We start from the raw sequence: 56,198 nt of genomic DNA on the forward strand, positions 1-56,198 counted from the left end.
GCGGACGTCGATGATCTGCGCCTTCCGCATCCCGGCCTTGAATTCTTCGTTGGTCAGCTCCCCGCCCAGGCGCTTGGCCTGGATCCGGTTGTAGGCCCAGAAGCCCAGAAAGCCCAGCAGGATGACGCCCAAGATGACGTCAAGAACGATTAAAAAATTGGTCATGTAAAAAAGCTCCTTCTTGCAAGTCTTATCTCATAATAACGCTAAATTCAGCCTGGGGCTAGCTAGTCCAGCCTTTTTTCCCGCTCAAGCCGTTCTTCGTATTCGTGCTCATGCTTTAAGACCAGTTTCGCGTTTAAATAGATTTTTTTATCTAAGAGGCCTGCCTTATACAAATTGTCTAATTCAATCGCCATTAATTCGATGTCCCACTTCCGCTTGCCCAAGTGGACCAGGATGCCGTATTTTTTCAAAAGCTGCTGGACATCGTAAAGATTTTTCAAAACAGTCATTATACCGTCACTGCCATTCCTAAACGCAAAATCAAAACCACATAGACAATCAAGCCAGCCGCGGCCAATAGCCGGCCGCCCTTGCCGTAGCCTTTATAGGTCGCGTCACCCAGGATTACCGCCAGCAAGGCCCCGGTGATCAAACCTCCCAAGTGGCCCAGGATATCCACGTCAGGCATGAAGACGTCCAGGACCAGGTTGATGACCGCTAAGGCCAAAGCCTGCCGGCCCAGGAAGGACAAAAGGGTATTGTCTTTATCCTTAAAGCCGGCGCAGGTCATGGCCCCAAAGAGGCCAAAGAGGGCAGTTGAGGCCCCGGCACTGATGGCCTGGTCATTGCCAAAGGCCAAGGTTAAAAGACTGCCGCCCACCCCTGACAGCAGGTAGATCAGCAAAAAGCGCCAGTGGCCGAAAACCGGCTCAGCGTACTGGCCGATATAGTAGATCATAATCGCGTTGGAAGCGATGTGCATGATCCCGATATGGAGGAACTGGGCGGTAAACAGGCGCCACCACTGTCCCTCTATAACCACGGCCGGGTTGAACATAGCCCCCATTTTCAGCAAAACAGAAGTGCTCTCAGAGCCGCCCATAAAGGTTTCCACCAGGAAAACGGCAAAGAGGGCCACAACCAGCGCGGTTGTCATATAATTACGCCGCAGATTATTCATCACCGGCCTCCTTTACAATAATCAAATCATCCATGGCCTGGTCATGGTCTTCCATTGGCCAGACCGGAGTCTTAAAGTACATGGCTGAGTTGACCAGGGCCAGGGTCTGGACAGAATTTTGTGCCAAAAAGCGGTCGTAGTAGCCCCCGCCAAAACCAATCCGGCTCTTGCCAGCCGGACTGAAGGCCAGGCCGGGAACAAAAAGCAGGTCCAAGGCGTTATCAGCTTCTTTTTCTTCCGCCAGCTCCCAGACCCCGAACTTGGTCTGCATTAAGGGAGCGCCTTCGTCCCATTTTAAAAAGTCCAGCTGCCAGCCGGGATGGCACTTAGCCAGATAGAGCTCCTTACCCTCTCCCCGCAGCTCTTTAATCAAGCCATTTATGTCCACTTCCAGCAGCATGGGTATGGTCAGGCCAATTTTTTTCGCCTCCTGGACCAGGGGATGCTGCAGGGCCAGGGAAGTCAATTCCTGGTCTTGCCTTTTTTTAGCCGGAGTCTTGGCGAAATCTGCCAGCCGCTGCCTTTGCCAGGAGCGGAAAGTATTCTTGTCCATCAAAGCAGTCACGCCCTCACTTCCTGCAAAATAAAAAAGCAGGCCTTTCAACCTGCTGTCTTTTATTACTTAGTCTCGCGGTGAAGAGTTACCTGTCTTTCAACTGGGCAATACTTCTTCAAGGTCAAACGTTCCGGATGCTTACGCTTGTTCTTCTTAGATAAGTAACTTCTGTCGCCACATTCGGTGCATTCTAAAATGATGTTGTCTGCCATTATTTTCACCACCTACAATTAATATCTGACTGTACAATCATAACATTTCCAAGGGCAAAGAGCAAGTTATCTTGCCAAATTAACTATTAATTTGTGCTTGAAAACTTTCCCTTGTACATATTGTAGTAAGTCGTCACCATCGACTTGGCCATGTTCTTGTTGTAGTTGCCTTCCTTATTCGGATCGATGCCGACAAAAACAACCGCGAAGGCAATCTGCGGGTGGTTGGACGAAGCCCAGCCGACCATGGTTTCGTTAATCAGTTCCTTATCAGTCGACTTCTTGGTCTTGGTGTTGTAGTAGAATGTCTGGGCCGTACCGGTTTTAGCGGAGATCGACGGCTTGACATTCTTCAAGGCATGCGCTGTCCCCCAAGCGTTGGACCCGTGAACGACCTGGTAGAGCCCCTGCTTGATGACAGCCAGCTCATCCGCTGTCCAAGGGATCTTGAACTGGACAGTCGGCTTCTTGTTATAGTAAGTATAGAAGTGCTTGCCGTCGCTGCTGGTTCTGCCGATAGACTGGACAACGTATGGCTGCATCCGGTAGCCCCCGTTGGCAATCGTTGAAATGTACTGAGCCAGTTGAATTGGGGTATAAGCATCATAGTTCCCGTAGGATTCGTCGAGGACTGACCCGGACAGGATGATCCCGTTGGAGTCAGTTGATGCCCCTTGGATACCGGAGCTTTCACCTGGCAGGTCGATCCCGGTCTTTTGCCCCAAACCAAACATGGCAAAGTTGTTTCTCAAGGTCTCAAAGGCCGTATCCGGCATGTGAATGTACTGCTTGGCCACATAGCTGGCCTTCACCCAGCGCAGGGTCAACTGCATCATGTAGATGTTGGAAGATACTTCCAGGGCGCTGGCCGCCGTCAAGGAGCTGAAAGTCCCGATCGGGTAAACAGACTTCTTGACCGGAGTACCAGGCAGGTAGATGGCCGTATCCGGCAGAGTGTTGTTGGTTGGGGTAATGACCTTATTGATCAAGCCCCCGGCCACCTGGGCCCCCTTGACAACAGACCCCATAACGAAGGACTGGTTGATGTTGCCCAGGGCGTTGTCCGTGATCTTGCCCGTTGATGGGTCATGGCTGATCCCGGACATAGCCAGGATCGCCCCGGTATTCGGGTTCATGGCGATCGCGTAAGCCCCGTTGGACAGGCTGGCCGCCCCGGCCCTCAAGGCAGAGTTAAACTGCTGCTTGAGGGCCTCGGTTACGGCTACTTGGTACTTGGCGTCAATCGTCAATTTCAGGCTGGCCCCGGGCTGGCCCTTGTAAACCTGCTTGGTCTTGGTGATTTCGTTTCTGGAGTTGCTGGTGACCTTGTAGCTGGCTTTGGTCCCCTTCAAGAGGGCCTCGTATTCCTTTTCCAGGTAGGAAATCCCGACCCGGTCGTTTCTGGAATAGCCATTGACCAGGTAGTATTGCAGGTTGTCCCTCGGCAAACCAGTCTTGGTCGTGGAAACTGACCCGATGATACTCTTGATTGAAGACCCGTTCGGGTAGTAGCGGTTCCAGTCAGTCCCGATCCCGACCCCCGGCATGGAAGACAGGTGCTCGCCGACCTGGGCGATTTCCTTGTCACTGAGGCCGCTACTCTTTAAGTTGATCGTCGACAAGGTTGTGGCCCCTGACATCATGTTATACAAGAGGGCGGCCGTCTTTTCCTGGCTGGTTAAAGACGGCTTAAGGGTGTTTTCGACGTAGGCCACTTCATTGTCGTTGATTTCTGAAGTCGACAGGCTGGACTTCTTCTGGGACTTGGGCAAGGCAGCCAGGACTTTCTTGGCCCGGCTGCTGTCAGCCAGGTAATAATCGGCAATTTGTCTTTTTGTCGGCTTTTCGTCGGTAATTTTTATATAATTACTAAGGGTATTAGCAACCTTGTACATCTCTTTGGAAGTCGTTGACAGGCTGCGCATGTAAGTAATCGCGTTCTCAGCCTTGTTGCCGACCAGGACCCGGCCCTGGGAGTCGTACATGACTCCCCGGGGGACAGACTTGGTCATGGTGTTTTCGTCGGTGGCGTTAACCTCCGCGGAAAAGCGCGAACCGTAGAAGAGCTGCAAGTATGCTAATTGGCCGATTAAGGCCGCGAACAAAATTAAGATGACCCCGACCAGAATCTTCATTCTGAGAGGGGTGTTTGCGGTTTGACTACTGTTGCCAGTTCCGCTATTCTTTCTAAAATAACTCATGATAAAACCATCCTCACTAACAAGTAATTTTAGCAAAAAGACCTGCGCAATTCTATCATTCAGAAGAGGAGTTAGCCAATTCTTAATGTACATGTCCAAAATAAAACGTTTTTTTCAAAAATTCGGCCTTAAGCAGCTTTATGCCTGCCTGGCCTTCGCCCTGCCGGCCTTGATTTTCGCCGGTTACTTCCTCAGCAAGAAGGGCAATATTCTGACCGTCGACCTGGGCCAGCAGTACGTTGACTTTCTGGCCTACTACCAGCAAAATCTCTTTAAGGACCCAAGCAAGTTGATTTACAGTTTTGCCAGCGGCCTGGGCGGCTCCATGCTGGGGACGGACAGCTACTACCTGCTCAGTCCCTTTAACCTGCTCTTGCTCTTTTTCCCGCAGAAGTTCCTGCCCCAGGGGATCCTTTTGGTCATCTCCTGCAAGATCGGAGCTATCGGCCTGTCCACCTACCTGGTCTGGGGAAAGAAGTACCAGCTGGCTAAGGAATACGTTCTGGCCGCCAGCTTGGCCTTTGCCCTCTGCGGCTTTGTAGTTGCCAACAATTTGAACTTGATGTGGCTGGACAGCCTGGTCCTTTTACCCTGGCTGCAGGAAGCTATTGACCGCCTTTTATCCGGGGAGAAAAATCACCTGGTCCTAATTACCTTCCTGCTCTGGCTGACCAACTTCTATACCGGCTACATGACCCTGCTCTTTGGCCTGCTCTATTTGCTAGTGGGCCTGGCCACGAACAGGGAGCCAAAGAAGCGTTTTTGGGCCTACTTCAAGGGCAGCTTCTTTGGCAGCTGCCTGGCCGGGGTCAACCTCTGGCCGACTTTTCTGGAACTTTTAGCTGGGAAAACTGATGCCGACATCAGCTGGAAGCTGAACTTCCAGTTTCCGCCCTACCAGCTAATCGCTAAATTTATCGACGGGGCCTACAGCTTCCATGAAATGTCGGACGGCCTGCCCAACATCTTCATCAGCTCCTGCTTTGCCCTCTTGGCCCTGCTCTTTATCTTTAATTCCCAGTTCAGCAAGCGGGAAAAACTGGCCCGGGGTCTGCTTTTGGCCTTCCTGGTCTTGTCTTTGTCCTTTACCCCCCTGGTTTTGATCTGGCACTTGGGCCAGTTCCCGGTCTGGTACCCGGCCAGGTTCAGCTTCCTGGTCTCCTTCTATGCCTTGAACCTGGCCCTGGAAAACATGGACAGGGAACCCGGCTTCAATCTCCAGCAGAAGATCCTGGCCGCCCTTTTGGGAGCCAGCGTCTCCACTTACCTGGCTATCAACCCGGACAAGCTGGAATTTATCCGGCAAGACGGACAAGTCGCGACCGGCCTCTTCCTTTTGGCCAGCCTGCTCTTCATTCTCTTTATTTACGGCCAGCACTATTTAGCCGGCCACTACGCCCTGCTTTTGGTCGTTTCGGAAGTCACGGTCAACTTAATTTTTTCCTTAAACGCGATTTCCTACCAGGAAAACAAGAACTATGCCAAGTTTGAAGCCAACGTCAACCAGGCGACCAGCTACCTGGCCAAGACCGACTCCAGCCTCTATCGGACGGAGAAGAGCTTCAGCCGGTCAGACGATGACCCCTTCACTGGCAACTATTACGGAATCACGACCTTTAACTCCATCAGCAATTCCAACACTTCCAACCTGCTCAGCCGCTTAGGCTACGTCCACAACAGCAACTCTTACACCAACCAGGGCGGGACGCTTTTGACTGACGCTTTCCTGGGAGTCAAGTACTACCTGGAGCCGAATTATTCTTATGACGGCGTTTCAGCCGCCCAGCGGATGCCTTATGACAACTTGAACCACCGGGCTGATTTGAGCAGCTATTATCCAATAAAGCAGTTCAAGCAGATCAGCATTTTAAAAAACAAGCAGGCCCTGCCTTTGATTTTTGCCAGCCAGAGCGGGCAGAAAAAGGTCAAGTTCCTGGATAATGACCCGGTTCACAACCAGCAAAAGCTCTGGGAAAGCCTGGGCTTGTCCGGCCAGCTTTTCAAGAAGGTCAAAAGCGAGATCAAGCTGACCAACTTGAAAGTGAACCAGTCCAATCCCCTGGTCTTTAAAAAGGCCAACTCTGCCAAGCCGGCTTCCGTCACCTTCAGCTTGACGCCAAAGAGCAATGACTCCTACTACCTGCAGCTCCCGGATGGCTTTGACTTCAAGACCGCCAGCTTAAGCGTCAACGACATCTTCTACAACTACGAGAGCCGGGACGGGCAGATCCGCCTGGTCAACATCGCCAGCCAAAATAAAAAGTCCAAGATCAAGGTCACTTTTAACTTGACCAATTCGACCCTGGACTTAACTAAGCTTATCTTCTGGCACTTTAACAATTCCGCCTTCAAGGCCGGGATCAAGCAGCTGAAAGCGCCGGAACTTAAGTTAAAGCAGACTGGCTTGCAAATTTCCAGCCAGACTTTTAAGAGCCAAAAGAAGCTCTGGATCACGACTATTCCATATTCCAAGAACTGGCTGGTCTATGACAACGGCAAACGGGTCAAGACCAGCAAATACGCTGCCAGCCTCCTGGCCTTCAACTTAAAGGGGGGCAAGCACCAGCTGACCCTGGTCTATTTGCCGGTCAGCCTGATTGCCGGCAGCTTGATCAGCTTGGTAACTTTGGCTGTCTACCTGCTTTTGAAAAAGAAACAGAGAATTTAAAAAGTAAAATAGAGCGCAAAAAAAGGTGCTGTCTGGGTGGACAGCGCCTTTTTAGTCGGTCGTCTTAACGTCGTTGATTACGACATCGTAGCTGACGTTGGCTGAGTCAACGTTGATCTTGACCGTTTCACCCTTCTTGTGGCCAAGCAGGGCCTTGCCGATCGGAGATTCGTTGGAAATCTTGCCGTGGAATGGGTCAGACTGGCTGCTCCCCACGATTTCGTAAGTTTCCGGTTCGTCTTCGCCGACTTCAGTAACCGTAACGGTCTTGCCGATACTTACTTCGTCGGGGTCAACGGCAGCAGTGTCGACAATGACAGCATACTTCAATTGTTCGCTGACGGCATCGATTCTTTCTTCCAGCCGCATTTGCTCATCTTTAGCGGCGTCGTATTCTGAGTTTTCGGACAAGTCCCCATATGAACGGGCAATCTTCAAACGTTCAACGATTTGCGGCCGCTTGACAAACTTCAGGTTCTGCAGTTCTTCTTCCAGCTGCTTCTTGCCTTCGGCAGTCATTTCATAGATTTTTTCAGGCATTTTGATTCTCCTTTATTTAACGCATTATGCAATGTTAAATATTAGAATTTAATTCCGGGAAAGTCAACCATTAACGAATGTTTGCCTCTAATTTTTCTTCCAAAGCGGCTTGCACATTGTCAATTGCCTTAGTGACAACCGCGTCAGTCAAGGTTTCTGCCTCATTCAAGAAGGTCAGGCGGTAAGCCAGGCTCTTCTTGCCGGCAGCCAGGTGGGCCCCTTGGTAGACGTCGATGACTTCAACGCTAACCAGGTACTTGCCGGCGTTTTCCTTAATGCAGCTTTCAACTTGGGCATTAGTGACATCTTCGTCAACCAAAATTGACAGGTCCCGCTGCACGGCTGGGTACTTCGGAGCCGGCTTGGACTTGACCCCCTTAGCCATCAGCGGCAGCAGGGCATCCAGGTTCAGTTCGTAAACGTAGATTTCCTTGCCGGCGAAGTTCTTGTCAGTCATGGTCAAAACTGGGGAAATTTGGCCGATCAGACCAATATATTCATCACTTACGTAGATGCCAGCCGTTCTGGTCGGGTGCATCCCCTTGATTGCTTCGGCCCGGTATTCCACGTCCTTGACCCCGATCATTTCAAATACGTCTTCCAGTTGCCCCTTGACGTAGTAGAAGTCAACGACTTCGTCCTTGTGCTGCCAGTTGCTTTCACCAGCTAAGCCGACGTAAGCGGCTGCCAGGTGTTCATGTTCGTGGTAGTCGCCGCCTTCCATGTCGTAGACGCGGCCGTTTTCAAAGAGCTGGAGTTCAGTTTGCTTGCGGGCGAAGTTGTAAGCAACCGTGTCGAGCAGGCCGCAAATCAAGTTTTGCCGCATGGTGGTTCTGGCTGAGTTCAGCGGCCAGTTGACCTTGACTGGGGCCAGGGCCTTTTTGACAAAAGTCGTAGCCAGTTCTTCAGAAGTCAGGGAGTAGTTGATCGTTTCACTGAGCCCCTGCCCTTCCAGCAATTGGCGCAGGTGACGGACCTTGACTTCATCAGCCGCATAGCCGCCAATAAGTTCACCGGTCGCCGGGTGGGTGGACTTGATGTTGTCGTAGCCGTAGATCCGGCCGACTTCTTCAAAGATGTCGGAGTCAATGAAGATGTCCCAGCGGCGGTTTGGCACAGTTACCGTGTATTCGTCGCCATTTACTGCAACCGGGAAGTTCAGCTTGCCCAGGATCTTGACGATTTCGTCCATGGACAGGTCAGTGCCCAGGATCTTGTTGGTCCGGGAAGCAGTGGTCGTAATAACAACTGCTTCCTTGTCCCGGTCGCTGGCCTTGATTTCACCAGCTAAGACAGTGGCGCCGGCATTTGCCCGCAAGATCAAGGCGCAGATATCCAGGGCCTTTTGGGTGTTGTCCCAGTTGATCCCCTTTTCAAACAAAGCAGAAGCGTCAGTCCGGTTGTCGTGGCGCAGAGCTGCCTTTCTGGTCAAGGCCGGGTCAAAGACAGCAGCTTCCAGGATCACATCAGTAGTTTCTTCAGTTACTTCGCTGTTCAAGCCGCCCATCACGCCAGCTAAGCCGACTGCCTGCTCACCATCAGTGATCACGATGTCTTGCGGGTCCAGGTCGATTTCTTTTTCATTCAAGAGCTGCAGCTTTTCGCCTTCCTTGGCCAAGCGGACCTCGATCTTCTTGGTCTTGTCAAAAAGCTTGGCGTCGTAAGCGTGCATTGGCTGGCCAGTCAAGAGCATGACATAGTTGGTCGCGTCAACCACATTGTTGATTGGGCGGATGCCGGCATTCCACAGGCGGACCTGCAGCCAAAGGGGACTTTCAGCGATCTTGACCCCGGTCAGCTTTCTCAAGTAGTACTTCGGCGCGATCTTTTCATCAGCAACGGCAGTAAAGTCACCAGTCCAGTCTGCCCCGTCTTCTTTAAGGACAACGTCTCCGATCTTTGGCTTCTGGTCAATCAAGGCACCAACTTCATAAGCTGCCCCTTCCATTGAGGAAGTGTCGGCCCGGTTTGGGGTAATGTCGAAGTCCAAAACGTAATCGTCCATGCCCAAGGCTGCAAAGACAGAGTCACCAGGCTTAAGGTCCGGATCATGGAAGACCCAGATACCGTCGGCGTACTTCGGCGGAACAACTGAGTCGCTGAAGCCGAGTTCTTGCAGGCCACAGATCATCCCATTGGATTCAATCCCGCGCAGCTTGCTCTTCTTGATCTTGATCCCGCCTGGCAAATGGGCCCCGGGCAGGGCCACGATCACGTCCTGGCCAGCAGCCACGTTAGGTGCCCCGCAGACGATCTGGCGGGCTTCATCTTCACCAACGTCGACCGTAGTCTTGTTGAGGTGGGTCCCTTCGATCTTTTCGCAGGTCAAAATATGGCCCACGACCAGCTTGCTCAAGCCGTCTTCCGGGTGAACCGTTGAGGCAATTTCAACCCCGGACCGAGTCAGTTTTTCAGCCAAGGCGTAAGGGTCTACGCCGTCCATGTTCAAGAAATCTTTCAACCAATTGTAAGAAACTAACATTAATCTTCCTCCTGACGGAATTGTTGCAAGAAGCGCACGTCGTCACTGTAAAAGTCGCGGATGTCGTCAATACCATACTTCAAGATGGCGAAGCGGTCCAGGCCCAGGCCAAAGGCAAAGCCGGAGTAGACGCTTGGGTCAATGCCAGCGGCAGACAAAACATTCGGGTGAACGATCCCGGCACCCAGAACTTCGATCCAGCCAGTGTTCTTGCAGATCGCGCAGCCCTTGCCGCCGCATTCAAAGCAGGAAACGTCCATTTCAACTGATGGTTCAGTAAATGGGAAGTAGCTTGGCCGCAGGCGGGTTTCCCGGTCCTGGCCGAATTCGTGCTTGGCCACCAGTTCCAAGGTCCCCTTAAGGTCACTCAAGGAGATGTTCTTGCCGACAACCAGCCCTTCCATCTGCATGAACTGGTGGGAGTGGGTGGCGTCGTCATCGTCTCTTCTGTAAACCTTGCCTGGGGAGATCATCTTGAGGTCCCCTTTATCGAAGTCATGCTTTTCCATGGTCCGGGCTTGAACTGGTGAAGTCTGGCTCCGCAGCAAGTGGTCAGCGTCAACGTAGAAAGTAGCCTGCATGTCCCGGGCCGGGTGGTCCTTAGGCAGGTTCAGCATTTCGAAGTTGTAGTGTTCGCTTTCAATTTCCGGACCTTGGACAACTTGGTAGCTCATGCCGATGAAGAAACGTTCCAGGTCGTCTTGAATGATTCTGATCGGGTGCTTGGAGCCAACATGCTTTCTGCGCCCTGGCAGGGTCACGTCAATCTTTTCATCTTCCAGGCGGGCCTCAATTGCCTTTTCGATCAAGTTATCCTTGGCAGAAGCCAGCTTTTCATTAAAGAGGTCGCGGAGTTCGTTGACCTTCTGGCCGACTTCCCGCCGCTTTTCCGGAGCAACGTCCTTCATCTGGTGCAGAATTTGCGTCAGTTCCCCCTTCTTGCCGACCAGCTTGACCCGGACGTCATTCAGACTCTTTTCGCTTTCTGCTTCCTTGATTTCAGCAAGCCCCTGCTCCCGCAGGTCCTTCAATCGATCAAATAAATCCATTTTCTTATTCCTTTCAACAAAAAAACTCCGCCCCCCCAAAAGGGACGAAGCTTCGCGGTACCACCCTAGTTTAGGCCCAAAAAGGCCTACGCTCTATACCGATAACGGTGGCAGCCGGAATTGATTAGATCCTACTCGCAAGATGAAATTCGCAAGCCGCTCTTTGGTTTCCTTTCAGTTGCCAAGAAACCTCCCTGTCAAAGACCGGACTTGCTACTAGTCTTGTTCTTAGTAATTAATTAAAATCATAGGCTAAAACTTGCTTAAATGCAAGTCGTTTTTTACGCCCACTTGTCAGCCCAGATATGAACCTGGTTGAAGACCGGCTTTAATTCGGCCCCTTTTGGCGTCAAAGTGTAAAGGACGATCTTCTTTTCCGCATCCTTGGACCGCTTGACGATCCCGTCAACTTCCAGCTCCCGCAGGCGTTCGACCAGAACCCGGTCAGAGCAGGCACCGACCGCGTGGGCCAGGTCCCGGAAGCGCATGGCCTTGGTGTCGCACAAGGAGCTGATGATCAAGCCGTTCCACTTCTTGCCGATGATCTCAAAGGCCTTGACGAAGCGGGCACACATTTCGTAGTTTTCAGCGTTTTTACAGCATGGCACGTCCTGTTCAGCTAATTCTGTCATAGAGAAATCCTCCTCAAATTAGTTTCCATGTTAATTATTTAAGCACACTTTACTTACGAAAAACAAGCAAAAAGCCTTTTCCTAGCTAAAGTGGTAGATCATGATCCCGGCAGCAACAGCGGCGTTCAAGGATTCAGCCCGGCCCTTGATCGGGATGTAGAGCTTCTCGTCAGCCAGAGCCGCGATTTCCGGGCTTACCCCGTGCGCCTCATTGCCGATGATCAAAGCAACCTGGGCTACTGGGGCAAAGTCGCCCAATTGTTTAGCGGCTGGATCCAAAAGGCTGGCGTAAACTGGAATATCCGCGGCCTTCAAGCTGGCAATGGCGTCTGGCAGGTCAGCCTTGATCAAGTTCAAGTGGAACTGGCTCCCCTGCATGGACCGCTGGACCTTTGGGTTGTAGAGGTCAACCGTCTTGTTTGACAGGATCACCCCGTCAAAGCCAGCCGCGTCAGCCGTCCGGATGATGGTGCCGACATTGCCCGGGTCAGCCAGGTCATCTAAGAGGACCCACTTCCCGTAGCTGAAGAAAAAATGCTCAGACTGGTTGATCTTGACGGTCATAAAGATATCCTGGGAATTCTTGGTGCTGCTGAGGTGACTGGCCACGCTTTGGCTGATCTTGATCAGCTTGCCCTCATCATAAGCCAGGCCCAGTTGCGCCAAGCGGCTTAGGGCTGCTTCAGTAGCCAGGATTTCTCGGTACTTGACGCTTGCTTTTAAGGCTTCTTCAACCAGGTGGAAGCCTTCGATCAAGTAATAGCCGCTTTCTTCACGGTATTTCTTCTGCTGCAGCTTACCGATGGCCTTAATTTGCGGATTGTTGACAGATGTTCTTTCTTGCATGATAAAATACTCCTTAGAAATACTATTTTAATGATTTTTTGCAAAAAATAAAGAAGGTAGTCAAAATGCAAACATGGGAACTATTAGCGCATGGAGTCGTCCAGGGCGTGGGCTTTCGCTGGAGCGTGCAGATGCTGGCCCAGAAGATGAAACTGCCAGGCAGCGTGAGAAACAACCCTGACGGGACGGTCACCATTGTCATTCAAGGGACGCCAACTGATCTGGTCAAGTTTAAAGCTGAGTTGCCAAACGCGGCGCCATATGCCCAAATTTCACGTTTGGACACAAAAGTTCTGCCTGAAATGGAACAAATGCATTCTTTTCATGTATTATATTAGACAGATCATAAGAATTTGGAGAGAAACTATTTAATGAAAAAAATCAAAAAACGTTTATTACCTGTCAGCCTGCTGGCGCTCTTGCCGCTTTTCCTTACGGCCTGCGCCAGCCAGACCAGCAAAAACGGCAGCTTAAAGGCCCCGACTAGTGGTCCTTACTACTGGATCTATGAATGGATCGGCCTGCCTTTGCAGCATATCACCGTCAACATCGCCCACGCCATCGGCGGAGCCAGCGGGGCCGGCTGGGCCATCGTCATCATCACTTTGGTCGTCAGAGTGATCTTGATGCCGCTCATGCTGAGCCAGCAGCACAAGGCTACCCTGCAGCAAGAAAAGATGCACCTTCTGCAGCCGCAAATGCAGCTTTTGCAAAAGGCCATGAAGACGCCAGGGATGACTCCTGACCAGCAGATGGCCTTGACAGGTCTGCAAAGAGAGATCTATTCCAAGAACAATGTCTCCATGACTGGCGGGATGGGCTGCCTGCCCCTCTTGATCCAAATGCCAATCATGATCGGGATCTACCAGGCCGTGGCTTACTCAAACGCCCTGGCCAAGTCCACCTTCTTCGGCATTTCCCTGTCCAGTAAGTCCATGGTCCTGGCCATTATCGCCACTGTTTTTGCCTTGATTCAAAGCTACGTGGCCATGATCGGTATCCCTGAAGAGCAAAAGAAGACCATGCAGGCCACCATGCTGATCAACCCAATCATGACCTTCTTCTTCTCCATGTCCTTCTCCGGCGCCCTGGCCCTTTACTGGGCAGTCGGTAACCTGGTCATGGTCATCCAGCAGCTGATCACCACCTTCATCGTGCAGCCGCGGGCCAAGAAGCGGGTTTCCAAGGAACTGGAAGACAGCCCGATCGTGGAAGTCGTTACCCAAGCCAAGCTTGACCAGATCTTAAAGCCAGCCCCTGAACAAAAGCCAACCAGCCAGCCGAAGTCCGGCGACCTGCGCAAGCGCAACCAGGGCAAACAGAAGCGGAAGTAATCTTCCAGAAAAAACAAAGAAGATAATAAACAAAAGAAAAAAGTAAAAGCCGCTGAAAAGCGGCTTTTACTTTGCTCTAAATTCTGTTAAATTATCGGATCTTGCTTTGGATTCTCAGTTCCAGCTTGCTTTTTCTCTTCCCGGCTTTCCAATTCTTTGACTTCTTCATCAGTCAAGACCGGGAAGGTGATTCTGAACTGGCTCCCCTGCCCTAAGACTGATTCAACGTCAATGGTCCCGTGGTAGGATTCCACCAGCTTCTGGGCAATTGACAGGCCCAGGCCGTTGCCGCCCTTTTCCCGGGTTCTGGCCTTGTCGACCCGGTAGAAGCGGTTGAAGATCTTCTTCTTGTCCTCATCGGAAATCCCTTCCCCGTAGTCTTGGACCACGATCTGCATTTCCTGGCCAGACTGGCCGGCAGCCACGGCAATTTCCTTGCGGTCGGTTGAGTACTTGATCGCGTTGTCGATCAAGATGATCAAAATCTGTTCCAGGTGGCCCTGGAAGATCTGAATCTTAGTATCCGGATCCAGGTCCTCAACTTCCAGAGAGATCTTGAAGTCCGGGTGAACCATGCCCATGTCCCCAACTACCCGGGTCAAGACTTCCATCGGTTCAGTGATGGCATTCGGGTAGTGGACACTGATCTGTTCAGCCCGGGTCAGGTCCAGCATTTCCTGGATCAAGTGCTTCATCCGCTCAGCCTCTGAAATCGAGGCGTCAATGGATTCTTCCAGGACCTGCGGGTCATCCTTGCCCCAGCGCTTAAGCATGCTCAGATGGCCTTCAATGACCGCTACAGGCGTCCTCAATTCGTGGGAGACATCAGAGACGAACTGCTTCTGCTGCTCGATATACTTCTGCATCCGGTCCAGCATCATGTTGAAAGACAGGGCCAACTCTTCCAGTTCGTCGTTTCTGTGCAGCTCGGGAATTCTGGCCGTACTGTTCGGGTCGGCGTTGACTTCCCTGGCCACCTTGGACATCTTGTTGATTGGTCTGACGACGCTGCGGACAACCAGGTAGGAAATTACAATCGCCAGGCCGATCCCTAGGATTGAGAGCCAGAGCATGGCCTTCAATGTCCGGGAAATCAAGCGGTTGTAGCCGGTCATCCGGTTCTTGACGACAATGTAGCCAGTCAATTTATGGCTCTTCCGGTTTCTGACCTTCCGGTAGACATAAAGAGAACTTTGCCCATCCTTGCCCTCCTTGACCACACTCTTGCTCTCACTGGTGAACTTGACCAGTTTAGGGGCGCTATCGCCGTTGTGGAAGACGATCTCATTGCGGAGATTATAGATCGCCACGGTCATGTCAGGATTGGTCACGGTGCTTAAGACCGAGTCGCCAAAAACGCTGCTGTTGCTGTTGTCATTTTCTGACAGAGCCGGCCTGCCCGTTAAAATCCGTCTGGTGTTCGGTGACAGTTGCTGGACCACGTTGGTGATCTCCAGTTCATCATCGATGCCGATTAGACGCTTGCGGAGAACGTTGACAACTTCGTTAGACGTATCCTTTTGCTGGCTCAGGGCTTCCTGCTTGACCGTATTGTAGACGACAGCTGAGAAAACAAGAAAGGAGACCATGATCGTCATCGCGACGATGCTGACCCATCTCACGATCAGTGAAACGTGTCTGGTCCCCTTCTTGCCGCTGGCGGCGTTTTGCTTAAGCATTATCTTCCTCGTCTCTGACCATGTAGCCGGTTCCGCGCACCGTCTTGATGTAAGATGGCTGGCCAGGGATGTCGATCTTGTTGCGGAGGTAACGGACGTAAACTTCGACAACGTTAGTTTCGATGTTTGATTCCGGTCCCCAGATCTTGTTCAAGAGCTGGTCTCGGCCAACAACATTGTTCTTGTTTTCGATCAAGGTCATGAGCAGGTTGTATTCCCGCTTGGTCAAGTCAACGGTCTTGCCGTCGCCCCGGTGGACGATCCGGTTGGCGGTTTCGATGGTCAAGTCCTTGAACTTGACAACCTTTTGCCGCGGCAGCTTGTCCTTTGAGGCGTCCTTTTCGATCTTGACCCGGCGCAAGACAGCGCGCAAGCGGGCCAGGAGTTCTTCAATAGCAAATGGTTTGACGATGTAGTCGTCAGCCCCGTGGTCCAGGCCTGATACCCGGTCAATCACGGAGTCACGGGCCGTCATCATGATAATTGGCGTGGTCTTGCTCTGCCGTACCCGGCGGGCAATTTCCAAACCGTTCAAGTCTGGCAGCATCAAATCCAGCAAGATCGCGTCGAAGTCTTCGCTCAAAGCGCGGTCCAAAGCCTTGCGGCCGTTGTTTTCCACTACGGTCTCATATCCTTCGTGCTGGAGTTCGAGTTCGACGAAACGAGCCAGGTTCTTTTCGTCTTCAACAATTAAAATTTTCGGCATGTTTTTATCCCCTCATATCCTATAGATTTAATTTGGGTCCGCTGAATCCAAGTATAATCTTAAAGTATATTTTAATAATTCTAGGATAGCCCAAAATCAGCTTTTTAACAAGTACCAAAGAAAAACAAGTCCCCCGCCAGATTAATTTTCTCTGGAAAAAGACTTGTTTTTAAGGAAGATCATTTCTCTTCGTCTTCGGCTTTATCTTTGTCTTCTTCAGCCTGCATCTTGTCCAAAAGACCCTGCAGCTGGGCAAAGGCCGGGTTGACCTGGTCCTTCTTCTGGCCGGCGAAGTCTTGTTCAGACATGACTTCCCAGCCCTGCCCTTCTGGGTACAGGTCTTCTTCAGCTTCTTCCTTGGTCAAAACCGTGCTTGGAATATTCAAGAGCATGTTGTCTTCCACGGCCGTCTGCACGTCAATGCGGTCATCGTCCAGCGGAATGATCATCAAGCCCAGTTCCTTTTCTTCCTGGGTCGGTTCATGGTCGGAATAATTTTCCACGAAGCTGAATTTCTGCTTCAAAGGCACTGCTTCCAGGCTGCGGGAGGACGGAACCAAGAGGTCGGCTTCCACTTGGAAATTGCCAGTCACGAAGGGTTCGTCATAAAAGAGCTGCCCTTCCACGTGGGCGCTTTTTACCTCATAGACCAGGTCCTTGGCCCGCTGGTAAAAGCCATCAGCAAAAGTCAAATCAGCTGAGATCTGGGTCAATGGCTCCCGGCTGTTCTTGATTTGGGAAATTGAAAGTTCTAGCATTAATTTACCTCGAGTGGCCGCCGGCCAAAGTTCTGGTCAGCGCCAACAATCTGTTCAAATAAGCGGTCAACCCTGACCTGCAGGCCCAGGGTCCCTTCTTGGGCATTCTTGCGGTCAACTTTGGAAACGATATCGATCTCAAAGTCTTTCCGCTGCTGCTTCAAATATTTCCGTCCCCGCTTGCTGTAAGCCAGAAGCATGGTGGAAACATGGTCATAGCTGTTTAAGACATCGGCTTCAGTCACGTTCAAAAGAGTATAAAGACTCAGTCTTCTTAACCTTGAATAGGTGTAGCGCTTGGACTTGACCCGGCGGAGGAAGTCAGCAAAATTTTTAGCCAGGTGGATTTCTGCCTTGAACTTGTATTCCAGGCCCTCGCTCATCTGGTAGATCTGCTGCAATTCCTTGATTGAGGCTGATTCCAGCCGGTATTTCAGAAACGGGAAGAGCAGTTCCCAGTTGGGCAGAACCTTTTCCTGGTCAAAAGCGGCAATTTCCCCTTTTGGCAGCCATTGCTCCAGTTCTGAGCGCTCGGCCCCGTTTAAAAGGAGGTTGCGGATAGCGCTGGCACTTTGGACAGCTGCTTCTCTTTGCAGGATGTCATCATGGCCGGCCCCAACCCGGTTGACCGGGCTGAGCTTTAAAGGCGAGCCCAGATTGGCATTAGCCACGGCATAAGCCAGGCCCAAAATCGCGTTGGGCTCACTGACTTCATGGCCGACTTCCCGGGCCACCATCTGGTTGTACTGGGTGGAATAAGTCTGGCTGTAGTCGGCGAATTCCTGCCTTTGCCGGGGGATCTTGGAGATCCGGTCGCCGAAATATTCAAAATTTAAGTTGGCGTCTTCGACCCCAAAGACCAGGTTCTTGGCCCCCAGACGGGTTAAGAGGTCGACCCCGCCGGTGGCGAACATGTCGGCAGCTTGGACAGCATAGGAAAAAGGCAGCTCAAAGACCAGGTCAGCCCCAGCCTCAATGGCGCTGCGGGCCCTGGACCACTTGTCCAGGATGGCCATTTCCCCTCTTTGCACGTAATTGCCGGACATGGCCGCGATAATGGGGTCATCACCGGCGATCAAGCGGGCCTGGTTCATCAGGAATTCATGGCCGCTGTGGAAAGGGTTATATTCAGCTACAATCCCGACAACGCTCATTGCCTAGTCTTCCTCGATTTCCACGCGCTTGCCGTCAGCCCAGAGCTTTTCCAGGTTGTAGAAGGCCCGGGCATCTTCTGAGAAGATGTTGACAACGACGTCGCCTAGGTCAACCAGGAGCCATTCTGAGTCATGATTGCCTTCAACCCGGTAGTCATAGAAATTAGCTTCGTGACAGGCTTCGATGATGCTGTTGGCAATGGCGTGCAGCTGGCGGCTGGAAGTGGCGCTGGTGGCCACGAAGTAGTCAGCCAGGATGCTGATGCCGCGCATGTCGTAGGCTTCGGTGTCTTCCCCGTGCCGTTCGCTGATTGCGTTTAAAACTAAGTCAAGTAATTCTTCGCTCTTCAAATTTTTCTCCTAATGTTTAGTTACTCTTAATTTATCTGTTATTACTCAGCTGCCCAGACATTGTAAGCAGCCAGAGTTCTTGGGTAGATCTTGCTTCTCTTTTGGACTAAAAAGGCCAGAGTGTGAGCCAGTTCATAGCCAACCCCGGAAGCTAAATCCGCGTAGCTAGTCTTTCTGGCCTCTTCAACGCCGGCAAAAGTCCGGCCCGGCTCAATATAGTCAGCCACGAAGACGATCTGGTCCAGGGTGGTCATTTCCACGTCCCCGGTGGTGTGCCGGTAGACAGCGGTTAAAATTTCCGGGTCGGTGATGCCGAGGTCGCGCTTAATGAACCAGCTGCCCACGATCCCGTGCCAGATAGCCCGGTTCCAGTTCAAAAGATCCGGATCAAAGCCTTCTTCCTTGATGACCTTGATGTATTCTTCAACTGGAATCTGCTTGGCATAGTCGTGGACAAAACCAGCCAAAGCCGCCTTGTCTTCGTCATAGCCGTTCAATTTGGCTAGGGTCCGAGCCGTTTCACTGACGCGGACGCAGTGGGCAAAGCGTTTTTCATCCATCATGCTCTTCTCCTTGGCCACCAATTCACTGCTGGACAAGGGGGAATATGTTTCCTTAAAAACTGGATCAGTCACGGTAAAGCCCCTTTTCTTCAATATATTCGCGGACCTTGTCCGGGACCAGGTAACGGATTGAGGTTCCGGTTGAGACAGCCTGGCGGATAGCAGTTGAGCTGAGTCGGATGTCCGGAGCATCAACCCAGATCATGGAATATTGCGGATCTTGCGGGTAGCCCGGCCGGCGGATACCGACCAAGGTAGCTAACTTGGCCAGTTCCTCAGCATTCTTCCACTTGTGGAAGCTGTTGACCTGGTCGCTGCCCATGATCAAGTAGTAGGTGTTTTCCGGCGCCTTCTTGGTTAAATAGCGCATGGTATCAATCGTGTAAGAAACGCCGCCTCTGAAGAGTTCCAGCAGCTTAACCCTGAAACGGGGATTGTCCCGGGTAGCCAAATCCAGCATGGTGGCCCGGTCGCGGGCAGACACGTTTAAGGGAGCGTCCTTATGCGGGGGAATATTGTCCAGAATGAACCAGACTTCATCCAGGTGCAGCTTGGTCATGGCCTGTTCAGCGGCGACCAAATGGGCCATGTGCACCGGGTTAAAGGTGCCGCCCATGATGCCGATCTGCTTGCCTTTCCGCTGGCTCTCAGCCGTCTGCACTTTTACTTGCGTTTCTTTACTGAAATCTACCAATGAATCCATGTTACAACCTCTAAATCAAAGCTCTTCTGGTTCCCAAGCCGATTCCGCCCGGCGTGTAGGCCTTGATCACGCAGCCTTCCGGCACAGTGATGAAGCCTACCCCGGCAAACAATACATCGCTGCGGTACTTGATGGAGTACTCCTGCCCTTTAAGCGGCGGCAGGTCGCTGTTTGGCCCTGGCGGAGACAGCAATTCGCCCACATGCTTTTGGTAAAATTCGTCAGCCTTCTCCGTCTTAGTCCGGTGGATGTACATACCCCGGGCAGCATAGATAGTAAAGCTGGTTGACGGCCCCTTCAGGTAGTCAATTCTCCCCAGGCCGGCCAAGAAGATGGTATTGCCTGGCAAAAGCTGATAAGTGGCGGGCTTAAGCGGCTTCTTTGGAGAAGCCAGGTCCAGGTCCTTCGGGTCCAGCCGGCTGGCCAGCTGCTTGTCGGTCAAGATCCCTGGGGTGTCGACCAAGAAGTGGCCGTTGTCCAGGGGAATTTCGATCTGGTCCAAAGTGGTCCCAGGGAAGCGGGAAGTGGTGATCAAGTCCTGGACGTCCCCCATTTCATCGATAATGGCGTTGATCAAGGTCGACTTGCCGACATTGGTCGTGCCGACGAAGTAGACGTCCTGGTCCTGGCTGTGCTTGTTCAAGTAGTCGATCAAAGTGTCCAGGTTCTTCTTCTTGGCCGCGGAGATCAGGAAGATGTCCTTTGGGTAGAGGCCCATCCGGTTGGCTTCCTGCCGCATCCAGTCCTTGATCTTGCTTTCCTTGGAGTTCTTCGGGAAGAGGTCCAGCTTGTTGCCGACCAGGATAAAGTCATTTGTGCCGACAAAGCGCTTCAAAGAAGAAATCAGCGAGTTGGAGAAGTCAAACAGGTCCACCACGTTGACGATCAAGGCCTTCTTTTCCGCCATGGTGTTCAGAAGTGCTAAAAAGTCATCATTGTCCAGGGAGACCGGCATGATCTCGTTGTAGTGGCGCAAGCGGAAGCAGCGCTGGCAGTAGACTTCGTCTCTTTCACCATTTTCCACCTTGGCCAGGGCACTGGCCGGCAGGTAGCCTGGCAGCTGCTTGTCCTGGCTCTGCAGAGCCGCGCCGCAGCCGATGCAGCGAATTTCTTCACTCATGTCTGAGTTTTCCTCCTTAAATTTCATCTTCCTTAATTATATCTGAAAGCCGGCATTTAACAAAGAAAAAGCGCACCTAGCCAAGCTAGATGCGTTTCTTCCAAAGAATTAAGCCAAAGCCTTCTTAGCAGTTTCTGCTAAAGCGGCAAAAGTCTTTTCGTCGTTGTAGGCAATGTCAGCCAACATCTTACGGTTCATGTCAACACCAGCCAGCTTCAAGCCGTGCATCATCTTTGAGTATGACAAGCCGTTTTGACGAGCAGCCGCGTTGATCCGGGCGATCCACAGTCTTCTGAATTCGCTCTTGCGCTTCTTACGGTCGCGGAATGCGTACTTGTATGAAACGAACAATTGAGTGCTTGCAGCCTTAAATTGAACGTGCTTTGAGCCACGGTAACCCTTGGCAAGCTTCAAAACCTTCTTACGACGTGCGCGTGTAACGGTACCACCTTTAACTCTTGGCATCTGAAAATCCTCCTAATATCGTTAGTGTATTAAAAAATAGTAAATTAACGCATTTGGGAAAGCATTTGCTTGATGCGCTTCAAGTCGCTGCGTGAAACCATAGCGGCTTTTCTCAAATGACGACGTTGCTTCTTGGTCTTACCGTGGAAACGGTGGCCAGTGAAGGCGTGGTGGCGCTTCAAACCGCCGTTACCAGTTCTCTTAAAACGCTTAGCTGAAGCGCGGTGGGTTTTCATCTTTGGCATGGTAAAATTCCTCCAATTAACTATTGTTTGTTCTTGTCTTTATCGCTCTTGGGACTGAGCATTAAAAACATTTGACGGCCTTCCATCTTTGGCCGGCTGGTTACAACAGCAATATCCGAAGTTTCTTCGGCCATCTTTTCCAGCACTTGTTGTCCTAATTCCTTGTGCGTGATTGCCCGGCCTCTGAAACGAATCGAAACACGAACTTTGGCGCCTTCTTTTTCTAAGAACTTGCGTGCATGCTTCAACTTGGTTTCGAAGTCATTGCCTTCAATCGCCGGACTCAAACGGATTTCCTTAACGCTGACCTGCTTGGAATTCTTGCGTGATTCCTTCAGCTTCTTCTGCTGTTCGAACCGGTACTTACCATAATCAAGAATCTTTGCTACAGGCGGCTTGGCGTTTGGTGAAATCAAAGTCAGATCGAGGCCAGCATCGCTCGCTTGGCGCAGAGCTTCATTTCTTGACACGATCCCAACTTGTTCACCTTCAGCGTTGATCAGCCGAACTTCACGAGCGCGGATGTTTTCGTTAAGGATCATGTTGTTTTGTTTCTGTGGTATAACTGTTCACCTCCATGTTAATTTCGAGGACAAGAAAAAAGCGGGCATATAGCACCCGCCTTTAAAATCAACAGAAAATATCGATTTGCCCAGAGGTTAAATAACTTAGGCGAGAAGCGGGGGCTTCTTCTTGTTCTCAACTTCTACTATTGTACTAGGTCTAAGATTGCCCGTCAAGGGCTAATTTCACTTTCAGCCCGATTGCTTAAAGCTTAATTTTGCCAATCGTAACAGGAACGTATTCGCAAGAACTTTCACAACAATCTGCTTCATATTTTCTTTTCCCTCTCCTTTTCTCATCTCTTTAATTCGCTTTCTTTTGAAATTATCATATATAGCCATACTGATCAAGGAAACTCTCCATTCGCTTTTATCAATCATTCATCTGAAATATGTCCTTGTATACTCAAAAAATCTCACCTCAGTGTTGAGACAGGGCGCATCCCCCAATTAGCAATATCGTAAACTTGTATATTGTAAGCTTGTAAAGTATAAATTTTACTGGTCTTGAAGAAAACGCCTTGGAAAACCTGGCCCGTTTTTCTGACGCGATTCACGCCTACGAAGATCCCAGCTATCTGGATGGACCTAATTTTGCTTCCTTTGAGCAGGCCTTCAAATATCTCGTCCATCTCTCTGAGAAAAATGACCGCTTAATCTTAGTCATCGATGAATTTCCTTACCTGGCGAAAGCCTATCCGCCAATCAGTTCAATGCTGCAATCCTACATCGACCATTATTTTAAACAGAACAAACTCTTTCTTATCCTCTGCGGCAGCTCCATGTCCTTCATGGAAAAGCAGGTCCTTGGCTACAAGAGCCCGCTTTATGGCCGCAAAACTGCTCAGTTTAAGCTGAAACCCTTCAGCCTGCATGATGCCGAAGAATTTTTCCCGCAATTAAATAAGGAAGAAGTTTTTGAACTCAATGCCATCACCGGCGGAATTCCCCTCTACCTCTCCCTGATGTCTCCCAAAAAATCACTTAGGGAGAACATCAAGGACAATTTCTTAACCACCAGCGCCATGCTCTATGCCGAGCCGATGAGTCTGCTCAATCAAGAACTCCGCGAGCCGGCAAGCTACAGCTCAATCATCAGTGCCATCGCGGCCGGGGCCAGCCGGCAGTCAGAGATCTCAACTAAAACTGGTATTGCCAGCGGAGCCCTTAGCCCTTACCTGGACAATTTGATCGACCTGGGCATTGTCGAAAAACGGTTGCCGGTTACGGAACTTGATAAAGCCAGAAGCCGAAAGACCATCTATGCCATCAAAGATGGCATGTTCCGCTTCTGGTATACTTTCGTCGGCAAACGGGTCAGCTTTATCGAACGGGGGATTACCGAGCCAATTTTAGACTACATCATTAAGCAGCTCCCCCACTTCATGGGACCAGAATTTGAAAAACTCTCCCAAGAATACCTCTGGTCCAAACTGTTTGATCCAGACCTGGTGCCAGAGCCTTTTGTCAACTTAGGCAACTGGTGGGGACCGGATCCCAAGGAAAAGAAGCAAGTCGAAATGGACATTGTCGGTTTCGATGACCAAAAGCTGAACGGCTACTTTGGCGAATGCAAGTGGAAAAACGAACCGATCTCCGCGGATATCCTCGAAACTCTCATCTACCGAAGCAGCCTCTTCCCCACTCCTAAGAAAAATTACTACCTGTTCTCCAAGACCGGCTTTACTGATAAATGCCAGCAGCTTGCCCAGCAAGTCGACTGCCACTTAATTACCTTCGACATGATGTAAGTCCAAAAATAGAATCCCATACGCAAAAACATCCCGCCTCAGAGTTGAGACAATGTCATTAAGTTAAGGGATTGACATTGACCAATAAAGTGGTTCTAAATAAAAACTTGTTCAATATCACGCCGCTTTGAAGTGCCCTACAATTGTTAGACATAAACATCTAACGATTATGGGGTATTTTTGTGGCCAAGTATTCACCTGAACTAAAAGTACAAATTGCTTCTGATTATCTTTACGGCAGAGAATCATACAATGGATTAACCAATAACTATAATATCGCTGCGTCAATAATTCGTACGTGGGTGAAAGCCGCTGAACTTAATGGATTGGAAAGCTTAAAAGTTAAGCGAACCAAAAGAAAATACTCTGTTGACTTTAGGATGGATGTGGTAAGCTACTATCTAAAATCCGATGTAGGACTTAATCTGGTAGCTGCTAAATTCAATATTAGTCCGTCACAAGTGTATTCATGGACAGCGAGACGGTCCAGATGCGCTCCTTCCTGTCAAGAAAGGTAGACCCGCTAAAATGCCTAAGAAGACCGAGAAAGCCAAGCATAATAAGCAAAAGGAAATTTTAACTGATAAGCAGGAATATGAGGCCAAACTTCTAGAAAAAGATGCCAGAATCAAAAAATTAGAATTGGAGCTCATCATCGCAAAAAAAGTAGCCGCCCGGTATCCACGCTATCCAATCGACAAAAGACACAGATAGCTTGTGATATCCGGGCAGACCACCCAGAATTTCAGTTAAAACAGTTGTTTAAAGCTCTTAATCTCAATCGTAAGACTTATTACGACAACCTTAAAAGAATCGCTAAGAAGGATAAGTACGCCGAAGTAAAAGATCTTATCAAAGATATCTACTACAACGAAGGCCAAGGCACGTATGGCTACCGTCCGATGTGGGCTGCTCTGCGTGACAAGGGCGTTAAATTAGCGATGGAAACAGTGCATAAACTGATGCGCAGTATCGGGCTGAAGACCGAGCTATATCACAAGAGAACTGCAAAATACAGCTCCTACAAAGGTACTGTAGGAAAAGTAGCTGATAACCTTCTTCAGCAGCACTTCGATGAAGAAAGGCCATATCATGTTCTCCATACCGACATTACAGAATATGCACTAACTAACGGTAAGAAAGTTTATATCTCGCCTGTAGTAGATGAGGCTTCTTTGGAGATCCTTGCATGTACTGCTAGCTACTCCCCCGACATGGAGTTAGTATTGGGTATGCTAGATGAATTGGAAACCAAACTACCGGCTTACTCCCACCCAGTTATCCATTCTGATCAAGGTTCTCAGTATCAAAGTCCAACCTACCAAGCCCGCTTGAAAGAGATGGAACTAGTTCAAAGAATGTCCAGAAAGGGAAACTGTCACGATAACGCACCGGGTGAAACTATATTCAACTTAATGAAACGTAAGAGACTAAATCGAGTTAAACTGCATTCTTTGGAGGAAGTCCAACAAGAACTTGAAGATTACATATATTGGTTTAACAACATCAGACGGTCCAGGTCCAATAAACTAAATTACACGACCCCTGTAAAATACAGAGATCGTGTAATGGCAACTATTTAAGATTTTCTAAAATGTCTAACTTTTCTATGGCACTTCAAAAGTCGAAGTGGTTTTTTATTTAGGTTTGAGGTTTGCATACCTACCATTTTGGTAGGGTAGCAAATCGTCAGACAAGCATCAGCTAATTGACCCAATGGGGTCGCTGATACTCGGCTCAAAAGAGCCGAAAGAGCCGTCTGCAAGACCCCTCGGCGAGCCCAAGTAAAGTATAGTGGGTTATACTTTATATGGAAGTAGTCACCGAATTCCAGTTAGAAATTACTTTGTAACTATGTTTTGAGGAGGAGTAAAATGCTTTCCTACGTTCGACATTACCCATTAGGGATAGCTAAATTAATGTGTCTGTGTTCTCTTAAAATTTGCTGATTTATTACTGACTAATACAGGAGTTTTTTTATGGGACAGACAATCATATCTGCTATTGGTGTTTATATTTCCACCAGTATCGATTATTTAATTATTTTAATTATTTTATTTGCACAGCTATCACAGAATAAACAGAAATGGCATATTTATGCGGGGCAGTGTCTAGGCACTGGCTTACTTGTAGGGGCGAGTTTAGTTGCTGCTTATGTCGTCAATTTCGTGCCTGAACCATGGATGGTTGGATTGCTTGGTTTAATCCCTATCTATTTAGGGATTCGCTTTGCAATTGTTGGAGAAGGTGAGGAAGAAGAAGAGGAAGAAATTATTGAAAGATTAGAACAAAGCAAGGCAAATCAACTGTTTTGGACAGTTACATTGCTGACAATTGCGTCTGGCGGAGATAATTTAGGTATCTATATACCTTATTTTGCTTCGTTAGATTGGTCACAGACCCTCGTGGCGTTGCTTGTGTTTGCAATCGGCATAATTATCTTTTGCGAGCTTAGTCGGGTGCTATCTTCTATTCCGTTAATATCCGAGACAATTGAAAAATACCAGCGAATCATTGTGCCCTTAGTATTCATTCCACTTGGACTATACATCATGTATGAAAGTGGCACGCTTGAGACTTTTCTGAACTTATCAGCAAGTTGATCAATTCGTTCATCAGACCAATACGTTTTGTCAATCTCAATATTCTTGTCAGGTAAACTCATCGCTTCATTCAAGTTAGTTTTCGCACTTACGCTAGCAGCACTGAATGGCAAAAAATTGTTACAGTAATCATGGCAACAAAAAAGACAGTTAGATATCGTTTACACTTTTTCATCATTCTTCCTCCGAATTTATTTCATCTTTTATGATACTACCAAGTCTTCAACCAGTAAATAATAATTTTATCGCTTTTAAGCAATAAAATCTCATTTTCTATTTCTTACGCAAAAACATCCCGCCTCAGAGTTGAGACAGGATGTTTTTTTATGTCAGAAAGGGTTCAATTTTGTAAGGAAGGAATTAGTCTTCGCGGGAGTAGCTTGCTACGTCCTTGCTCAGCTTGTCCATGAACTCAGCCAGGCTTTCGGAGTTTTGTTCTTCAGTCCCGTAAGGACGAACATTAACCGTGCCAGCGTTCATTTCATCATCCCCAAGCACCAGAGTGTAAGGTACCTTTTGGGTTTGTGATTCACGGATCTTGTAGCCCAGCTTTTCATTTCTGAAGTCGATTTCTGCTCTGAAGCCCTTGGCTACCAGTTCGTCGCGAACCTTCTTAGCGTAGTCTGAGTGAGCGTCCAGGTTAACTGGAATGATTTCAGCTTGAACAGGAGCCAGCCAAGTTGGGAAGGCACCCTTGTAGATTTCAGTCAAGTAAGCGATAAAGCGTTCCATAGTACCGACAATCCCGCGGTGGATCATAACTGGACGGTGTTCTTCGCCATCAGCGCCGATGTATGACAGTTCAAAGCGTTCTGGCAGCATGAAGTCCAGTTGGATGGTTGACATGGTTTCGTCGTTGCCCAAAGCAGTCTTGGTTTGGATGTCCAACTTTGGACCGTAGAAGGCAGCTTCACCTTCAGCTTCAACGTAGTCCAGGCCCATGTCGTCCATGGCTGCCTTCAGCATGCTTTGGCTTCTTTCCCACATTTCATCGTTGGCAAAGTACTTGTCAGTGTTCTTTGGATCCCGGTATGAAAGACGGAAGTAGTAGTCATTGATGTCGAAGTCGTGGTAAACGTCCATGATGATTTGCAAAGTTCTGGCAAATTCTTCTTGAACTTGGTCCAGAGCTACAAAAGTGTGACCGTCGTTCAGAGTCATTTCCCGGACACGTTGCAGACCTGACAAGGCACCAGACTTTTCGTAGCGGTGCATCATCCCCAGTTCAGCAATCCGAATTGGTAGTTCCCGATAGGACCGGATGTGGTGCTTATAGATTTGGATGTGGGATGGGCAGTTCATTGGCCGCAATTCCAGCATTTCGCCTTCACCCATGTCCATTGGCGGGAACATGTCTTCCCGGTAGTGAGCCCAGTGGCCGGAAGTCTTGTAGGCGTCCAGGTTCATCAAAACTGGCGTATAAACGTGTTGGTAGCCGGCTGCAACTTCCTTGTCCACGATGTAGCGTTCAATGATCCGGCGGATAGTGGCACCCTTTGGCATCCAGTATGGCAAACCTGCCCCAACCTTAGGGTCAACGAAGAAAAGATCCAGGTCCCGGCCGATAGTCCGGTGGTCTCTTTCCTTGATTTCTGCCCGCCGCTTAAGGTCAGCTTCTAGGTCAGCTTCCTTGAAGAAGGCAGTCCCGAAGATTCTTTGCAGCATTGGGTTTGAGCTCTTGCCCTTCCAGTAAGCACCAGCTACTGACAAGAGCTTGAACTTTTTGATCTTGCCAGTGTTTGGCAAAAGCGCGCTAAAGCCAAAGTCAACGAAGTCGCCCAGCTTGTAAGCGTCAACCACGTCGCCTTCCTTGGCCAAAAGTTCGCTCTTGTATGGGTCGTCCTTGAAGGCTTCAGCCAGTTCGCTCTTAGCTACTTGTACGTGTTCAATGGCTTCGCCGTTCTTGATAGCCTTTTGCAGGGCCTTTTCCAAGTCTGGCAATTCAGTAACCTTGATTTGGTCTTCCTTGTCAGTTTCGATGAAGAAGCCGTCTTCTGAAACTTCAGCCTGGCCCAGCTTGATTTCCGGGTACTTGTCCTTAACCAAGGCTTCCAAAACGAAGGCAACAGTTGCCCGCAAGACGCTCAAACCTTCAGCGTCCTTGTTGGTCAAAATGGCAACTTCGTGGTCAGCGTCCAGCTGAAAGTCAAGGGGCTTGATTTCCCCGTCAACCTTGCCAGCAACGGCATTCTTAGCCAGGGAAGTTGAGATGCTGGAAGCAAGGTCAGCAACGGAAACAGCTACGTCAAATTCTTTCTTTGAGCCATCTGGCAGAGTCAAAGCAAAACTCATTGGTTTAAATCCTCCAAAAACAAAAAAGTCCCGAGCACAAATACATGCTCGGGACGATTAATCATCGTGGTTCCACCCAAAATTCAGGCCTAAAGCGGCCTCTCTTATTGGACTGATAACGGCGTCCAACCTTGTAATTTATCTTTTGGGGTCATAGAAGGTGGGGTTCCTCCCAAATGGGGGCTTTCAGAACTGGGCCCCTCTCTCTGAAGCGGGAGGAATCATGTCTTCTATTTACTTTTCGATTATACCCCCTTGCCCGAATAAGACAAGGCTTTTTTGCCATTTTTTTCAAAAAATCTAAGGCAGGCGGCGGTTGTTCCCGTAAACCACCACTTCTTTAGCCAAATAGCGGACTCTTTGCATCAGCCGGGCCGCCTTGACCGGGTCATCCGCGTTCTTGGTCGCGCTAAAGTGGCTCTCCAGGGTCTTCATGTCAAAGTTGGAACTGAAGAAGGTCGGCAGGTCATTGTCCATCCGGGCCTGGAGAATCACGCCTAAAACGTCGTCTCTTGACCAGGGACTGAGGGTTTCGGCCCCGATGTCGTCCAAAATCAAGACATCGCAAACCGCCAGGCGCTGGATTTCCGTCTGCAGGCTGTTGTCGCCGAAGTGGCTGGACAAACCAGCGATAAAGGTCGGCATGTGCAAAAAGATCACCCTGCCGCCCATTTCCGCTACCCGGTTGGCCAGGCCCGCTAAAATGTAGGTCTTCCCGACTCCGAAGTCCCCGCTTAAATAGAGGCCCTTGGCATGGGGATTGCTCTGGTAAGCCTGCAAAAAGGCCCCCACTTCAAACAAGGCCTGCTTGCGGTCATCGGCCATGTCCAAGTCAGCCAGCTTGACCCGGCGCAATTTCTCCGGCAGGTCAATCAACTCAATCCGCCGCTTGGCTGCTGCTTCTTTGTCCCGGCGCTGCTTGTCCTGGCTGGCCTGGTAACGAATCCCGATTAAAGGACCCTCCATGAAAAGCTGGGGCAAATAGCCGCTGATCACCTTGTCGTGGCTGTCTTTTTGCCGGCAGTATTCATAGAGGCTGGCAAAGCTGGCGTCCACGCTCTCCTTAGTCAGCTGGTCCTGGTGGGCCGTCAGAAAGGCCCGGACGTCGGGGTCAGCGAAGACCTGTTTTTTCATCTTTTCAAATGATTCCGCCGAAAAATCATGCCCGTTCTTGGCTGCCGCGGCCTTAGCCGCATCACTCAACATGTCGCCAATTGCTCTCATCTAATCACCCCTACTTGTCTTTCCTGTCCGGCCCCTGCAGCATCTTCCGCAGGTCTTCATCAGAAATATTGACCGGCTGGACAAACTGCTTCTTGTTCCAGTCAGTCCCCTGTTCAAGCCGCCGGCTGCCTGAATATGCCGGGTAGTTCTTCTTTTGCCCTGACTGGGCCTGTTTCTTCCCAGCGCGCAGGTGCTTGATGGCGGCTTCCGGGGTCATGATTCCCTTTTGCAGCCAGTCGTTGGCAATCCGGTAGGCCAAATCCTGGGTCAAAACCGGCTGGTAGTTGAGGCAGGTGTAGACCAGAACATTGATCAAGTCCATTTCCAGGCCGACATTTTCCCGCAAATCATAGACGATCTGCCGCTCTCTGGCCGTGGTAAAGCCGCCCTTTTCCCGCTTCATGTCATCCAGGAAGTTGACCGGGGACTTGCTCTTCACCAGGTCTAAAAACTGCTGGTCTTGCTGGTCCACGCTCGGCCGGTCCTGCTTTTCTTCCTGGCGCTTGATTACCTGCTTGCGGCGGTGGTCAGCCTTGTAGTTGTAGTTGAGGCTCTTTCTGATCGCCGCGGCGTCCAGCTGGTAGCTGCCATGCAGGGTCGGTAGGGTTTCGTTGATAAACTCTTCCTCGCTTAAGCCGTAAAGTTCCATGATGGACCGGATTTCGTCTTTCTGCCGGTCGATCTCGCTTTCCGGGATCTGGTAAGTCGCGAAGCGGTCTTTCAAATACTGCCAGTCGATCTGCTTTAAGTTGACCTGGGCTTCTTCCGTCTTCTGGCCGGCATTTTCCTCGGCCGCCTTTTGGACGTCTTCAGAAGGATTGATGGCCTCATTTTCCGGCAGGCGGAAGACTTCAAAAAAGGAAGCGGAAACTTCTTCTAGGTTGTCTAGCTGCCGCTCCTTGACCTGGGCCTGCTTGGCAAATTCCCGGGACAGCTGGCTGAAGCGGACCCCGCCAACTTTTTCTTTTAAGAGGCTGGCTAACAGCGAAGTGTTGAAAAACTCACTGGCCTCCGGCACGGCGTGCAGCTTAAAAGCCAGGATATCCCCCAAGCGGAGATTGTGGCTGACATAGGTCTTGAGTAGCCCCACAGCTTCCAGCTTATGCAGGGCCTGCCAGAGCTGGCGGAGGCTGCAGTCCAGGTCTTCTTGCAGGCTGTACAGGGCACTTGAAGCCGACAAAGACCGGTAAGGATCAAAGCCCTGGACCAGGGTCTGGTAGAGGGCAACCCCTAAAGCCCCGATCAAGGGCTGGTAGAGCTTGATTAAGACCTGCCCTTGCCCTGACTGGTCGGCCAGCTCATTTAAAACGACGTACCTGAGGCGGGGATTGGAATTTTCGTACATGGACTACTTAGCCTTGCTGTGCCGATCCATCATGTCCTCCATGGTCTTCATGAAGCTGGACATGTCAGTGAACTGGCGGTAGATGGAGGCAAAGCGGATGTAGGCCACGTCGTCGATATCGGCTAATTGGTCCATGACCAGTTCCCCGATTTCCTTGGAGTAGATTTCGCTGACTCCTTTAGCCCGGATCCGGTTTTCAACATTGTCGACCAGCTTGTTGAGCTGCTCGCTAGTTACCGGCCGCTTCTGGCAGGCAGCCGCCACCCCGTTCAGGATCTTTTCCCGGCTAAAGGCCTCTCTGGTGCCGTCGTTCTTGATCACCAAAAGGGGTGACTGTTCCACCCGTTCAAAAGTCGTAAAACGGTAGCCGCAGTTTTCGCATTCCCGCCGCCGGCGGATGGTCCGCCCTTCGTCAGTTGGCCGGGAGTCAATAACCCGGGAGGCGTTTTGATGGCAATTTGGACAAAGCATTGTGAAGCTCCTTTCACGCGATAGTTTTCAGCAGATTGCTCAATTTATCTCTTAATTCTTCTATTGTACCAGTATTTTCAAGGACATAGCTAGCCAACAGGCGTTTTTCCCCTAAGGGCAGCTGGGCCTGCATCCGCCTTTTAGCTTCTGCTTCACTTAAAGAGTCCCGCTTCATCAAGCGGTCCAGTTCCACTTCTTCCGGGGCCGCGATCAAGAGGACAGCGTCAAAGTAGTCCTGCCAGCCAGCCTCAAAGAGCAGGGGAACATCGATGACGCAAACAGAAGCCTGGCTGTCTTTCATCTGCTTTTGAACTTCTTTTAAGACCTCGCCTTGGGTAATTTCAGACAATTTGGCCAAAGCCTTAGGATTGGCAAAGACATACTGGCCCAGCTTCTTCCTGTTAAGACTCCGATCTTCATTGAAGAAGTCCGGCCCGAATTCTTCTAAGATCTTTTGCCAGGAGACCTGGCCCACTTCGGCCTGCTGGTGGGCAATCAAGTCGCTGTCGATGACCTGGCAGCCCAGCTCTTTTAATATCCGGCTGGCGGTCGACTTGCCCGTGGCAATCCCGCCGGTCAGCCCCAGATAAAAAGTCATCTAATCTTTTACCGAATCATAAAACTTACTAAATCTTGATAATCACATCAGTATTGGTAAGTTTTTCTGATATTCCTTTCTAGTTAAATCTATGGGTAGATTCAACTTGGCAAAAGAAATCAGATTTTTAACCTTTTGAAGTTAAGGTCAGTGAGTATGGTTGGCTGTCAAATAACGCCGGATAGCGTCATCCAATAGCTTTTTATCTTTTATCTGCCCCACTGGAAACTTTTAGCCTGGCAGTCGGAAAGGCATCTTGCCCGCAAAAAGCAGGCAAGCATATCGTGATGCATCTCGAAGCAGTCAAGCCGCGATTTTAATACCCCGAACTGAGTTCGTTAAAGTTGACTGCTCTTACATGCTAGAGCCTTCAACTTTGTAGTATTACTTGGCTTATGCTTCTTTTATCTGACTGGCAAGAATCTCCTTAACTCGCTTGTAAGGCGTGTAAAGCGTGATTTCTTCGTCAGTTAATCTACTCAATATGTTTTCGGCTGCGGCGATATTCGCATTCATCTCGCCGCATTTCTTGCATTTAGTCAGTTCATGATGACTGCCGTATCTTTCCTCAAAATGCTGCCCGCAGATCGGACAGTACTGAGAAGTATATGCCGGATTGACATCATGAGTTTCAATCGAATTCTTGCTTGAAAGATATTCAATACGTTCATCCAGTTGGCCCTTAGTCCATGAATTCAAGCGCTTGCGCATCTTTCTTGCGAATCTGCTGTTATCTGATTTGACGCCTTTTTCTTTTACGAACGTCAAGTCTTCCTTGGCAATGACCGCCGGATGCTCTGTCTCGATCATTCTGTTTATCGCACAGTTGATAAAGCTTCTGACAGTTTCATGAGCTGACCGGTAGCTCTTTTCATACGACTTTCTGCCGATATTGTTCTGCTCCAGATTCTTAAGCTTGCCAAGCAGTTTTCTTTTCTTCTTCGAAGCTGTCTTGGACAAAGGCTTGTCCTTTTTCTCCAGTTGCTCAAGCTGCTGATTGAGTTGCCAGCGCAAACTCATATATGGCTAGCGATTTGCGTTTCGCTTGCCGTATTCGTCAACGATGGCATTGGCAAGCTTGCTGAAGTTTTTACCATATTCATTGCAGCTGTTGCAGGAAAGCAGGGTGGCAAGCCCCTTGTCAATGCCGATCGCCTTCTTTGAATCATTGCTGTAACGCTTGCTAGAGATCAGCTTATGAACTTCAAGGCGCTGCTTGATGCGGTCAAGCACCACGGTGATATCGCCGGTGCGTGAATAACTCCACGGGCTGGTCATCTCCACAGAAAACTGCTTTCTAGGCATATCTGAACTGAATGAAAAAGTATTTCCTTCAAATGCCCAATTCAAGTCACAATTCATGCTAGAGCCAAGCTTGCCCGACTTCCGTGCTCGGTAGTGGTAGCGGTACGTAATCCGGCGCAGGTAGCTGTGCGCTTGCTTGATTTGCTTATCCGTCAGTTTAGCTTCTATTTCAGTTAAAGCTTCAGTGTATTCTTCCGGCAGATCAATTAGCTTGTGAAGAAGAACGGCTTGCCATGCGCTCTTAAATTTCAAAATAAAGAACAGAAGGTGGCGCTGATCTGCAGAAAGATTTTCATTTCCTTGAATCAGCTTCTTCAAACGGTTAGCCAGATTCGACCACATGCTTTTTATGTTGGCAGATGCCTCACGGAGAGCGCCTACCCAGTGCTTGGTCTGAAAATTGTAGACTGTTTCTAGCTTGCCTTTTGAGCCTTTAACCGGCTTGTTCCACTTGCGAACTTGGTTGCGCAGAGCCTGCCAGTTATTAACCGCTAGCATCGAATGATGCCGCAGTAGCGGTTCAAAAAGAAATGCCGGCATCTGCCGTATCTTTCAAAAAAGTCGGACATTCTGGCAAATTCTTCATCGCTTATCTTTTTGGAGTAGACTCTAACTGTCTTGGGCTGAGTCTTTTTCACTGTCTGCTTGACTGAAGAGTTTCTTGCTTTCTTGGATGACTCTTGCATTCTGATGCGACCTCTTTCCATACAGCTTAGCTGAGAAAACGGTGATTATAGATAAAACATCTTCTACAAGTTCTGAATTTGGAGCAACGTTGTCTGTCTGATTGATGACAACCAGCTCTACATCGTTTGCCTGGCAGATTGTCTCAATCATTTCAAAGCCAAAATGGACAAGCCTGTCTTGGTAATTTACCACGACTCGCTCACACTGCTTCTTGCAGATCATGTTGATCAGCTCTGTCAGGCCCTTTTTCTTATAGTTGAGACTAGATCCAACATCTTGAATGATCTTAAACTGATAGCCATTGACTTCGCAATATCTGGACACTACATCCTTCTGCCTTTGGAGATCTTCTTTTTGATGACCAGAAGAAACCCGGCAATAGCCGATGGTCAGCAGCTTCTTAGGCTTAGACGCCTTCACATTTCCTTGCAGAACTTCATCTAGCATTTCTTTAGTGTAGCGACGTTGATTGGAGGCAGTTCTAAGCGGCGTAATCAGTCCTTCAGCTTCCCAATTGCGGAGAGTTGACTTGGCAACGTTAAGATATTCAGCTGCTTTTGATATGGACATGTATTCGCTCATCGTTTCTTCCTCCCAATCTTTTGATACCGGCATTATATCATGAATTGGTAAGAAAAATTACTATTTAGCACTGGATGAAATTAATACTTTTTAACAGTCACACCCTCTTTTGACAATGCAGGCAGTAGGTGGTTCCCCGCCCGCTGATCTTGATCTTGACAAAGTCTTCCCCGCAGCGGGGGCATGGCTGCCCCTCCTTGCCGTAGACCTTGAGCTTTTCCTGGTAGTGGCCGGACTCCCCTTCCGCGTTTAAGAAGCTGTGGACGGTCGTGCCGCCGTATTTAGTAGCTTCTTCTATGGTTTCATTGATGGCTGAATGGAGGCACTTGACCTGGTCCTTGGTTAATTCGTTAGCTGGCGTTAAGGGGTTAATCCGGCTTTGCCAGAGGACTTCATCAACATAGATGTTGCCCAGACCGGCCACCAGGGTCTGACTCATGAGCAGGCTCTTGATGTTCATGTTCCTCTTCTTCAAGCCTTTTTCAAAGTAGTCCAAGCTAAATTCTGGACTATTTGCTTCAACGCCCAAATTCTTCAAGCCGGTGACCTGGAATTCAGTTCCAGTTTCCACCAATTGCAGGCGGCCGAATTTGCGGACATCCGCGTAGCGGAGGCTGCTTCCATCGGTAAAGGCAAACTGCAGGTGCTCATGCTTGTCTACCGGTGCATCCCAGGTCGTTAGATGGTACTTGCCTTCCATCCGCAAGTGGGAAACGACCGTCAAGTCGCCTAAACGGAAGAGCAGGAATTTGGCATAGCGGTCAACGGCGGTAAAGGTCTTGCCCTTTAACTCCCTTTTAAAAGTTTCCGGGTCGCCGGTGATGACCTTGTCGTACCAAATATCGACATGGTCGATCGTTTTGCCCACGACCAAGGGCCGCAGGGTCCGGCGGACCGTTTCAACTTCTGGCATTTCTGGCATTTTCTACCTCCTACTTTGCTTCATACCAGTCATGGCCCCAGCCGGCGTCAGCGACTAAAGGCACGTCCAACTTAACAGCTGCCTGCATGACTGACGGGACAATCTTCTGGATCGTTTCCAGTTCATCAGCTGGTACGTCAAAGATCAATTCGTCGTGGACCTGGACGACCATCTTGGTCTTTAATCCCAGTTCATCCAGCTTCTTTTGCATGTTGATCATGGCAATCTTCATGATGTCCGCGGCTGACCCTTGGATTGGGGAGTTGATCGCCGTTCTTTCCGCGAAAGAGCGGACATTAAAGTTCTTAGCGTGAATATCTGGCAGGTAGCGGCGGCGGTGCATGATGGTTTCCGCGTAGCCCTTTTCTCTGGCGTCTTTAACAGCCCGGTCCATGTAGGCCTGGATGCCTGGGTATTGCTCAAAGTATTCGTCGATGAATTCCTTGGCCTGCTTGCGGGAGATGTCCAGATTCTTGGAGAGGCCGTAATCGGAGATCCCGTAGACGATCCCAAAGTTGACCGCCTTGGCCCGCCGTCTTTGCAAAGACGTTACTTCGTCAACGCTGCTTAAGTGGAAGATCTTCATGGCCGTGTGGGCGTGGATGTCGTAGCCGGTCTTGAAGGCTTCCTGCATGTTCGGGTCGGCTGAGACATGGGCCAGGACCCGGAGCTCGATTTGAGAGTAGTCGCAGGAGTAGATATAGCCATCCGGACTTGATGGGACAAAAGCCTTTCTGATCTGCTTGCCTTCTTCCGTTCTGGTTGGGATGTTCTGCAGGTTAGGGTCAACTGAAGACAGGCGGCCAGTTGCCGTCAAAGTCTGCAGGTAGCGGGTGTGGATACGGCCGTCACGCTCATCGATGACGTCTAAGAGGCCCTTAACGTAGGTAGACTGGATCTTGGAAATCTGCCGGTATTCCAGGATGTCACTGACAACCGGGCTTTGTTCTTTCAATTGGTTCAAGACTTCAACTGAAGTGGAGTAACCAGTCTTGGTCTTCTTGATAACTGGCAGGCCCAGCTTTTCAAAGAGGATGACCCCCAGCTGCTTTGGTGAATTCAAGTTGAATTCTTCTCCGGCTTCCTTGTAGATCTTCTCTTCCAGTTCCTTTAAACGGACAGCAAAGTCGTTTTCCAGTTCCTTTAAGCGGGAAGGCTGGACCTTGATCCCGTTCATCTCCATCTTGGCCAGAACTCTAGCCGTTGGCAGTTCGATTGAATCGTAGAGGTCATCTTGCTCGTGGTCCTTTAACTGCTTTAACAGACTGTCCTTCAAAGCCGCGATCGCCGCGGTCTTGCCGGCCAGGTGGTTGAAGAAGACAGCGTCATCTGCCGGAATCTTAGCATTCTTCCCCTTCCCGTAGACTTCCAGGTCGGTCTTTAAGTCAAAGTAGCCGTAGCCTTGTACCAGTTCACCCAGGTCGTTGGAATTTTTCTCATTGTCAACCAGGTAAGAAGCTAGGAGCAGGTCAAAGGTCAAAGATTCAGCCTTGATTCCCAGCCGGTAGAGGCCGTAAGTGGTCCGCTTTAAGTCAAAGACGTTCTTTTGAACGGCAGAATCTTCCAGCATTCCCTTCAAGGGGCTTTCCTGCAAGAGGAAGACGTCCCGGCTGACGAAAGTTTCCCCGCCGATTTTCAAGGCAAAACCGGCGAAGTCGGCCAGGTGGTAGTTGTCGCCAAACATGGCCAGGTAGAAAGTAACTTCAGCAGCCTTTGGCAGCTGGTCTAAGTTATCAGCACTGAGCACGACATAGTCCTGCTTTTTAACTTCCGTCTTGTTTTCAGTCAACTCCCCTTTTTGGGCCAAGTCGGCCAGAAAGCGGCGGAAGTTCATCTTTTCGTAGAAGCGACGGAGGTCGTCGATATTGCTGCCCTCATAGCTAAGGTCATCAAGGGTCACTTCCACCGGGCTGTCGCAGTTGATGGTGGCCAGCTTTTTACCCAAAAGGGCATTGTCCTTGCTGGCGATCAGGTTTTCCTTCAGCTTGGACTTCTTCATTTCATCAACGTGGTCATACAAGTTCTCCACGCTGCCGTATTCCTGGATCAATTTAGATGCAGTCTTTGGGCCGACCTTGGCCACGCCTGGGTAATTGTCGGACGGGTCACCCATCAAAGCCTTCATGTCGATGAACTCAGTCGGGGTCACCCCGTTGACTTCTCTCATGTGGTCTGGAGTGAAGGCTTCCAGTTTAGTTACCCCGGACTTGGTCACGTAGACGGTGACATGGTCACTGGCCAATTGGGTCAAGTCCTTGTCCCCGGAAACAACGGCCACTTCATAGCCGGCTTCAGCTCCTTTTTTAGCCATGGTGCCGATGATGTCGTCGGCTTCATAGTTGGCCAGTTCGTAGCTCTTGATTCCCATGTCCTTGAGCATTTCCCGCAAGTAAGGGAGCTGTTCGGAAAGCTCTGCCGGAGTCTTGTCCCGGCCGCCCTTGTAATCTTTGTACATGGCGGTTCTGAAGGTGGTCTTGCCGGCGTCAAAGGCCACCAGGATATGACTTGGGTCTTCCTGCTTTAGGACCACGTCCAGCATGTTTTTAAAGGCATAGAGGGCGTTGGTGTGGAGACCTTCTGGATTCTTAAACTTGTCCAGCTGCTGGTACATGGCGAAAAAGGCCCGGAAGGCCACGGAATTGCCATCGATTAAAAGTAACTTCTTCTTGTTCATTGTCATTCCTTGCAAAATAAAAACTGTCAAAATACCTATATGTATTTTAACAGTTTTTGCTAGTTCGTTAATTATTTAGATCCACCTTCTGTTTTCACGTTCTTGTAGAACATGAGCCAGAGGAAGACTACGATTATGGCTAGGAAAATAAAGGCGTGCTGGGTGCCGATTGCTGTCGGCCGCGGGCCTTTTGACCCATACTGGGCTTGGCTCAGGGCCACAATAGCTGAAGTCAGAGAAGTCCCGATGGCGCCGGCAAATTGCTGGACGGTATTTAAGAAGGCATTGACTTGCGCAGAGAATTCCGGCTTAAGGTTGGCCAAAGCGTTGGTCATAATGGCGCCAATGCTCATTCCCATCCCGGTCATGTAGATGATATAAACCAGTGAAATTACAAGATCAGACATCTGCTGGGACAAACAGGCAAAGGCAATCAGCTCGGCAGCCATCAGACTGGCCCCGGTAATGATTGGGAAGCGGGCCCCTTTGTCGTCATAGAGGCGGCCCCCAACCACGCTCATCATGGCCCCGACCATGCCAGCCGGCATGGTAACCAGACCAGCAACAGTAGCCGTAGACTGGTTGACCAATTGGACGTAGTTAGGCAGCAGGAAGGCGTTGCCCAAAGAACAGAGCTGGATCATGAGAAAGCCCAGCAAGTGCACGCTGAAGGATTTGTTCTTGAGAATTTCAAAGTGCAGGATCGGTTGAGCCAGCTTTTTGGACCGGCCCAGCAAGAAACCCAAAGAGCAGAGACCGATAAAGATCGGAAAGAGATTGGTCAGCAACTTGCCTGATGAAAGGTTGCTGAAGCCATAGATAACGCCGGCAAAGAGAACAGCGATAAAGACAATGCTCAAGAAGTCCGGCTTGATCTTGACGATATTGGACTTCTGCTGGATGCCGTAAAGGCCTAAGAAGAGAGACAAGATGATCAAAGGCATCAAGAAAAAGAAGACGTAGCGCCAGCCCAGGTTGTTGATGACAAGACCCCCCGAAGGTCGGCCCCAAGGCAGGAGCAACGCCAGTGATCAAGTTGCCAAAGCCCATCATAAGACCAATTTTGTCAGCTGGCACCTGCTCTAAGATGATGTTGAACATGAGTGGCAAGGCGATCCCGGTGCCCAGGCCTTGGATGGTCCGGCCCAGGAGCAGAATCGCGAAATTTGGCGCTAAGGCGTCCAGCAAGAGGCCGGCAAAGAAGAGCAAATTGGCGGTAACAAAGAGCTGCTTAGTCTTAAAAGAGCTTTTCAAAGCAGCGGAAAGCGGCACGATAACGGAGATGACCAGGAGGTAGATCGAAGTCATCCACTGAACAGTGTTAGTGGCCAGGCCAAACTGTTTCATCAAGGTTGGGAAGTATGAAAGGATCGACCAAAGTGGGATTCATTCGGACTTGCGGAGCCCACATCTGCGGAGAAGCTCCATAACTTTGTAGTCCTTGAAGAACTTTTCAACAGAACTGGCAATTTTAGGTTCGTTCTTAGTATCGAATAATGGTAAACTAGACATAGCACAAGCCTTTCGTTTGATACTGATGATGTTGTGGTTGACTAAATTATATCAAGCGAACAAAGGCCTTGTGCTTTTTTATTGGCTAAACTATTGAATTTTCAAGGTACGAGCCCACGTTTGCAAGTGGGAAGTTTAAGTGCTTAAGTTATCCTAAAATTTGTGCTGATATATCTTTATTGTGAAAGGATTTTCCGATGCTAAACGTAAAGCGCCTGGCTGGCGAACAAGACTTGACCACGGCAACTTCTCCCTATGCTAGAAAAAGCAGCCATACATTTCATATTGACCTCCTGGAATGCTTGACTGATGCCGTATTGTCTGCCGATAAGCACCTCTTCTCTCTGAAAAAATTCGATATCATCGTCGCTACTGGTTTCAAGGAAGTCCACCTGTCTCCGTTAGCTGAAAATAGCAAAGCTGCTGCTTCTGCCTCTTTCCGCCTCCTCCAGCCCGGACCCTCTCAACCAGTACCTGGTCGCCGACAACGCCTTGATCCATGACTTAATGAATGACAAGTCCGGCAAATATTCCTACATCGTCTTTCAAAATCTGGCTAACGGGATGACCAAGGGCTACATCAATTTGCTTGAGATTCTTGCAAAAAGAGACAAAGACGAATACAACGACTTTCAAGTCCAGCGCCTGGCTGGCCTGCTTTTGACTGAGCTGCTCCACCAGCACTGGCAGAAGATCTCCAAGAGCAGGTCAAATTTTCCAAGAAAAAACGTGCGCCACGCTAACCGTGACACACAATCTGGCGCTATTATGACTTACTTGACCCAGAAAAATGGCCAGGTTTCTTTAAAAGAAGCGGCTGAGTACTTCGGCTACCAGGCAAATTACTTTTCCCGCCTCTGCCGCAAGCTCTTTGCCACGGACTTCGTTCACCTGCGCCGCAATATCCGGATCAACCTGGCTGAAGACCAGCTACTTTTAACCAACAAGAAGCTGGAAGAAATCGCCGATGAACTCGGCTATCAAGACCTGTCCAGCTTTTCCAACGCATTTGCCGAATCCACCGGCCTTTCACCAGGCAAATACTGGAAAAAATACACACTTAATCAAATAAACACTTAACACTTGATATACACGATAGGCTTAATACACTACATAAAGAAGCCGCAAAGAATGACGACCAGACCTAAATTGATCCGGTACCAGCCGAAAGGCTTGAAGTCGTGGGTCAGCACGTACTTCAGCAAAAACTTGATTGCCAGATAGGCAACGATGAAGGATACGATCATCCCCGTCAAAAGGATGGCCAGCTGGCTGCCGGCAAGGGCATTGCCGGCCTTAAAGAACTTGACCAGCTTCAACAAGGATGCCCCGAACATGGTCGGAATGGCCAAAAAGAAGGAAAATTCAGTTGCCACATAGCGGCTGGCGCCCAGCAGCATGGCCCCTAAAATCGTGGCCCCTGATCTTGAGGTGCCGGGAATCAGAGACAAAACCTGGAAGCAGCCGATCAAGAAGGCAAAGTGCCAGCTCAAGTCACTCAGCTTCGTTACCGTCGGCTGCCGCTTGGCGTAAAAGTTTTCTAAGATGATGAAAAGCATCCCGTAAATGATCAGGGTAGCGGAAATCACCTGCCAGCTGGTCATATTTTTGTCCAGCCAGTCATTAAGGGGGAGGCCGATGACTACTGCCGGCAAAACCGCCAAAATCACTTTAAACCAAAGCAACCAGGTCGCCCGCTTTTCCGGGCCGGACTTGCTTCTGGCAAAAGGATTCAATTTGTTGAAATAAAGGACCACCACGCTCATGATAGCGCCCAGTTGGATGACCACCATGAACATGTTGACAAAGCTGGTCGGTTGGCCCAGCTTGATGACATAATCGGCCAAATACAGGTGGCCGGTTGAAGAGATGGGCAAAAATTCGCTCAACCCTTCGATAATACCTAAAATTACTGCTTTAAAGATATCTATCATTTATTCAGTACTTTTTCCCTTCTAAATTTTCAATTCCTTGTTGACCAGGCCCTGCAGCCTTTTGCCCAGCCAATTGCCTAGCAGATAGAGAGCTGCCAGCAAGTCAGCTAAAAGCGACAGGCATAAGCTGGCCTGCAGCCAAAATGGTATTTCTATGGCCAGGCTGGCCGTGTTCTTTCCCTTCCAGCTCATAATAGTCGCCAGGCCCCCGGCTCCTGGCTTCACCTTGACCTGCTGGCCGTTCACGGTCAGCTTCGACTGCCGGTACAGAACCAGGGGCAGGCGGATTTCTCCGTCTTTTTTACTGGTCCAGCTGAGCTGAACCGTCTGCCCGGCAGTTGTCTTCTTAAAGAAATGCTGGTCAAGGACCACTTGTTTATAAGCCGTTTCAACTTGCTTGAAGTCACCCCCTCCCGCCGGCAAATAGTCCGGCACGGTCTTGCGGGCCTTCTTGAGAAACAGTCCTGGATCGATTGTTTTGGATGCCTGTTCGGCCAGAAGCCGGTCATCCTTGTCATTGTCGCTGCCCAAACTGGTCGTCTTAGACCGGGAAACGCCAGGCATGTAACCTCTGACCGCGTTGGTGTAGATCTGGTTTCTTAAATAGCGCAGGTCAAAGAATAAGAGCAGGGCTAAGGCTATAGCAAGGACAGCTCCCAGCTGCAAGTCCAAATGCCGGTCTTCCAGCTGCTTGATCGTCAAGACCGCTCCCAAAAGCAGGAAGGCATAGGCCAGACTGGCCAGGCGGGCCGGGAACTGCAGGTAGCTGGCCATAAATGGCAGGCTTTGTCCGATTTTATCCCAAGGAGCCAAAGCTGAGCTCAGATACAAGAGCCCAGCTCCGGACAGGGTGAAGATCCGGTTCAAGCGGCCGGTAAATGTCCGGTCAACGGCCAAAAGTAGGCAGGCTAAAATCTGCAAGGCAAAGAAGATAAACATGATCCGGCTTAGCTGGTCTCTGGTGCTTGAATTAAGGACAAGACCGGTCAGCTTGCTCGTCGTCTTCTGCGACAAACGCAAGGCATTGCCCGTCAGCGACATTTTTCCTGGAGAAAGCAGCTGGTTGGTCAAGCCGAAATAGACCAGGGACAGCCAGTAGTTCATGGTCAAAAGAAGGCAGATTCCTGCCGCCTTGCCCAGCTTGATCCAGGCCAGCTTGCCCTCTTTCGCCAGTCTGTAGATAGCTGCCGGCAGCAAGGCCGCTGAAAAGAGCAAAGCCGTCAGCATATGGCTCTCTAAACTGATAAAGATGAGAATCACCAGCCGCTTGACCGGGAATTCTAGCTTTAAATCCAGCAAGTCGACAATGGCAATCATGAGCCAGGGTGCCAGCAGCGCCGTTATTGCGGAAAAATTGCTCCCCATATCCCAGCGGGCCAGCCAGCCCACAGTCAGGTAGACGGCCCCGCTCCACAAGGCGGCCAGGCGGTTGCCCCCTACCCGCCGGCCTGCCCGGTACATGCCCAGGCAGGCAAAGAAGTAGACCAAAAAGCTGGTCAAAAGCTGGAACCTGTACCAGCTGCCTGCCGCCAGCAAGATCAGGCCCAGCAGGTAGGCGAAGAGGGGGCCGTAAAAGGCGTTGACTATCCGGCCACTTTGGTGAAAGCCGTAGACAGACATGAACCAGGAATAGTTGCCCGTTTTTATCTGCTGGCTAGCCTCATAGATCCGGTTGAAGTGAAAGATGCTGTCAGAGCCGATGATCAGCTGGCCTGCCTTGACTTGGGCGCTGACTAGGTAAGCTGCCAAGGCAGCAGCGATTAAGGCGATAGCCAGCTCCTTCAGCCATTTTACCATTCGCTTGTTGATCATCGCTTTATTTTTGGCTGTTTTGACTTGCCAGCCGCTTTTTGACAAAAGTCCAGACAACTGGCAGGAAGGAAATCACGATGATCGCCAGCATGATGATGGAGAAGTGCTGGCGGACAAAGCTGACGCTGCCCAGCCAGTAGCCGGCTAAAGTCATGCAGAGGACCCAGCAGAAGCCGCCGATGATGTTGAACATCAGAAAGACTTCCCGCTTCATCTGGCTGATCCCGGCAGTAAAGGGAATCAAAGTCCGGATGATCGGCACGAATCTCCCGATAGTCACGGCGCTAGGGCCGTACTTGGCGAAGAAGTCATGGCTTTCCTGCAGGTGCTTCTCCTTAACGAAGCGCTTGAAGAAGTCTGACTTCAGCCAGCTTTGCCCAAACAGGCGGCCGCTGGAGAAGTTGACCCAGTCACCAAAGATTACGGCAGCGATGAACAGGGCCAGGGCAGGAATCGGGTTGGCAAACTGGCTGGCCAGGAAGGCCCCCGACAAGAAAAGCAGGGAGTCACCCGGCAGGAAAGGCATAATTACCAGGCCGGTTTCCACGAAAAGCAGGCCGGCAACGATAAAGTAGCTCCACATCCCAGTCTGGGTGAGCATGTTGTTGATTAAAGCAGTCATATTTTTACCTCCGTTTGTTTAGCATGCTTTAATCTTAGACAAATCCCTTCCTGCCTTATACAGACTTTTCATGAAGCAATTCTGACGTTTTTTCAGATTTGCAAACAAAAAGGCCTAACGGCGCCGTTTCTGGCAGGCCGTCAGGCTCTTTTTTCCCCGAAAAAAGTTGGATTTTTTTATTTCTTGATCGTCAAACTGAAGATGCTCCCTTGCGGCTGCTTGTCAGCCAAGGTCAAAGTCCCGCCCAGCAAATCAGCCATCTTCCGAGCAATAGCCAATCCCAGGCCCGTGCCTTGGATCTGCCCCCGGACCTCATCGCTTCTGTAGAAGTAGTCAAAGACGTGCTCCTTGTCCTTGGCGCTGATCCCCGGCCCCTGGTCGGCCACGCTGATCGTCACCCTGCCCTCTTTTTCTTCGGCCTTGACCAAAACCAGGCTGGAAGCAGGCGAATACTTGCCGGCATTAGTTAAAAGGTTCAGGACGATCTCAAGCAGGCAGTCCCGGTCACTGGTCAAAACAAGGTCATCCGGGCAATCCAGCTGGACTGGCTGGGCCAATTGGGCGCTTCTTAAAGCAGACTGCAGGGTCTCTTTTAAGTTGAAGGCCGTTTTCTCCAGCTGCCGGTGGTCGGTCCGGGCCAGAATCAAAAGTTCATCGACCATCTTCTGCATATGCCGGGACTCATCATCGATAAAGGCCACGGCTTCTGGAATCACTTCCGGGTGGGCCTCTCCCCGCCTTTTGATCAACTGGGCATTGCTGCGGATGGCCGCGATCGGGGTCCGCAATTCATGGGCCGCGTTGTTGACGAAGCTCTTTTCCTGCTCGTTTTGGTCATAAAGCTGGTCCAAGAGCTCATTGAAGGTGATGGCCAGCTCGCTGATTTCCGTTGGCTTCTCCGGCACTGGCAACTGCCCCCGGCCGGAATTTGCCGCCCGCTTGGCCGCCAGGTTCAAGACCAGCAAGGGCTGGGTCAGTTTGTCAGACAAAAAGACCGCGAACAAGACGCTGATGGCCAAAATAATGACCCAGACGATCAAGATCGTTAAAAGGACATTCTTCACCACCTGCTTTTGCTGGTGCAAATCTACCCAGACCTGGTAGTAAATCCCCCGGGAGTGGCCAGAGGCATAGGCGTAGAGGGCATCCCCCTTATAGTAGATCCCGCTGAAAACCGGCAAAGTCTGAAGGGCCTTAGTCAGCTGCTGGGCGTTGGCTGAATAGTAATTTTTCCGCTTGGCATCGGACCGGCGGTTTTCCACGTGCACATAAGTCTGGCTGCTGCTCAAGCCATTATTGACCTGCCAGTTTTTCCAGTCCTGGTCGTCATCAATCACCGCCCCCTTCAAGCGGCGGACGATAGTCCTGGTATTGGCGCTGCTGTTGGCCAGTTCCTGCTGAACCACGGCCAGCATGGTTAAGAGGCCAAACAAGAAGGTCAAGATGGTGGTCAAGGCCAGGAGATTTCTGAGCAGGATGGCTGAATTGCTGTTTTTCATATGATCACTTCAACATATAACCCACGCCCCGGACGGTGTGGAGGAGTTTTTCCGAAAAATTCTGGTCAATCTTTTTCCTAAGCAGGCGGACATAGACATCGACGGTGTTAGGCTGGCCTGCAAAGTCCGCCCCCCAGACCGCGTCCAAAAGCTCGTCTCTGGTCAAGACCTGGCCTGCTTGCCGCATGAACTCGCTTAAGAGCAGGAATTCCCGCTGGGTCAGCTGGATAATCTGCCCCTCTCTGATGACCTCCCGGCTCCTTAAGTTTAGGGTCAGGCCCTTTAAAGAATATTCTTCCTGGCCGCCCGACTGGCTCCGGCGCAAGACCGCCTCCATCCGGGCCAGGAGCTCTTCAATGTCAAAAGGCTTGGTCACATAGTCGTCAGCCCCGCTCTTTAAGCCAGACACCTTGTCGCCGGCATAGTTCCGGGCCGTCAGCATGATCACCGGAACCTCGCTGATCCGGCGGATCCGGCGCAAGACGCCCAGGCCATCCAATTTCGGCAGCATCCAGTCCAAGATAACCAGGCTGATCTCGGCCTGAAATTTTTTAAACTCCGCGACTGCCTGCTCCCCGTCCCCGGCCAAGAGAACCTGGTAGCCTTCAAACTGGAATTCTTTTTGCAAGCTCTGGGCCAGGCCCGGCTCATCTTCTACCAGAAAAATCGTTTCAGTCATTGCTGTCTCCTTCAAAAAAGCAGCCCCCTAAAGGGCTGCTTGCTCAATTACTTTTCCAGCATTTCTTCAAATGCTACTTCGTACTTAGGAATGTCGCCGGCACCCATGAAGACAATGCAGTCACCCTTGTAGGCCAAAAGATCCTTCAGATTGTCGAAGTCGATGACTTCAGCGCCTGGAATCTGGCTGGTGATGTCTTCACTCTTGATGTCGCCCGCTGCTTCTCTGGCTGACCCGTAAATTGGCGTCAAGAAGGCCTTGTCGACCCCCTTCAGAATTTCCACGTATTCTTCTTCGAATTCCTTGGTTCTAGAGTAAGTGTGCGGCTGGAAGATGGTAACCAGCTTCCGGTCCGGGAACTTCTGCCGGGCAGCTTGAATCGTAGCCCGCAGTTCAGTTGGGTGGTGGGCGTAGTCATCGATGACCACCGTGTCACCGAAGTCCTTTTCGCTGAAGCGGCGCTTGGCCCCGGTGTACTTGACCAGACCCTTTCTGACTACATCAAGGTCGATGCCTTCAGTAAAGGCAATAGCAATAACCGCCGTAGCGTTCATCACATTGTGGTCACCAAAAAGGTGGATAGTAAATTCGCCTAAGTCTTCCCCATTAGCCCGGACATGGAACTTGGCCCCTTCAGTGGTCTTAACCACGTCAAAGGCTTGGAAATCATCGCTGTCTTTCAAGCCGTAAGTGTACTTCTTGGCCGTCTTTGGCTGGATCTTCTGCAGGCGTTCGTCATCGCCCCAGACAAAAAGCCCCTTCTTAGTCTGGTCAGCCGCCGTCTGGAAGGCTGAGGCATAGTCGTCTCTGTCCTTGAAGTAGTCAGGGTGGTCAAAGTCGACATTGGTCATGATCTGGTAGTCCGGGTGGTAGGCCAGGAAGTGCCGCCGGTATTCGTCAGCTTCGTAGACGAAGAAGCGGGAATCCTTGACCCCCTTCCCCATCCCGTCACCGATCAGGAAGGAAGTCGGAGCGGCTTCGCCCAAAACCGTTGCCAAAAGGCCGGTGGTTGAAGTCTTGCCGTGGGAACCCGCAACCCCGATACTGGTGTACTGCTGGACGATTTCTTCAACCGTGTCCGGGTAGCTTTGCCACTTGACGCCCTTCTCCTCGCAGGCGGCAACTTCGATGTTGTCGCTCTTAAAAGCGTTACCCTTGACGATCACCTGGCCGCTTCCCTTGATGTTGTCCTTGGAGAAGGAAGCAACTTCAATCCCAGCGGCTTCCAGCGGGTCCTGGGTGAAGGTGTACTTGTCGATGTCACTGCCGGCAACCTTGTAGCCCAGGTCGTGCAAAATCAAGGCCAAGGAAGCCATCCCAGTCCCCTTGATCCCAATAAACCAAATTTGTTTAGTCTTGTCTAACATTTTTTCGCTCCATTTGTTTCAAACGTTCGCCCCTTATTTTATCATTCTTGGGCCAAGAAAAAAGAGCTCCGGGCCATAATCAGCCGAAAGCTCTGTATGTTTTGCCGTTTTTTAACAATTACAGGGTGATAGCGCCGCTGGCCAGCATTTCGTCACACTTGGTCGGTTCAAATTCGTCACCGATCTTGAAGCTGTCCGGAACAACCATGATCCCCCGCTTTTGCGGAGCATGAGCCAAGCCCAGTTCTCTGGCTGAGCAGATCATCCCGTCTGATTCAACCCCGCGCAAGGTGCCTGGCCAAATCTGGGCCCCAGTTGGCATCAAAGTGCCTGGCAGAGCCACAACGACCTTTTGCCCTTGGGCGATGTTTGGTGCCCCGCAGACAATTTGGTGGTCCTGACCATCGCCAACGTCAATTTGCGTTACGTGCAAGTGGTCAGAGTCCGGGTGGGCGATGCATTCCTTAACGTAGCCGTAAACCAGGGTTGGCTTGGCCACAGTCAGCTTGTCAGAAAAACCAACGCTAGCCAGTTTTTCGTTCAAAGCTGCGACTTGGTCTTCATCCAGCTTGACTTCGCCGTTTGGCAGCTTGTCGTAGTCCAGTACCTGGTCAACGTTAAAGAAGTTGAAGCCGGTCAATTCGCCCTTGCCGTCCGTAACCCGGGTCACGTCGCCCTTTTCTTCGAAATTGCTTTCGCCATCGCCTTGCGCCAAGATGACGATCAAAGTGTTGGGATAGCTTACTTTGTTAATACTAGTGATCATTTGATCTCAAGTCCCCTCTTATCTAGTCAAGCGACCGCAAAAATGCTTCTACTTCCTGCTTGGTCTTGCGGTCTCCATTAACTAGTCTACCAATTTCTTGCCCATCTTGGTAGACAACAAATGAAGGAATTCCCATAATGTTCATTTCCTTGCACAAGTCGATAGAACCGTCCCGGTCGATCTTGATGAACTTGCTGTCTGCGAAGTCAGCTTCGATTGCTGGCATAGCAGGTTCCAAAAAGCGGCAGTCTGAGCACCAGTCAGCAGAAAATTCGACAACCGTCCGCCCGCTCTTGACTAAGTCCGCCAGCTTTGCCTGGTCAACTACTTTATATTCTTCCATATTTACCTCCTGCTTACTTTTAATAAGAGAAATATTTACTAGCTATTTTAACCGATTTTCCCGGCAAAGGGAAATTTTTTACTTGGCCAGAAAGCCCGCGTGCAGGCAGTAGATCGGCTGTCCCTTGCTGGCAAACTTGTGCTCATACTCAGTTTCCACGTTCTTTTCCACGATTTCTTCGCTTTCGTGGTGGAGGTCAACTGACACGAAGTCAAAGTGCATCCCGTAATTGTTCATGCTCTTGACACTGTAGGCAAACAGGCCGGAGTTGTCGGTCTTGAATTCGATCAACCCGTCGCCGGTCAAGACTGCCTGGTACTTGGCTAAAAAGTCCTTGTAGGTCAAGCGGCGCTTTTCATGCCGGCTCTTTGGCCAGGGATCGCTGAAGTTGAGGTAGATCTTGCTGGTGGAGTTTTCCCCGAAGTAGGCTACCAGGTTGGCCGCGTCGGCGCAGAGGATCTGCAGGTTGTCCAGCCCCTCGTCCAGCTTCTTTTTCAAGATGATGCCGGCTGCCGTCTTCTGGATTTCCATGGCCACGAAGTTGCGGTCAGGGTGCTGCTTAGCCAAAGTAGTAATAAACTGCCCCTTGCCTGAGCCGACTTCGATTTCAATTGGCTTGTCGTTGCCAAAGCGGGCTGCCCAGTCGATCTTTTCCGCTGGATCCGGCCAGTCCAAGGCGCTTTCCGGGTGCTCTTCTACCAGTTTGTTTGCCCAAGGCTTGTTCTTTAAACGCATGTCTTTCTCTCTGTTCTTTCTAATTCTTAGTTTTATCTATATCTTATTTTACCGTTTTCTTTTTTACCCTTTTGCCCTATTTTTTCCGCTTCTTGTAGCGGGATTTTTTCGCCAGCTGCTGGGTCTTGTAAGGCAGGTAGCCTTTGGCCAAAAGGCCGCACCAGACCAAGAGCAAGAGGCTCCAGGCAAACTGGCCCGGCATAATGGCCAGCCAGAAAATTATAATCAGCCCCGTCTGCAAAAGCAAGGCCCAAGCCAAGACCCGGCTGACTTCCTGCCCCCGCTCTTTTTGGGCAATCGGGTAGACCCGGTACATGATGTTCTGGTCATATTTTTGCCCTAAAGGCAGGAGCTGCCAGACGGTTAAGTACATGACCAAGCCGGACAGGAGCAGAGACCAGACCGGATCCTGGATCATGGCTGTTAACAAAACGGCAAAGGCCGTCATCCGGGCCAAAAGGTTCAAGTATTCCGGGTCCCGCAAAAGAGTCCGCCGATACAAGAAGCTGTTTGGGCTTTCCTTGCCAAAAGGCGGCAATAAAAAGTCCAGGTACTTCCGCCGCTTGATATTGACCTGTCTTTCCTTGACGTCAGTAAACAGGGCAAAGCCGGCGTAAACCGTCTCTTTCCGCCTTGCTTCATAGTCAATGGCGTACTGCCAATCAAAGGCGGAATTTTTCCAGGCCCGTAAGGCCAAAACTGCGATAACGGCAAGAGCCAAAAGCAGGTACAAGGCATTTGGCAAGAAATACAAACTCGCCAAAAGCAGGGCTAATAGGACTAGCCTGATCAGCCAGGTCACCTGCTTGACCCTGTGGTCAAAAGTCAGGCTGCGGCTGACCGCCCCTTGCTCAAAGACCTTGGCGAAAAAGAGGGCCAAGACCAAGCTAAAGTAGTTGAGATTGCTGAGGCCCATTTTTAAACTGGCGAAGGGATACATGATCCCGCCAGCTAAGGCCAAAAGTAGGGCCGGCAGAACTAAGCTGTAGCGGCGCATGGGAGCCAGGTAATCATCCAGCCGGTCGTCAGTGGCCAACAAAAACTGCCGGTCAGCCGTCTGCAATAGGGTCACCAGTTTGCCCGGCAAGTAGGCCAGCCAAAGCAAGGCGGATAATACCAGGGGATAGTACCAGGCCTTTACCGGCAGGACCTTCATCACCTGGGCATACCAGAACATGACTGCCCCAAAGATGAAGATCAGAGCCAGGACAAAGAAATCGTTGAAAACCAAGGCCAAATACTTGGCTGACTGCTGGAAGTTACCCTGCAGTCTCTTCTTTGCCAACTCACGCATTTTTCTGCTCCTGGTACAAGAGCTGATAGAGCTTGTCAAAGGAGTCGCTGGCCTCTAAGCCATAGTGGTCCCTGATTTCATCCAGGCTGCCGGCAAACTCGATCGTGCCCTGGTTTAAGATCGCGTAGGTCTTGATGGCCTTCTGGGCATCGGCTAATACGTGGGTGGTCATCAGAATCTCCTTGCCAGACTCTTGCGCTTCTTTGATGAGGCCGATGAAGTTGGCGACAGCCAGAGGGTCCAGACCGGTAAATGGCTCATCGATCACTAAAAGCTGGGCGTCAGTCAAGAAGGCGGCCACGATCATCACCTTCTGCTGCATCCCTTTTGAAAAGTGCACCGGCAGCCAGTCCAATTTGTCTGCCAGGCGGAACATGGTCAAAAGCTCTTTAGCCTTTTCCCAGGCTTTATCCGGATCCAGCTGGTAGGCCAGGATGGTCAGTTCCAGGTGCTCTTTCAAGGTCAGTTCCGGGTAGATGACTGGCGTTTCCGGGATGTAGGCCACCAGCTTTTTAAATTCAGCTGGCTTCTCAGCCAGGTTGATCCCGTTTAAAGTAATTTTGCCGGCTTGCGGGCGCAAAAGGCCCAGCAGGTGCTTGATGGTGGTCGACTTGCCAGCCCCGTTCAAGCCAATCAAGCCGATCGCCTCACCGGAAGCGATGGTCAGATTGACGTCTTTGATTACCGGGATGCCGCTGTAGCCCCCGGTCAAATGCGATATTTCTAAAGTCATATTTTCCCTATCTTTCTTCATGTTTTTATCTGCCTCTTATGATAGCATGGAGACATAGAGAAACTGAAAAATAACTCATTAAAATTGATCAGAGGTAACACAATGACTAAGGCTGAATTAATTGACGACTGTTTATTCTGTAAGATTATCCGCGGCGAAATTCCCAGCTACACCGTTTTTGAAAATGACGACGTGAAGGCCTTTTTGGACATTTCCCAGGTCAACGAAGGCCACGTATTGATGGTGCCAAAGAAGCACTTGACCAACTTCTTTGACTACAGCGCTGAAGACGCCAGCCGCTTTATGCAATACGTGCCGGAAATCGCCAAGGCCATCAAGGCTTCTGACCCGCGGATCCAAGCGATGAATGTCACCAGCAACAACGGTAAAATTGCCGGCCAGGTGGTCATGCACTCTCATATCCACTTTATCCCCCGCTGGGAAGGCGACGGCATCAAGTTCTTCACCAGAAACAATGCCGACCAGTACGACGAAAAGAAGTACCAGGAAGTCTGCGACCGGATCAAGGACCAGTTTTAACTGAGGAGGGAAGAAAAATGCGGAATTTCAAGCACTTTGGCCTGGGCTTTTTGCTCGGGGCAGCAGCAGGGGCAGTCTTTGCCTTTTTGCCAGATGAAAACGGCAAGAGCACCAGGGAATATCTCAAAGAAGACGCTGAAGACTTCAAAGAAAGCCACAAGGAACTGCAAGAAGGCCTCTCCCGGGCCCAGGAAGCCGGCAGCCGCTTAGCCAGTGAACTGCCAGCAGCTGAGCAGATGGTCAGCGACCTCAACACCGACGTTGAACGCTTCAAGCAGGAAGCCGACAAGGAAATCACCCGCCTGCAGGCCAAGATTGACAGACTAAGCAGCGAGCTCAACCAAGACCTGAACGAGAGCGAAAATTAATCAGAACATAAAAAAGTGTTGAATGATTACTCTTACCATGAAGTAATTACTCAACACTTTTTTCTTGCTCTAAATTTTTCTATTGTTTATTTGACTGCCACTGGCCAACCAGGCTGGTAACGTCACTTGCGCCCATGTCAGCCAAAACTGCTGGCAGACCGTCAATCACGTGTTTGATGGCCAATTTGTCATGGAAGGCCATGCTGCCGATCTGGACGGCGCTGGCCCCAGCCAAGATGAATTCAGCCGCGTCTTCCGGGCTGTTGATCCCGCCGACCCCGATGATCGGCAGACTAGTTGCCTGCTTGACCTGGGCCACCATGCGGACAGCCACTGGCTTAACTGCTTGACCGGACAAGCCGCCAAAGTCATTGCCTAAAACCGGCCGCCGGGTCTTTAAATCAAGGTGCAGGCCTAGCAAGGTGTTAATCAAGGTCAAGCCATCAGCCCCGCCTCTTTCAGCGGCCTGGGCAATTTCCACGATGCTGGTAACGTTTGGCGTCAATTTCACGTATACCGGCAGGTCCACTTTTTCCTTAACCAGGCGGGTGATCTTTTCCACCATTTCCGGCACGATGCCAAAAGTCATCCCGCCTTCAGACACGTTCGGGCAGGACAAGTTAAGCTCTAAAGCGTCCGGCTTGGCCGCGGCCAGAATTTCCGCGACTTCCACGTAGTCTTCCACGCTTTCCCCGCCCACGCTGGCCAAGATCGGCAGGTCCGGGTGCTTTTCTCTTAAAGCCGGGATCTTCTCGCTAGCTACGACCTCAGCGCCTGGGTTGGTCAAGCCTACGGCGTTCATGACCCCGTCAGCGAGCAAGGAAATCTGCGGCTGAGGGTTTCCGGTCCGGGCATGCCGGGTGGCAGTCTTTAAGACGATCGCCCCCATCTCGTCCCAGTTGAAATTCTCTGGCAAGTCGCCAAAGGCAAAGGTCCCACTCGCCGGCATTACCGGATTCTTCAGCTTCAAGCCTGGCAGTTCAACAGCCAAATTAACTTCTGCGGTCATTTTTCCTCCCGTGTAACTTCTTTAACTTTTAAATTCGCCAAGATTATCCTACAAAAAAATAAAAAAGGCAAGCTGGCCTGGCCCTTGATTTCTAAGAAAGTTCGTGATAATCTTTTGTTAACTGAGCTTTAATTGGTACAGAGAGACCACAAGCAGCACAATCTTTTTGGTATGCACGCATTCTGCCCGCCTGGGGTCTCTGTAGACTCTGGCGGGCTTTTCTTATGCGGTCATACGCGCTTTGTAAATTTAAGGAGTCGCAATTGAACAAACCGTTATTTATCGCTTTGGACTATGATGATCAGGAAAAAATGTGGCTGTTCCTCAACCAGCTGAAGGACAAGCAGGGCCTGCACGTCAAGCTGGGGATGGAAATGTTCTACCAGTACGGGCCGGAAATTGTCCGTGATTTGTCCGCCAAGGGCTACCAAATCTTCCTTGACCTCAAGCTGCACGACATTCCCAACACCGTCAAGCGGACTGCCCACCAGCTGGCTGCTTTGGGCGTTTACTGCACGACTGTCCACGCCCTGGGCGGCAAGCAGATGATCCAGGCCGCTAAAGAAGGCCTGATCGAAGGTACCCCGGCCGGCAAGCCGGTGCCAAAGCTTTTGGCGGTGACTGAACTGACTTCAATCTCTGAAGAAGTCTTGAAGAATGAACAGCACTGCTCACTCAACCTGGCTGACGAAGTAAAGAGCCTGGCCCACCAGGCCCAGGAAGCCGGGGCTGACGGGATCATCTGCTCACCTTTGGAAGTCGAGGCGATGAAGAGCGAATTCAGCGACGACTTCATGTTCGTCACTCCGGGCATCAGGCCAAAGAGCTACCAAAAAGACGACCAGGCCCGGGTGGCCACCCCAGGCCAGGCGCGGGAAAACGGGTCAACCGCTATTGTTGTCGGCCGGCAAATCACCCAGGCCGCTGACCCGCAAAAAGCATATGAAGAGATTTTGAAGGATTGGAGCAAGAACGATGCAAAATAACGAAATTATCCGCCAGCTGATCGACAAGAAGATTGTGACTATTTCCACAGACAAGGACTTTGTCTACGCCAGCGGGATGCACTCCCCGATCTACACTGACCTGCGTCAAACCATTTCCTTCCCGAAACTGCGGCAGGCAATCGCTGAAAACCTGGCAGCCTTGATCAAGCAGGAATTCCCGGAAGTTACGGTGATCGGCGGTGTCGCTACGGCCGGCATCCCGCACGCTGCCTGGGTTGCCCAAGTCATGAACCTGTCAATGGTTTACGTCCGCTCCAAGCCAAAGGACCACGGTCAAGGCCGGCAAATCGAAGGCCGCCTGTCCATGGACGACCACATCGTTTTGATCGACGACCTCATTTCAACTGGCGGCAGCGTTTTGTCTGCCGTGCAAGCAGTCAAGGACACCGGCGCCCACGTTGACGGGGTAAGCTCAATCTTTACCTACCTTTTGCCAGACGCTGACGAAAACTTCAAGAAGGCCGACACCAAGTTTGCCCCGCTCTTGAACTACCGGGAACTGATTGAACAGGAAATTGCTGAAACGGTCAGCGAAGAACAATATAAGGAATTGTTGGCTTGGCACCAGGATCCTTGGAACTGGAAGCGGTAAGAGCTAGTAAAGAAATTCCTAAGAAAGACGGATTTTTTCATAAACTTTGCCTCCAGGAACTCTATAGCTGGAAAAATATGTTATATTAGTAACCAGTACGTATGAAGGATGTGGAGATTTAATTTTATGAAAAAGCATTTGAAGAAAATTGCCGTTTTGGCAGGTGCCGCAGCTATCGGTCTGTCCACTGCCGCTTGCTCAAGCAGCTCAGCTACTGTAGTTAACTACAAGGGTGGCAAGATCACTCAGGGCGAATACTACGAAGCTATGAAGGACACTTCAGCCGGCCAATCAACTTTGGTCAGCTTGATCATCTACCGCACGCTGAAGGCCCAATACGGTGACAAGGTATCTTCAAAGAAGATCAACGCCGAATACAACAAGTACAAGAAGCAATACGGCTCAAACTTCAGCTCTGTTTTGAGCTACAGCGGCTTGACTACTAATTCATTCAAGCAAAACCTGGCAACCAACCTGTACTCAGTTGCCGCTTTGAAGGACTTGAAGAAGCCAACCACCACGCAAGAAAAGAACTGGTGGAAGAGCTACCACACCAAGACCACTGTGCAACACATTGTAGTTGACAAGAAGTCAACTGCTGAAACTGTCATCAAGAAGCTGAAGAGCGGCACTAGCTTTGCTACTCTGGCTAAGAAATACTCAACTGACACTGCTACCAAGAAGAAGGCCGGCAAGATGGCAGCCTTCGACTCAACTGACACCAGCTTGAGCAGCGCTTTCAAGTCAGCTGTTTGGAAGCTTAAGGAAGGCGAATACACTACCACGCCAGTTAAGACTTCATCCGGCTACGAAGTCATCAAGGTTTTGAAGACTACTGAAAAGGGCTCATACACTAAGAACAAGAGCTTCATCGACAAGCAGCTCTACGCTAAGTGGGCAGCTGACTCCAACACGATGACCAAGATCATCAGCAAGGTTCTGAAGAAGGCCAACGTCAACATCAAGGACAAGGACCTGA

Annotated in this window: 54 protein-coding genes, 4 pseudogenes and 2 other annotated features (2 of these 60 running past the window's edge); of the genes and pseudogenes, 13 read left to right on the top strand and 45 right to left on the bottom strand. The window is 50.4% G+C overall.

What is annotated here, in order from left to right; all coding sequences use genetic code 11:
* The 6 genes from LJ046_RS08145 to LJ046_RS08170 form a co-directional block, all read right to left on the bottom strand.
* On the bottom strand, window positions 1-165 hold the 5' end (the start) of the coding sequence (locus tag LJ046_RS08145; RefSeq protein ID WP_002879265.1) for a rhodanese-like domain-containing protein. 237 nt of this gene lie to the left of the window's left edge; only the first 165 of its 402 coding nucleotides appear in the window; its start codon is at window positions 163-165; its stop codon lies off the left edge, out of view.
* 62 nt (window positions 166-227) lie between these two features.
* A complete protein-coding gene (locus tag LJ046_RS08150) occupies window positions 228-455 on the bottom strand; it encodes a YqgQ family protein (protein ID WP_035176695.1) in 228 nt (75 codons plus the stop codon).
* Window positions 455-1,126, bottom strand: coding sequence for a rhomboid family intramembrane serine protease (locus LJ046_RS08155; protein ID WP_002879262.1), 672 nt, complete (start codon window positions 1,124-1,126; stop codon window positions 455-457). Before LJ046_RS08155 ends, LJ046_RS08150 begins: the two co-directional genes overlap by 1 nt.
* Complete coding sequence (locus LJ046_RS08160) at window positions 1,119-1,691, bottom strand: 5-formyltetrahydrofolate cyclo-ligase (protein ID WP_002879261.1); 573 nt, start codon at window positions 1,689-1,691, stop codon at window positions 1,119-1,121. Before LJ046_RS08160 ends, LJ046_RS08155 begins: the two co-directional genes overlap by 8 nt.
* A 53-nt stretch (window positions 1,692-1,744) precedes the next feature.
* Window positions 1,745-1,894 (bottom strand): 50S ribosomal protein L33, encoded by a 150-nt coding sequence (gene rpmG / locus LJ046_RS08165; protein ID WP_002879260.1) that lies wholly within the window; start codon window positions 1,892-1,894, stop codon window positions 1,745-1,747.
* A gap of 86 nt (window positions 1,895-1,980) precedes the next feature.
* A complete protein-coding gene (locus LJ046_RS08170; RefSeq protein ID WP_035176694.1) occupies window positions 1,981-4,095 on the bottom strand; it encodes a peptidoglycan D,D-transpeptidase FtsI family protein in 2,115 nt (704 codons plus the stop codon).
* Window positions 4,096-4,180: 85 nt separating this feature from the next.
* On the opposite strand from LJ046_RS08170, the gene LJ046_RS08175 reads away from it, so the two are divergent.
* On the top strand, window positions 4,181-6,763 hold the full coding sequence (locus LJ046_RS08175; protein ID WP_002879258.1) for a YfhO family protein: 2,583 nt from the start codon (window positions 4,181-4,183) through the stop codon (window positions 6,761-6,763).
* A 51-nt stretch (window positions 6,764-6,814) separates the two neighbouring features.
* On the opposite strand, the gene greA is transcribed toward LJ046_RS08175, so the two are convergent.
* The 5 genes from greA to LJ046_RS08200 form a co-directional block, all read right to left on the bottom strand.
* Window positions 6,815-7,303, bottom strand: coding sequence for a transcription elongation factor GreA (gene greA / locus LJ046_RS08180; RefSeq protein WP_002879257.1), 489 nt, complete (start codon window positions 7,301-7,303; stop codon window positions 6,815-6,817).
* A 70-nt stretch (window positions 7,304-7,373) separates the two neighbouring features.
* A complete protein-coding gene (pheT, locus tag LJ046_RS08185) occupies window positions 7,374-9,785 on the bottom strand; it encodes a phenylalanine--tRNA ligase subunit beta (RefSeq protein WP_002879256.1) in 2,412 nt (803 codons plus the stop codon).
* Window positions 9,785-10,834, bottom strand: coding sequence for a phenylalanine--tRNA ligase subunit alpha (pheS, locus tag LJ046_RS08190; RefSeq protein ID WP_002879254.1), 1,050 nt, complete (start codon window positions 10,832-10,834; stop codon window positions 9,785-9,787). Before pheS ends, pheT begins: the two co-directional genes overlap by 1 nt.
* Before the next feature lie 37 nt (window positions 10,835-10,871).
* Window positions 10,872-11,073 (bottom strand) — a binding site (T-box leader).
* Window positions 11,074-11,115: 42 nt separating this feature from the next.
* Entirely contained in the window at window positions 11,116-11,466 is a 351-nt protein-coding gene (locus LJ046_RS08195; protein ID WP_002879253.1) for a winged helix-turn-helix transcriptional regulator, read from the bottom strand.
* A gap of 81 nt (window positions 11,467-11,547) precedes the next feature.
* Window positions 11,548-12,312 (bottom strand): TrmH family RNA methyltransferase, encoded by a 765-nt coding sequence (locus LJ046_RS08200; RefSeq protein ID WP_002879252.1) that lies wholly within the window; start codon window positions 12,310-12,312, stop codon window positions 11,548-11,550.
* A gap of 65 nt (window positions 12,313-12,377) precedes the next feature.
* Between LJ046_RS08200 and LJ046_RS08205 the strand changes: the two genes are divergently transcribed.
* Complete coding sequence (locus LJ046_RS08205; protein WP_002879250.1) at window positions 12,378-12,650, top strand: acylphosphatase; 273 nt, start codon at window positions 12,378-12,380, stop codon at window positions 12,648-12,650.
* A 33-nt stretch (window positions 12,651-12,683) separates the two neighbouring features.
* On the top strand, window positions 12,684-13,646 hold the full coding sequence (yidC, locus tag LJ046_RS08210; RefSeq protein WP_002879249.1) for a membrane protein insertase YidC: 963 nt from the start codon (window positions 12,684-12,686) through the stop codon (window positions 13,644-13,646).
* Between the two features lie 86 nt (window positions 13,647-13,732).
* Here the strand turns inward: yidC and LJ046_RS08215 are convergent, their stop codons facing one another.
* The 11 genes from LJ046_RS08215 to infC all read right to left on the bottom strand — a co-directional run bounded on the left by LJ046_RS08215 (window position 13,733) and on the right by infC (window position 21,932).
* A complete protein-coding gene (locus LJ046_RS08215; protein WP_002879248.1) occupies window positions 13,733-15,325 on the bottom strand; it encodes a HAMP domain-containing sensor histidine kinase in 1,593 nt (530 codons plus the stop codon).
* Window positions 15,318-16,031 carry a response regulator transcription factor gene (locus LJ046_RS08220; protein WP_002879246.1) on the bottom strand — a complete coding sequence of 238 codons (714 nt, stop codon included), beginning with the start codon at window positions 16,029-16,031 and terminating at the stop codon, window positions 15,318-15,320. Before LJ046_RS08220 ends, LJ046_RS08215 begins: the two co-directional genes overlap by 8 nt.
* Before the next feature lie 179 nt (window positions 16,032-16,210).
* A complete protein-coding gene (locus LJ046_RS08225; protein WP_002879245.1) occupies window positions 16,211-16,789 on the bottom strand; it encodes a DUF177 domain-containing protein in 579 nt (192 codons plus the stop codon).
* Window positions 16,789-17,943 (bottom strand): nucleotidyltransferase, encoded by a 1,155-nt coding sequence (locus LJ046_RS08230; RefSeq protein WP_002879244.1) that lies wholly within the window; start codon window positions 17,941-17,943, stop codon window positions 16,789-16,791. The genes LJ046_RS08225 and LJ046_RS08230 overlap by 1 nt, the downstream gene beginning before the upstream one ends.
* A 3-nt stretch (window positions 17,944-17,946) precedes the next feature.
* Entirely contained in the window at window positions 17,947-18,294 is a 348-nt protein-coding gene (gene rsfS, locus LJ046_RS08235) for a ribosome silencing factor (RefSeq protein ID WP_002879243.1), read from the bottom strand.
* A gap of 41 nt (window positions 18,295-18,335) precedes the next feature.
* On the bottom strand, window positions 18,336-18,929 hold the full coding sequence (gene yqeK / locus LJ046_RS08240) for a bis(5'-nucleosyl)-tetraphosphatase (symmetrical) YqeK (protein ID WP_002879240.1): 594 nt from the start codon (window positions 18,927-18,929) through the stop codon (window positions 18,336-18,338).
* On the bottom strand, window positions 18,922-19,560 hold the full coding sequence (locus tag LJ046_RS08245) for a nicotinate-nucleotide adenylyltransferase (protein WP_002879239.1): 639 nt from the start codon (window positions 19,558-19,560) through the stop codon (window positions 18,922-18,924). The genes yqeK and LJ046_RS08245 overlap by 8 nt, the downstream gene beginning before the upstream one ends.
* A 10-nt stretch (window positions 19,561-19,570) precedes the next feature.
* Entirely contained in the window at window positions 19,571-20,680 is a 1,110-nt protein-coding gene (gene yqeH, locus LJ046_RS08250; RefSeq protein WP_002879238.1) for a ribosome biogenesis GTPase YqeH, read from the bottom strand.
* Between the two features lie 108 nt (window positions 20,681-20,788).
* On the bottom strand, window positions 20,789-21,145 hold the full coding sequence (rplT, locus tag LJ046_RS08255; RefSeq protein WP_002879237.1) for a 50S ribosomal protein L20: 357 nt from the start codon (window positions 21,143-21,145) through the stop codon (window positions 20,789-20,791).
* Between the two features lie 44 nt (window positions 21,146-21,189).
* Complete coding sequence (gene rpmI, locus LJ046_RS08260; RefSeq protein WP_002879235.1) at window positions 21,190-21,390, bottom strand: 50S ribosomal protein L35; 201 nt, start codon at window positions 21,388-21,390, stop codon at window positions 21,190-21,192.
* Between the two features lie 20 nt (window positions 21,391-21,410).
* The gene (gene infC, locus LJ046_RS08265) at window positions 21,411-21,932 is read right to left on the bottom strand and encodes a translation initiation factor IF-3 (protein WP_002879234.1); all 522 of its coding nucleotides are present in this window, start codon (window positions 21,930-21,932) and stop codon (window positions 21,411-21,413) included.
* Between the two features lie 47 nt (window positions 21,933-21,979).
* Window positions 21,980-22,091: a sequence feature (ribosomal protein L20 leader region), on the bottom strand.
* A 383-nt stretch (window positions 22,092-22,474) separates the two neighbouring features.
* On the opposite strand from infC, the gene LJ046_RS08275 reads away from it, so the two are divergent.
* From LJ046_RS08275 to LJ046_RS08290, 3 genes and pseudogenes are all read left to right on the top strand, one after another.
* Window positions 22,475-23,704: an ATP-binding protein gene (locus LJ046_RS08275; RefSeq protein ID WP_002879232.1), complete on the top strand. Its 1,230-nt coding sequence runs from the start codon at window positions 22,475-22,477 to the stop codon at window positions 23,702-23,704.
* Window positions 23,705-23,886: 182 nt separating this feature from the next.
* A pseudogene (locus LJ046_RS10055) lies at window positions 23,887-25,287 on the top strand (IS3 family transposase).
* Window positions 25,288-25,683: 396 nt separating this feature from the next.
* On the top strand, window positions 25,684-26,307 hold the full coding sequence (locus LJ046_RS08290; protein ID WP_002879229.1) for a CadD family cadmium resistance transporter: 624 nt from the start codon (window positions 25,684-25,686) through the stop codon (window positions 26,305-26,307).
* Between the two features lie 360 nt (window positions 26,308-26,667).
* Here LJ046_RS08290 and thrS read toward each other — a convergent pair whose 3' ends face one another.
* The 11 genes and pseudogenes from thrS to LJ046_RS10730 form a co-directional block, all read right to left on the bottom strand.
* Window positions 26,668-28,599, bottom strand: a complete 1,932-nt coding sequence (gene thrS / locus LJ046_RS08300; protein WP_002879226.1) for a threonine--tRNA ligase — start codon at window positions 28,597-28,599, stop codon at window positions 26,668-26,670.
* Between the two features lie 300 nt (window positions 28,600-28,899).
* Window positions 28,900-29,823, bottom strand: coding sequence for a primosomal protein DnaI (gene dnaI / locus LJ046_RS08305; RefSeq protein ID WP_002879225.1), 924 nt, complete (start codon window positions 29,821-29,823; stop codon window positions 28,900-28,902).
* 10 nt (window positions 29,824-29,833) lie between these two features.
* On the bottom strand, window positions 29,834-31,168 hold the full coding sequence (locus LJ046_RS08310; protein ID WP_002879224.1) for a DnaD domain protein: 1,335 nt from the start codon (window positions 31,166-31,168) through the stop codon (window positions 29,834-29,836).
* Window positions 31,169-31,171: 3 nt separating this feature from the next.
* Entirely contained in the window at window positions 31,172-31,639 is a 468-nt protein-coding gene (gene nrdR, locus LJ046_RS08315; protein ID WP_002879222.1) for a transcriptional regulator NrdR, read from the bottom strand.
* 13 nt (window positions 31,640-31,652) lie between these two features.
* On the bottom strand, window positions 31,653-32,237 hold the full coding sequence (gene coaE, locus LJ046_RS08320; RefSeq protein ID WP_002879220.1) for a dephospho-CoA kinase: 585 nt from the start codon (window positions 32,235-32,237) through the stop codon (window positions 31,653-31,655).
* 393 nt (window positions 32,238-32,630) lie between these two features.
* Window positions 32,631-34,111: pseudogene (locus LJ046_RS10650) on the bottom strand (RNA-guided endonuclease TnpB family protein).
* A 40-nt stretch (window positions 34,112-34,151) separates the two neighbouring features.
* On the bottom strand, window positions 34,152-34,811 hold the full coding sequence (locus tag LJ046_RS08330; RefSeq protein ID WP_072557736.1) for an IS607 family transposase: 660 nt from the start codon (window positions 34,809-34,811) through the stop codon (window positions 34,152-34,154).
* A gap of 97 nt (window positions 34,812-34,908) precedes the next feature.
* Entirely contained in the window at window positions 34,909-35,733 is an 825-nt protein-coding gene (gene mutM / locus LJ046_RS08335) for a DNA-formamidopyrimidine glycosylase (RefSeq protein WP_002879821.1), read from the bottom strand.
* A gap of 10 nt (window positions 35,734-35,743) precedes the next feature.
* Window positions 35,744-38,407 (bottom strand): DNA polymerase I, encoded by a 2,664-nt coding sequence (gene polA, locus LJ046_RS08340; RefSeq protein WP_002879820.1) that lies wholly within the window; start codon window positions 38,405-38,407, stop codon window positions 35,744-35,746.
* 71 nt (window positions 38,408-38,478) lie between these two features.
* Window positions 38,479-39,754 (bottom strand): annotated as a pseudogene (locus LJ046_RS08345) (MFS transporter).
* Window positions 39,755-39,796: 42 nt separating this feature from the next.
* Window positions 39,797-39,919: pseudogene (locus tag LJ046_RS10730) on the bottom strand (transposase); the annotation flags it as partial.
* Between the two features lie 197 nt (window positions 39,920-40,116).
* On the opposite strand from LJ046_RS10730, the gene LJ046_RS08360 reads away from it, so the two are divergent.
* Together LJ046_RS08360 and LJ046_RS08365 are read left to right on the top strand one after the other, a co-directional pair.
* The gene (locus LJ046_RS08360; protein ID WP_002879819.1) at window positions 40,117-40,422 is read left to right on the top strand and encodes a hypothetical protein; all 306 of its coding nucleotides are present in this window, start codon (window positions 40,117-40,119) and stop codon (window positions 40,420-40,422) included.
* Window positions 40,412-40,999, top strand: coding sequence for a helix-turn-helix domain-containing protein (locus LJ046_RS08365; RefSeq protein ID WP_002879818.1), 588 nt, complete (start codon window positions 40,412-40,414; stop codon window positions 40,997-40,999). The genes LJ046_RS08360 and LJ046_RS08365 overlap by 11 nt, the downstream gene beginning before the upstream one ends.
* A gap of 29 nt (window positions 41,000-41,028) precedes the next feature.
* Here the strand turns inward: LJ046_RS08365 and LJ046_RS08370 are convergent, their stop codons facing one another.
* From LJ046_RS08370 to LJ046_RS08420, 11 genes are all read right to left on the bottom strand, one after another.
* Window positions 41,029-41,853, bottom strand: coding sequence for an undecaprenyl-diphosphate phosphatase (locus tag LJ046_RS08370; protein WP_002879817.1), 825 nt, complete (start codon window positions 41,851-41,853; stop codon window positions 41,029-41,031).
* A 21-nt stretch (window positions 41,854-41,874) separates the two neighbouring features.
* Window positions 41,875-43,665 carry a putative glycosyltransferase family protein gene (locus LJ046_RS08375; protein ID WP_002879816.1) on the bottom strand — a complete coding sequence of 597 codons (1,791 nt, stop codon included), beginning with the start codon at window positions 43,663-43,665 and terminating at the stop codon, window positions 41,875-41,877.
* 4 nt (window positions 43,666-43,669) lie between these two features.
* Window positions 43,670-44,287, bottom strand: a complete 618-nt coding sequence (locus LJ046_RS08380) for a VTT domain-containing protein (RefSeq protein ID WP_002879815.1) — start codon at window positions 44,285-44,287, stop codon at window positions 43,670-43,672.
* A 176-nt stretch (window positions 44,288-44,463) separates the two neighbouring features.
* On the bottom strand, window positions 44,464-45,786 hold the full coding sequence (locus LJ046_RS08385; RefSeq protein WP_002879814.1) for a sensor histidine kinase: 1,323 nt from the start codon (window positions 45,784-45,786) through the stop codon (window positions 44,464-44,466).
* A gap of 4 nt (window positions 45,787-45,790) precedes the next feature.
* The gene (locus LJ046_RS08390) at window positions 45,791-46,465 is read right to left on the bottom strand and encodes a response regulator transcription factor (RefSeq protein ID WP_002879812.1); all 675 of its coding nucleotides are present in this window, start codon (window positions 46,463-46,465) and stop codon (window positions 45,791-45,793) included.
* 47 nt (window positions 46,466-46,512) lie between these two features.
* Entirely contained in the window at window positions 46,513-47,832 is a 1,320-nt protein-coding gene (gene murC, locus LJ046_RS08395) for a UDP-N-acetylmuramate--L-alanine ligase (RefSeq protein WP_002879811.1), read from the bottom strand.
* A gap of 118 nt (window positions 47,833-47,950) precedes the next feature.
* Window positions 47,951-48,598: a YtpR family tRNA-binding protein gene (gene ytpR / locus LJ046_RS08400; protein WP_002879810.1), complete on the bottom strand. Its 648-nt coding sequence runs from the start codon at window positions 48,596-48,598 to the stop codon at window positions 47,951-47,953.
* Window positions 48,599-48,620: 22 nt separating this feature from the next.
* Window positions 48,621-48,941, bottom strand: coding sequence for a thioredoxin family protein (locus LJ046_RS08405; RefSeq protein ID WP_002879808.1), 321 nt, complete (start codon window positions 48,939-48,941; stop codon window positions 48,621-48,623).
* A 78-nt stretch (window positions 48,942-49,019) separates the two neighbouring features.
* Window positions 49,020-49,676 (bottom strand): tRNA (guanosine(46)-N7)-methyltransferase TrmB, encoded by a 657-nt coding sequence (gene trmB, locus LJ046_RS08410; protein WP_002879806.1) that lies wholly within the window; start codon window positions 49,674-49,676, stop codon window positions 49,020-49,022.
* Between the two features lie 76 nt (window positions 49,677-49,752).
* Window positions 49,753-50,970: an ABC transporter permease gene (locus LJ046_RS08415; protein WP_002879805.1), complete on the bottom strand. Its 1,218-nt coding sequence runs from the start codon at window positions 50,968-50,970 to the stop codon at window positions 49,753-49,755.
* Window positions 50,963-51,703, bottom strand: coding sequence for an ABC transporter ATP-binding protein (locus LJ046_RS08420; RefSeq protein WP_035176807.1), 741 nt, complete (start codon window positions 51,701-51,703; stop codon window positions 50,963-50,965). Before LJ046_RS08420 ends, LJ046_RS08415 begins: the two co-directional genes overlap by 8 nt.
* Before the next feature lie 102 nt (window positions 51,704-51,805).
* On the opposite strand from LJ046_RS08420, the gene LJ046_RS08425 reads away from it, so the two are divergent.
* The gene (locus LJ046_RS08425) at window positions 51,806-52,243 is read left to right on the top strand and encodes an HIT family protein (RefSeq protein WP_002879803.1); all 438 of its coding nucleotides are present in this window, start codon (window positions 51,806-51,808) and stop codon (window positions 52,241-52,243) included.
* Between the two features lie 17 nt (window positions 52,244-52,260).
* Complete coding sequence (locus tag LJ046_RS08430; protein ID WP_002879802.1) at window positions 52,261-52,611, top strand: YtxH domain-containing protein; 351 nt, start codon at window positions 52,261-52,263, stop codon at window positions 52,609-52,611.
* Between the two features lie 79 nt (window positions 52,612-52,690).
* On the opposite strand, the gene LJ046_RS08435 is transcribed toward LJ046_RS08430, so the two are convergent.
* Window positions 52,691-53,620, bottom strand: coding sequence for a dihydroorotate dehydrogenase (locus LJ046_RS08435; RefSeq protein ID WP_002879801.1), 930 nt, complete (start codon window positions 53,618-53,620; stop codon window positions 52,691-52,693).
* Between the two features lie 263 nt (window positions 53,621-53,883).
* On the opposite strand from LJ046_RS08435, the gene pyrF reads away from it, so the two are divergent.
* The 3 genes from pyrF to LJ046_RS08450 form a co-directional block, all read left to right on the top strand.
* A complete protein-coding gene (gene pyrF / locus LJ046_RS08440) occupies window positions 53,884-54,606 on the top strand; it encodes an orotidine-5'-phosphate decarboxylase (protein WP_072557737.1) in 723 nt (240 codons plus the stop codon).
* Window positions 54,596-55,219: an orotate phosphoribosyltransferase gene (gene pyrE, locus LJ046_RS08445; protein WP_002879795.1), complete on the top strand. Its 624-nt coding sequence runs from the start codon at window positions 54,596-54,598 to the stop codon at window positions 55,217-55,219. The genes pyrF and pyrE overlap by 11 nt, the downstream gene beginning before the upstream one ends.
* 126 nt (window positions 55,220-55,345) lie before the next feature.
* A protein-coding gene (locus LJ046_RS08450; protein WP_002879794.1) for a peptidylprolyl isomerase PrsA crosses the window boundary here: on the top strand, window positions 55,346-56,198 show its 5' portion. The gene runs 71 nt beyond the window's last position; 853 of the gene's 924 nt are visible here — the first part of the coding sequence; it begins with the start codon at window positions 55,346-55,348; its stop codon lies beyond the right edge, outside the window.

Source organism: Lactobacillus delbrueckii subsp. jakobsenii ZN7a-9 = DSM 26046, from assembly GCF_001888925.1.
Taxonomy (GTDB): domain Bacteria; phylum Bacillota; class Bacilli; order Lactobacillales; family Lactobacillaceae; genus Lactobacillus; species Lactobacillus delbrueckii.

Bases quoted from the DNA above. Each gene is read 5' to 3' on its own strand.
- LJ046_RS08150 (WP_035176695.1), bottom strand. From the start codon at position 455: ATGACTGTTTTGAAAAATCTTTACGATGTCCAGCAGCTTTTGAAAAAA.
- LJ046_RS08155 (WP_002879262.1), bottom strand. From the start codon at position 1,126: ATGAATAATCTGCGGCGTAATTATATGACAACCGCGCTGGTTGTGGCC.
- rpmG (WP_002879260.1), bottom strand. From the start codon at position 1,894: ATGGCAGACAACATCATTTTAGAATGCACCGAATGTGGCGACAGAAGT.
- LJ046_RS08170 (WP_035176694.1), bottom strand. From the start codon at position 4,095: ATGAGTTATTTTAGAAAGAATAGCGGAACTGGCAACAGTAGTCAAACC.
- LJ046_RS08175 (WP_002879258.1), top strand. From the start codon at position 4,181: ATGTACATGTCCAAAATAAAACGTTTTTTTCAAAAATTCGGCCTTAAG.
- greA (WP_002879257.1), bottom strand. From the start codon at position 7,303: ATGCCTGAAAAAATCTATGAAATGACTGCCGAAGGCAAGAAGCAGCTG.
- pheT (WP_002879256.1), bottom strand. From the start codon at position 9,785: ATGTTAGTTTCTTACAATTGGTTGAAAGATTTCTTGAACATGGACGGC.
- pheS (WP_002879254.1), bottom strand. From the start codon at position 10,834: ATGGATTTATTTGATCGATTGAAGGACCTGCGGGAGCAGGGGCTTGCT.
- LJ046_RS08195 (WP_002879253.1), bottom strand. From the start codon at position 11,466: ATGACAGAATTAGCTGAACAGGACGTGCCATGCTGTAAAAACGCTGAA.
- LJ046_RS08200 (WP_002879252.1), bottom strand. From the start codon at position 12,312: ATGCAAGAAAGAACATCTGTCAACAATCCGCAAATTAAGGCCATCGGT.
- LJ046_RS08205 (WP_002879250.1), top strand. From the start codon at position 12,378: ATGCAAACATGGGAACTATTAGCGCATGGAGTCGTCCAGGGCGTGGGC.
- yidC (WP_002879249.1), top strand. From the start codon at position 12,684: ATGAAAAAAATCAAAAAACGTTTATTACCTGTCAGCCTGCTGGCGCTC.
- LJ046_RS08215 (WP_002879248.1), bottom strand. From the start codon at position 15,325: ATGCTTAAGCAAAACGCCGCCAGCGGCAAGAAGGGGACCAGACACGTT.
- LJ046_RS08220 (WP_002879246.1), bottom strand. From the start codon at position 16,031: ATGCCGAAAATTTTAATTGTTGAAGACGAAAAGAACCTGGCTCGTTTC.
- LJ046_RS08225 (WP_002879245.1), bottom strand. From the start codon at position 16,789: ATGCTAGAACTTTCAATTTCCCAAATCAAGAACAGCCGGGAGCCATTG.
- LJ046_RS08230 (WP_002879244.1), bottom strand. From the start codon at position 17,943: ATGAGCGTTGTCGGGATTGTAGCTGAATATAACCCTTTCCACAGCGGC.
- LJ046_RS08245 (WP_002879239.1), bottom strand. From the start codon at position 19,560: ATGGATTCATTGGTAGATTTCAGTAAAGAAACGCAAGTAAAAGTGCAG.
- yqeH (WP_002879238.1), bottom strand. From the start codon at position 20,680: ATGAGTGAAGAAATTCGCTGCATCGGCTGCGGCGCGGCTCTGCAGAGC.
- rplT (WP_002879237.1), bottom strand. From the start codon at position 21,145: ATGCCAAGAGTTAAAGGTGGTACCGTTACACGCGCACGTCGTAAGAAG.
- rpmI (WP_002879235.1), bottom strand. From the start codon at position 21,390: ATGCCAAAGATGAAAACCCACCGCGCTTCAGCTAAGCGTTTTAAGAGA.
- infC (WP_002879234.1), bottom strand. From the start codon at position 21,932: ATGATCCTTAACGAAAACATCCGCGCTCGTGAAGTTCGGCTGATCAAC.
- LJ046_RS08290 (WP_002879229.1), top strand. From the start codon at position 25,684: ATGGGACAGACAATCATATCTGCTATTGGTGTTTATATTTCCACCAGT.
- thrS (WP_002879226.1), bottom strand. From the start codon at position 28,599: ATGAGTTTTGCTTTGACTCTGCCAGATGGCTCAAAGAAAGAATTTGAC.
- dnaI (WP_002879225.1), bottom strand. From the start codon at position 29,823: ATGAGAGCAATTGGCGACATGTTGAGTGATGCGGCTAAGGCCGCGGCA.
- LJ046_RS08310 (WP_002879224.1), bottom strand. From the start codon at position 31,168: ATGTACGAAAATTCCAATCCCCGCCTCAGGTACGTCGTTTTAAATGAG.
- nrdR (WP_002879222.1), bottom strand. From the start codon at position 31,639: ATGCTTTGTCCAAATTGCCATCAAAACGCCTCCCGGGTTATTGACTCC.
- coaE (WP_002879220.1), bottom strand. From the start codon at position 32,237: ATGACTTTTTATCTGGGGCTGACCGGCGGGATTGCCACGGGCAAGTCG.
- LJ046_RS08330 (WP_072557736.1), bottom strand. From the start codon at position 34,811: ATGAGCGAATACATGTCCATATCAAAAGCAGCTGAATATCTTAACGTT.
- mutM (WP_002879821.1), bottom strand. From the start codon at position 35,733: ATGCCAGAAATGCCAGAAGTTGAAACGGTCCGCCGGACCCTGCGGCCC.
- polA (WP_002879820.1), bottom strand. From the start codon at position 38,407: ATGAACAAGAAGAAGTTACTTTTAATCGATGGCAATTCCGTGGCCTTC.
- LJ046_RS08360 (WP_002879819.1), top strand. From the start codon at position 40,117: ATGCTAAACGTAAAGCGCCTGGCTGGCGAACAAGACTTGACCACGGCA.
- LJ046_RS08370 (WP_002879817.1), bottom strand. From the start codon at position 41,853: ATGATAGATATCTTTAAAGCAGTAATTTTAGGTATTATCGAAGGGTTG.
- LJ046_RS08375 (WP_002879816.1), bottom strand. From the start codon at position 43,665: ATGATCAACAAGCGAATGGTAAAATGGCTGAAGGAGCTGGCTATCGCC.
- LJ046_RS08380 (WP_002879815.1), bottom strand. From the start codon at position 44,287: ATGACTGCTTTAATCAACAACATGCTCACCCAGACTGGGATGTGGAGC.
- LJ046_RS08385 (WP_002879814.1), bottom strand. From the start codon at position 45,786: ATGAAAAACAGCAATTCAGCCATCCTGCTCAGAAATCTCCTGGCCTTG.
- LJ046_RS08390 (WP_002879812.1), bottom strand. From the start codon at position 46,465: ATGACTGAAACGATTTTTCTGGTAGAAGATGAGCCGGGCCTGGCCCAG.
- murC (WP_002879811.1), bottom strand. From the start codon at position 47,832: ATGTTAGACAAGACTAAACAAATTTGGTTTATTGGGATCAAGGGGACT.
- ytpR (WP_002879810.1), bottom strand. From the start codon at position 48,598: ATGATCACTAGTATTAACAAAGTAAGCTATCCCAACACTTTGATCGTC.
- LJ046_RS08405 (WP_002879808.1), bottom strand. From the start codon at position 48,941: ATGGAAGAATATAAAGTAGTTGACCAGGCAAAGCTGGCGGACTTAGTC.
- trmB (WP_002879806.1), bottom strand. From the start codon at position 49,676: ATGCGTTTAAAGAACAAGCCTTGGGCAAACAAACTGGTAGAAGAGCAC.
- LJ046_RS08415 (WP_002879805.1), bottom strand. From the start codon at position 50,970: ATGCGTGAGTTGGCAAAGAAGAGACTGCAGGGTAACTTCCAGCAGTCA.
- LJ046_RS08420 (WP_035176807.1), bottom strand. From the start codon at position 51,703: ATGACTTTAGAAATATCGCATTTGACCGGGGGCTACAGCGGCATCCCG.
- LJ046_RS08425 (WP_002879803.1), top strand. From the start codon at position 51,806: ATGACTAAGGCTGAATTAATTGACGACTGTTTATTCTGTAAGATTATC.
- LJ046_RS08430 (WP_002879802.1), top strand. From the start codon at position 52,261: ATGCGGAATTTCAAGCACTTTGGCCTGGGCTTTTTGCTCGGGGCAGCA.
- LJ046_RS08435 (WP_002879801.1), bottom strand. From the start codon at position 53,620: ATGACCGCAGAAGTTAATTTGGCTGTTGAACTGCCAGGCTTGAAGCTG.
- pyrE (WP_002879795.1), top strand. From the start codon at position 54,596: ATGCAAAATAACGAAATTATCCGCCAGCTGATCGACAAGAAGATTGTG.